This is a genomic window from Sphingobium sp. GW456-12-10-14-TSB1 (assembly GCF_059424385.1).
In genome coordinates, this window is sequence record NZ_JBWKZI010000002.1 from 337550 (window position 1) to 395220 (window position 57671).

General features: G+C 63.6%; 49 protein-coding genes and 1 pseudogene (2 of these 50 running past the window's edge). 30 read left to right on the forward strand and 20 right to left on the reverse strand.

The window, feature by feature from the left end:
* The 4 genes in view from AC07X9_RS18825 to AC07X9_RS18840 are tightly spaced (at most 53 nt apart) and all read left to right on the forward strand, a layout consistent with a single transcriptional unit that may run on beyond the window.
* Positions 1–818 carry the 3' portion of a conjugal transfer protein TraF gene (locus AC07X9_RS18825; protein ID WP_136957264.1) on the forward strand. It extends 88 nt beyond the left edge of the window, so 818 of the gene's 906 nt are visible here — the last part of the coding sequence; its start codon lies beyond the left edge, outside the window; it ends in the stop codon at positions 816–818.
* Positions 818–1393 carry a hypothetical protein gene (locus AC07X9_RS18830; RefSeq protein WP_086486174.1) on the forward strand — a complete coding sequence of 192 codons (576 nt, stop codon included), beginning with the start codon at positions 818–820 and terminating at the stop codon, positions 1391–1393. Before AC07X9_RS18825 ends, AC07X9_RS18830 begins: the two co-directional genes overlap by 1 nt.
* A gap of 53 nt (positions 1394–1446) precedes the next feature.
* Complete coding sequence (locus tag AC07X9_RS18835) at positions 1447–2871, forward strand: conjugal transfer protein TraH (RefSeq protein ID WP_086486173.1); 1425 nt, start codon at positions 1447–1449, stop codon at positions 2869–2871.
* Positions 2872–2882: 11 nt separating this feature from the next.
* On the forward strand, positions 2883–6650 hold the full coding sequence (locus AC07X9_RS18840; RefSeq protein WP_086486172.1) for a conjugal transfer protein TraG N-terminal domain-containing protein: 3768 nt from the start codon (positions 2883–2885) through the stop codon (positions 6648–6650).
* On the opposite strand, the gene AC07X9_RS18845 is transcribed toward AC07X9_RS18840, so the two are convergent.
* Complete coding sequence (locus AC07X9_RS18845) at positions 6647–7243, reverse strand: hypothetical protein (protein WP_254908133.1); 597 nt, start codon at positions 7241–7243, stop codon at positions 6647–6649. The genes AC07X9_RS18840 and AC07X9_RS18845 overlap by 4 nt on opposite strands.
* A 51-nt stretch (positions 7244–7294) precedes the next feature.
* Between AC07X9_RS18845 and AC07X9_RS18850 the strand changes: the two genes are divergently transcribed.
* From AC07X9_RS18850 to AC07X9_RS18865, 4 genes are read left to right on the forward strand one after another with little or no spacing between them, the layout of a single operon-like run.
* Positions 7295–7549: a type II toxin-antitoxin system VapB family antitoxin gene (locus AC07X9_RS18850; protein ID WP_086486171.1), complete on the forward strand. Its 255-nt coding sequence runs from the start codon at positions 7295–7297 to the stop codon at positions 7547–7549.
* Positions 7546–7953, forward strand: coding sequence for a type II toxin-antitoxin system VapC family toxin (locus AC07X9_RS18855; RefSeq protein WP_086486170.1), 408 nt, complete (start codon positions 7546–7548; stop codon positions 7951–7953). The genes AC07X9_RS18850 and AC07X9_RS18855 overlap by 4 nt, the downstream gene beginning before the upstream one ends.
* 10 nt (positions 7954–7963) lie before the next feature.
* The gene (locus AC07X9_RS18860; protein WP_086486423.1) at positions 7964–8878 is read left to right on the forward strand and encodes a nucleotidyltransferase; all 915 of its coding nucleotides are present in this window, start codon (positions 7964–7966) and stop codon (positions 8876–8878) included.
* A 44-nt stretch (positions 8879–8922) separates the two neighbouring features.
* Positions 8923–9198 carry an HU family DNA-binding protein gene (locus AC07X9_RS18865; protein WP_086486169.1) on the forward strand — a complete coding sequence of 92 codons (276 nt, stop codon included), beginning with the start codon at positions 8923–8925 and terminating at the stop codon, positions 9196–9198.
* Positions 9199–9490: 292 nt separating this feature from the next.
* On the opposite strand, the gene AC07X9_RS18870 is transcribed toward AC07X9_RS18865, so the two are convergent.
* From AC07X9_RS18870 to AC07X9_RS18885, 4 genes and pseudogenes are all read right to left on the reverse strand, one after another.
* The gene (locus tag AC07X9_RS18870) at positions 9491–9640 is read right to left on the reverse strand and encodes a hypothetical protein (protein WP_176342150.1); all 150 of its coding nucleotides are present in this window, start codon (positions 9638–9640) and stop codon (positions 9491–9493) included.
* Positions 9641–9680: 40 nt separating this feature from the next.
* Positions 9681–10924, reverse strand: a protein-coding gene (locus tag AC07X9_RS18875) for an IS3 family transposase (RefSeq protein WP_140159630.1) whose coding sequence is annotated in 2 segments (ribosomal slippage) — positions 9681–10577 and positions 10580–10924 — 1242 coding nt in all. Because the reading frame shifts where the segments join, the coding sequence is not laid out codon by codon here.
* A 49-nt stretch (positions 10925–10973) separates the two neighbouring features.
* Positions 10974–11603: pseudogene (locus AC07X9_RS18880) on the reverse strand (nucleotidyl transferase AbiEii/AbiGii toxin family protein).
* Between the two features lie 115 nt (positions 11604–11718).
* The gene (locus tag AC07X9_RS18885; RefSeq protein ID WP_495197994.1) at positions 11719–12207 is read right to left on the reverse strand and encodes a DUF6088 family protein; all 489 of its coding nucleotides are present in this window, start codon (positions 12205–12207) and stop codon (positions 11719–11721) included.
* 263 nt (positions 12208–12470) lie between these two features.
* On the opposite strand from AC07X9_RS18885, the gene AC07X9_RS18890 reads away from it, so the two are divergent.
* Positions 12471–12854 carry a hypothetical protein gene (locus tag AC07X9_RS18890; RefSeq protein ID WP_086486422.1) on the forward strand — a complete coding sequence of 128 codons (384 nt, stop codon included), beginning with the start codon at positions 12471–12473 and terminating at the stop codon, positions 12852–12854.
* Positions 12855–12883: 29 nt separating this feature from the next.
* On the opposite strand, the gene AC07X9_RS18895 is transcribed toward AC07X9_RS18890, so the two are convergent.
* Positions 12884–13177, reverse strand: a complete 294-nt coding sequence (locus AC07X9_RS18895) for a helix-turn-helix domain-containing protein (protein ID WP_086486421.1) — start codon at positions 13175–13177, stop codon at positions 12884–12886.
* Positions 13178–13544: 367 nt separating this feature from the next.
* Positions 13545–14117: an RNA polymerase sigma factor gene (locus AC07X9_RS18900; RefSeq protein ID WP_086486168.1), complete on the reverse strand. Its 573-nt coding sequence runs from the start codon at positions 14115–14117 to the stop codon at positions 13545–13547.
* A 989-nt stretch (positions 14118–15106) separates the two neighbouring features.
* On the opposite strand from AC07X9_RS18900, the gene AC07X9_RS18905 reads away from it, so the two are divergent.
* Complete coding sequence (locus AC07X9_RS18905; protein WP_254908182.1) at positions 15107–15499, forward strand: SDR family NAD(P)-dependent oxidoreductase; 393 nt, start codon at positions 15107–15109, stop codon at positions 15497–15499.
* A gap of 220 nt (positions 15500–15719) precedes the next feature.
* Here AC07X9_RS18905 and AC07X9_RS18910 read toward each other — a convergent pair.
* The 3 genes from AC07X9_RS18910 to AC07X9_RS18920 form a co-directional block, all read right to left on the reverse strand.
* A protein-coding gene (locus AC07X9_RS18910; protein ID WP_140159629.1) for an IS3 family transposase occupies positions 15720–16858 on the reverse strand; the annotation gives its coding sequence in 2 pieces (ribosomal slippage) (positions 15720–16594 and positions 16594–16858; 1140 coding nt in all).
* Positions 16859–17194: 336 nt separating this feature from the next.
* A complete protein-coding gene (locus tag AC07X9_RS18915; protein ID WP_140159628.1) occupies positions 17195–19753 on the reverse strand; it encodes a TonB-dependent receptor in 2559 nt (852 codons plus the stop codon).
* 223 nt (positions 19754–19976) lie between these two features.
* The gene (locus AC07X9_RS18920; RefSeq protein WP_176342136.1) at positions 19977–20336 is read right to left on the reverse strand and encodes a hypothetical protein; all 360 of its coding nucleotides are present in this window, start codon (positions 20334–20336) and stop codon (positions 19977–19979) included.
* On the opposite strand from AC07X9_RS18920, the gene AC07X9_RS18925 reads away from it, so the two are divergent.
* From AC07X9_RS18925 to AC07X9_RS18945, 5 genes are all read left to right on the forward strand, one after another.
* On the forward strand, positions 20308–21624 hold the full coding sequence (locus AC07X9_RS18925) for a CitMHS family transporter (RefSeq protein ID WP_303393673.1): 1317 nt from the start codon (positions 20308–20310) through the stop codon (positions 21622–21624). The two genes, AC07X9_RS18920 and AC07X9_RS18925, sit on opposite strands and share 29 nt — an antisense overlap.
* A gap of 77 nt (positions 21625–21701) precedes the next feature.
* A complete protein-coding gene (locus tag AC07X9_RS18930; RefSeq protein ID WP_086486419.1) occupies positions 21702–22844 on the forward strand; it encodes an efflux RND transporter periplasmic adaptor subunit in 1143 nt (380 codons plus the stop codon).
* 7 nt (positions 22845–22851) lie between these two features.
* On the forward strand, positions 22852–26034 hold the full coding sequence (locus tag AC07X9_RS18935) for a multidrug efflux RND transporter permease subunit (protein WP_086486166.1): 3183 nt from the start codon (positions 22852–22854) through the stop codon (positions 26032–26034).
* Positions 26031–27443: an efflux transporter outer membrane subunit gene (locus AC07X9_RS18940; RefSeq protein WP_086486165.1), complete on the forward strand. Its 1413-nt coding sequence runs from the start codon at positions 26031–26033 to the stop codon at positions 27441–27443. Before AC07X9_RS18935 ends, AC07X9_RS18940 begins: the two co-directional genes overlap by 4 nt.
* A 55-nt stretch (positions 27444–27498) precedes the next feature.
* Positions 27499–28149 (forward strand): YjbE family putative metal transport protein, encoded by a 651-nt coding sequence (locus AC07X9_RS18945; RefSeq protein ID WP_086486164.1) that lies wholly within the window; start codon positions 27499–27501, stop codon positions 28147–28149.
* A gap of 57 nt (positions 28150–28206) precedes the next feature.
* Here AC07X9_RS18945 and AC07X9_RS18950 read toward each other — a convergent pair whose 3' ends face one another.
* From AC07X9_RS18950 to AC07X9_RS18965, 4 genes are all read right to left on the reverse strand, one after another.
* The gene (locus AC07X9_RS18950; RefSeq protein ID WP_086486163.1) at positions 28207–29400 is read right to left on the reverse strand and encodes a PstS family phosphate ABC transporter substrate-binding protein; all 1194 of its coding nucleotides are present in this window, start codon (positions 29398–29400) and stop codon (positions 28207–28209) included.
* 113 nt (positions 29401–29513) lie between these two features.
* Positions 29514–30578, reverse strand: a complete 1065-nt coding sequence (locus AC07X9_RS18955) for an ABC transporter substrate-binding protein (RefSeq protein ID WP_086486162.1) — start codon at positions 30576–30578, stop codon at positions 29514–29516.
* Complete coding sequence (locus AC07X9_RS18960; protein ID WP_086486161.1) at positions 30578–31972, reverse strand: sensor histidine kinase; 1395 nt, start codon at positions 31970–31972, stop codon at positions 30578–30580. The genes AC07X9_RS18955 and AC07X9_RS18960 overlap by 1 nt, the downstream gene beginning before the upstream one ends.
* On the reverse strand, positions 31953–32822 hold the full coding sequence (locus AC07X9_RS18965; RefSeq protein ID WP_495197995.1) for a response regulator transcription factor: 870 nt from the start codon (positions 32820–32822) through the stop codon (positions 31953–31955). Before AC07X9_RS18965 ends, AC07X9_RS18960 begins: the two co-directional genes overlap by 20 nt.
* Before the next feature lie 158 nt (positions 32823–32980).
* Between AC07X9_RS18965 and AC07X9_RS18970 the strand changes: the two genes are divergently transcribed.
* Together AC07X9_RS18970 and AC07X9_RS18975 are read left to right on the forward strand one after the other, a co-directional pair.
* Positions 32981–35365 carry a PstS family phosphate ABC transporter substrate-binding protein gene (locus AC07X9_RS18970; RefSeq protein ID WP_086486418.1) on the forward strand — a complete coding sequence of 795 codons (2385 nt, stop codon included), beginning with the start codon at positions 32981–32983 and terminating at the stop codon, positions 35363–35365.
* A 37-nt stretch (positions 35366–35402) separates the two neighbouring features.
* Positions 35403–35648 carry a hypothetical protein gene (locus AC07X9_RS18975; protein WP_140159627.1) on the forward strand — a complete coding sequence of 82 codons (246 nt, stop codon included), beginning with the start codon at positions 35403–35405 and terminating at the stop codon, positions 35646–35648.
* Positions 35649–35726: 78 nt separating this feature from the next.
* Here the strand turns inward: AC07X9_RS18975 and AC07X9_RS18980 are convergent, their stop codons facing one another.
* The 4 genes from AC07X9_RS18980 to AC07X9_RS18995 form a co-directional block, all read right to left on the reverse strand.
* Entirely contained in the window at positions 35727–36062 is a 336-nt protein-coding gene (locus AC07X9_RS18980) for a hypothetical protein (protein WP_086486158.1), read from the reverse strand.
* Positions 36063–36090: 28 nt separating this feature from the next.
* Positions 36091–36387: a hypothetical protein gene (locus tag AC07X9_RS18985; RefSeq protein ID WP_140159626.1), complete on the reverse strand. Its 297-nt coding sequence runs from the start codon at positions 36385–36387 to the stop codon at positions 36091–36093.
* Positions 36388–36713: 326 nt separating this feature from the next.
* On the reverse strand, positions 36714–38177 hold the full coding sequence (locus AC07X9_RS18990) for a PstS family phosphate ABC transporter substrate-binding protein (protein ID WP_086486156.1): 1464 nt from the start codon (positions 38175–38177) through the stop codon (positions 36714–36716).
* Positions 38177–40312: a TonB-dependent siderophore receptor gene (locus AC07X9_RS18995; RefSeq protein WP_140159625.1), complete on the reverse strand. Its 2136-nt coding sequence runs from the start codon at positions 40310–40312 to the stop codon at positions 38177–38179. Before AC07X9_RS18995 ends, AC07X9_RS18990 begins: the two co-directional genes overlap by 1 nt.
* A gap of 648 nt (positions 40313–40960) precedes the next feature.
* Between AC07X9_RS18995 and AC07X9_RS19000 the strand changes: the two genes are divergently transcribed.
* The 3 genes from AC07X9_RS19000 to AC07X9_RS19010 are packed head-to-tail and all read left to right on the forward strand — an operon-like array spanning position 40961 to position 44947.
* A complete protein-coding gene (locus AC07X9_RS19000) occupies positions 40961–42994 on the forward strand; it encodes a TonB-dependent siderophore receptor (RefSeq protein WP_254908131.1) in 2034 nt (677 codons plus the stop codon).
* Between the two features lie 10 nt (positions 42995–43004).
* The gene (locus AC07X9_RS19005; protein WP_086486417.1) at positions 43005–43700 is read left to right on the forward strand and encodes a hypothetical protein; all 696 of its coding nucleotides are present in this window, start codon (positions 43005–43007) and stop codon (positions 43698–43700) included.
* The gene (locus AC07X9_RS19010) at positions 43697–44947 is read left to right on the forward strand and encodes a PepSY-associated TM helix domain-containing protein (RefSeq protein ID WP_086486153.1); all 1251 of its coding nucleotides are present in this window, start codon (positions 43697–43699) and stop codon (positions 44945–44947) included. Before AC07X9_RS19005 ends, AC07X9_RS19010 begins: the two co-directional genes overlap by 4 nt.
* A 447-nt stretch (positions 44948–45394) precedes the next feature.
* On the opposite strand, the gene AC07X9_RS19015 is transcribed toward AC07X9_RS19010, so the two are convergent.
* Positions 45395–46591: an IS256 family transposase gene (locus tag AC07X9_RS19015; protein ID WP_086486152.1), complete on the reverse strand. Its 1197-nt coding sequence runs from the start codon at positions 46589–46591 to the stop codon at positions 45395–45397.
* Positions 46592–46923: 332 nt separating this feature from the next.
* Between AC07X9_RS19015 and AC07X9_RS19020 the strand changes: the two genes are divergently transcribed.
* From AC07X9_RS19020 to AC07X9_RS19030, 3 genes are all read left to right on the forward strand, one after another.
* Positions 46924–47451, forward strand: coding sequence for an RNA polymerase sigma factor (locus tag AC07X9_RS19020; RefSeq protein ID WP_254908130.1), 528 nt, complete (start codon positions 46924–46926; stop codon positions 47449–47451).
* A gap of 61 nt (positions 47452–47512) precedes the next feature.
* Positions 47513–48481 (forward strand): FecR family protein, encoded by a 969-nt coding sequence (locus AC07X9_RS19025; RefSeq protein ID WP_086486151.1) that lies wholly within the window; start codon positions 47513–47515, stop codon positions 48479–48481.
* Between the two features lie 49 nt (positions 48482–48530).
* Positions 48531–50795, forward strand: a complete 2265-nt coding sequence (locus AC07X9_RS19030; protein ID WP_380926277.1) for a TonB-dependent receptor — start codon at positions 48531–48533, stop codon at positions 50793–50795.
* Here the strand turns inward: AC07X9_RS19030 and AC07X9_RS19035 are convergent.
* Complete coding sequence (locus AC07X9_RS19035) at positions 50767–51846, reverse strand: endonuclease/exonuclease/phosphatase family protein (protein ID WP_086486149.1); 1080 nt, start codon at positions 51844–51846, stop codon at positions 50767–50769. The two genes, AC07X9_RS19030 and AC07X9_RS19035, sit on opposite strands and share 29 nt — an antisense overlap.
* A 151-nt stretch (positions 51847–51997) precedes the next feature.
* Between AC07X9_RS19035 and AC07X9_RS19040 the strand changes: the two genes are divergently transcribed.
* The 7 genes from AC07X9_RS19040 to AC07X9_RS19070 all read left to right on the forward strand — a co-directional run.
* Positions 51998–52756, forward strand: coding sequence for a hypothetical protein (locus tag AC07X9_RS19040; RefSeq protein ID WP_176342148.1), 759 nt, complete (start codon positions 51998–52000; stop codon positions 52754–52756).
* Between the two features lies 1 nt (position 52757).
* Positions 52758–53528, forward strand: coding sequence for a DUF2334 domain-containing protein (locus tag AC07X9_RS19045; protein WP_086486147.1), 771 nt, complete (start codon positions 52758–52760; stop codon positions 53526–53528).
* Positions 53516–54718, forward strand: a complete 1203-nt coding sequence (locus tag AC07X9_RS19050) for a glycosyltransferase (protein WP_086486146.1) — start codon at positions 53516–53518, stop codon at positions 54716–54718. Before AC07X9_RS19045 ends, AC07X9_RS19050 begins: the two co-directional genes overlap by 13 nt.
* A complete protein-coding gene (locus tag AC07X9_RS19055) occupies positions 54715–55677 on the forward strand; it encodes a hypothetical protein (RefSeq protein ID WP_427773814.1) in 963 nt (320 codons plus the stop codon). Before AC07X9_RS19050 ends, AC07X9_RS19055 begins: the two co-directional genes overlap by 4 nt.
* The gene (locus AC07X9_RS19060) at positions 55674–56183 is read left to right on the forward strand and encodes a DUF2141 domain-containing protein (protein WP_086486144.1); all 510 of its coding nucleotides are present in this window, start codon (positions 55674–55676) and stop codon (positions 56181–56183) included. Before AC07X9_RS19055 ends, AC07X9_RS19060 begins: the two co-directional genes overlap by 4 nt.
* A 6-nt stretch (positions 56184–56189) precedes the next feature.
* Complete coding sequence (locus tag AC07X9_RS19065; RefSeq protein ID WP_086486143.1) at positions 56190–57365, forward strand: glycosyltransferase; 1176 nt, start codon at positions 56190–56192, stop codon at positions 57363–57365.
* A gap of 280 nt (positions 57366–57645) precedes the next feature.
* A protein-coding gene (locus tag AC07X9_RS19070; protein ID WP_495198002.1) for an LptF/LptG family permease crosses the window boundary here: on the forward strand, positions 57646–57671 show its 5' portion. Its footprint extends 1081 nt past the window's final position; the window shows 26 of its 1107 coding nt (coding positions 1–26); the start codon lies at positions 57646–57648; its stop codon lies beyond the right edge, outside the window.

Below are 57671 nucleotides of genomic sequence, written 5' to 3' on the forward strand. Positions count from 1 at the left end.
CTCCGACCGCCATTCCATCCAGGCAAGGCTATTGGTGGTATGAAGCGCCAAAGCCAAAAGCCGAAGACAAGGCCGAGCCGGACGCGTTGGTGAAGCCCGTTATACCGCCCATGGCGGAACTGGCGACCTGGACCCCGCCGAAGATCCGCAAGCTCATCGAGGAGCAGCGAGACTATGCAGCGACGGTGCTGACGGTCGATGCTGTCGCGGATTTCTGGAGGCTTCAGGATTTCGCGCGGCGCAAGGCACGGGCCTTCGCCGGCGTCACCCAGATCGCAATGCTGCAATATCCCGAACTCAACTCGAAGTCCGCGAACCCGATGGTCGGCGACGCCCGCTCGGAGCTGACCGCCGAGAAGGATGGCATCCGGCGTGCCTATCTGCGCGCCCATGCCGGCGAGTTCGCTCTTGTGATGTTCTCGCGTTCGACCTGCGGCTATTGTCGTGTGCAGTGGCCCATCATCCAGCGCTTTCAGGAAGAGATGGGCTGGCAGGTCACGCTCATGGATATCGACAGGCGACCGGAGCTCGCGGAGCGGTTCGGCGTCCAGATCACACCGACGACGATGGTCATTCGTCGAGGAAGTCAGCAGCGCATGATCATAGCCTCGGGCGTCGAGGCTTATCCCAACCTTGCGCAGATGGCCTATCAAGCGGTCCGCCTGTTGCGTGGCGACATCCGGCCCGAGCAGTTCATGACTGGTCCGGGTGAGGACGCAGGGTTCTTCGACGCGCTGGGCAACGGCCCGGTTTCGGCGACTGATCCGAGAGCACTCGGTGGCGATCTCGTCGAAATCTCCCACGAGCCGAGGCAGTGATGCGCGGGCTCATCCTCCTCGGCATTCCGGGGCTCGTCATCGGCATGGGTTCGGCATCCGCGCAGACCGTCAGCCGGGAAGACGCGATGCGAGCCGCGATCCACCCGGTCAGCGATGCGAAGACCATGCAGGCGTGGCTCTCGCGCGTACCCGTCACGCGTGACTTTCCCGACGACTTCACCACGACGCTTCGCGGACATGGGGCCGCCTTCGTCATCGAGATGACGACAAGCCCCGGCTGCGTCCCCTGCGGAGACCTGTGGACCAAGCTGACAGCGCTCGGCGCGCGCTATGGCTGGCAGATCCACACGATCGGCAGCCAGGAGGCGATGATCCGTTCGGGACGCCTCGGACTGCCATGGGTCGGGCATCCGGTTGCCTGGGTGCGCCCTGTCGCCGACGATGCGCGCATTGTGCCGGTGGCGATCGGCACGGACCATGCGCCCAATCTGGCCCGAAACCTTTATCTGGCCGCGAAGATGTTGACGGGTGTGCGTCCCAATGTCGGCGTCCGGGCCATGTCCAAGTTCACCGGCATCGTGGGGCTGCCGGCGACCCGCCCGGGAAGGCGCTGAGCGATGGCGGGCTTGGTCCTTCCTCCTTCATCCCACATCGTTCGGAGTCCGCCATGTTCGCTTGCCGTCGCGCCGCCGTCCAGGCGCTGATTATCCTCGCCCTGGCAACAGTTATCTCTGCCGCGCCCGCCCATGCGCAGAGTTGGGCGGAGAGCTGGTTCGACAATGTCACCTACACCTCGCCGGGCAGCTTCGAGGATCAGACCCGCGGTTATGTGACCGCTGGTGGCATGTCCGGCCGGGTGGACGTCCACAATGACTATCTCATGTCGGTGAGCCTGCCGAAAGTGCGGGCCGGCTGCGGTGGCATCGACATGTTCCTGGGCGGCATGTCGTTCCTCGACCCCGACTATCTGGTTCAGAAGCTGGAGAGCATCCTCCAGGCGGCGCCGGCGGTCGCGTTCCAGTATCTGCTCGAGACGTTGGACGAAAAGATGGGGAACATCATCTCGAAGATGGAGGCGGCGACCAACTTCCTCAATTCGATCCAGGTCAACGACTGCCGCCTCGCCAACCGCATGGTCCAGATTGCCAAGGGCGACGATAACATGAGCGGCATCATCGAAGAGATGACAGGCTATCGTTCGGTCAAGCAAGGCTTCGCCAAGAGCTACCAGCAGAGCCGCGAGAGGATCGAGGCCAACAACAACAATCCGACCGAAGACCTGAAGGACGCGCTCGCCAACTGCCCGGCGGAGGTAACTGACATTTTCCGCACCGGCTCGCTGCTTTCCCATGCCGCATCGCGGGTCGGCGCGGGCGACTGGGCGAGCGTGATGCGTGCCAGGGTCGGAGACGTCTATATGCGGTGGGACGATGGTGACCGTGTGCCGCTGTTCACCGCCATTCCGCAGTGCCCGGCACAGGATACCGAAAGCGCGCAGGACTTCCTGACTGGTCAGGTCCAGCGCCGCTCTCTGAATATTCCGCCGACGGGTGCCGACTGTTCGCAGGACGGCAGTGGGCGCGGTGCGCTTGTGCTCGCCCGCGAGCGGATGCAGTCGATCGCCGTCAAGATCCGGACGCGCGCCGCCCTGTCGGCGGACGAGCGGCAGTTCGTGGCCAATGTCCGGACGCTTCCCGTCTATCGCATGCTCGAATGGGGAGTACGCCAGGGCGTCGTCGATTCCGTGATCGCCGACACCGATGAGCTGGTGGCGCTTACCCTCGCCTACCAGATGCTCAACGACCTGACCCGGACCATCGACTTCACCGTCTCGAATGCCGAGCGGGGTGCGACGGTCGCGGGCTCGGGCGATGCGAACACCAAGAATGTCTGCCAGACGCGGATTTTGTCCAAGGGCATCGAGCAACTGCGCGATCTCAGGGACGAGGTGCTGCGCCAGCGCGCGCAGATGCGCCAGAGCTACATGGCGGCGCTCAATCAGGCCAATCTCTCCGCCAACTATGCAGGACTCCTGCGCGACCGCGACCGCGATGCCCGCGACGCCGCCGGCGCCGCCGCCCGCAACCAATAGGATCGAACCCCATGCGTCGGCTTGCAAGGCTTCTTGCCGCCCTTCCAGCCCTGTTCCTCGCCTCGCCCGCACTGGCGGTCGATACGAGCTTCCACACCTATGACGGCTTCGCCGAGACGGTCGACGCCTTTCGCATGGTGTCGATGATCTTCGGCGACCCGCGCTACGAGACGCTGGTGATGATCGTCGCGACGGTCGGGATCGGGCTCGGCGCGATCCTCGCGAGCGTGCGCGGCACTGGCATGGGCCTGGTCGCCTTCGGTTTCCAGATCCTGATCGGTGTCGGGTTGTTCGTCGGGCTCATCGCCACGACCGGCACGGTCCATGTCTACGATCGGGTGCGCAACGCCTATCAGCCGGTCGGCGGCGTTCCCAACCTCCTCGTTCTCGTCGCCGGCGCCACCAACATGATCGAGCGGGCCATGGTCGAGACGATCGACGACAACACGCTCGATCCAGATGCCAAGATCGAGTTCGGCGCCGGCGGACACAGCTTCGACCTGTTCCTGAACGCCGTCTCGCCACGCGGCCCGATGACCGACGTTTTTCTGGATGCGTCGATCAAGGATTATGTTCGTCAGTGCTATCCCGTGGCGCGGGTCTCGGCGGCTTATGGCATCGACGATGACCAGCTTTTCAGGACCTCGACCGACCTGCCGGCGTCGTTTGCTGCGATGGCGGGTCCGGCCACCTTCTCGACGGTCTATACCGAAGCCGACAAGGGCGGCACGACGGTGAGCTGCACCGATGCCTGGACGCATATCTCGGATCGTCTGTCCGATCCGGTTCTGTTCGACGGCTACACAAAGCAGATCTGCGCCCGGACCGGCTATGATACGGAGAATGCACAGCAGATGACGCGATGCCGGGAGCAGCTCGGCGAAATGGGCCAGATGATGCTGGGCCGTCCGTTGAGCGCGCAGGCTTTCCTGACCCACATCCTGCTCGGCAACACGGTGGGGGATGTGCTGTTCGAGGATTCGCCAGCGAGTGCGGCAAGGGTTATGGCCAATCGGGCCGTCATCTCAAACGGCCTCGCCACCATGTCGGTCGCGAACGAATGGATGCCGACGATCCGCGCGACCGTGTTCGGGATCATGCTGTTCATGATCCCGATCGCGCTCCTGTTCATCCTGACCCCGATCAATCTGCGGGTCGCCAGCTTTGCGCTCGGCATGTTCGTGTTCGTCGCGCTTTGGGGCGTGATCGACGCGGGCATTTATCAGCTCACGCTCGGACGCGCGACGGCGACGCTGGCGGAGCTTCGCTCGAACGCGCTTGCGGCCAATGCCTGGCTGTTGGCCCCCTCAGCCGCAATGAAGGCACTGGCGATCTTCGGCAGCTTCCGTACCGCGGCCGCCGGTCTGGCCGGCGCCTTCGTCTTTACGGTCTTCCGCTTCAGCGGCAATGTGTTCACGTCCTTCACTTCGGGTTCGCTCGGAATAGCGAGCCAGGGGACGGCGGCGGCGGCTCCGATGGGCACCGCCGAGGGGCAGGCCTCCGCGCTCGAAGCCCAGGCTTCGGCCATGGGCACCCGTACCCGCGCCGCAGCGACTTCCAGCTTCGGGGACTTCGGGGAACGCTCAACCTTCAACGCGAACCGGACCTATGGCGAGGCGGGTCATATCCTTGGCGAGCGTCCCGGGACGCCCGGCGGTACTGCCTTCGCGCTTGGTGGTATCGAGGGCTCGCGGCAGTTGGGGAGCCTCGCGCCTGCGCTCGGTGGCCGCGATCTTGGCGATCCGGCAGTCGCGCGGGCCGTTCAGGCCAATGCGGCCACAACGGCCCTCCATCAGTTTGCCGAGAAGGATGCGTTGAGGAGCCTTGGGACGAGCTACTTCGGCCAGGAAGAGGCTGGTGAGAGAGCGTTTGCGGCGTTCAGCCAGAACCTTGTCCAATGGCGCGCCTTTGGCGACCAGCGGGCTTACGGCATGATGATGCAGGGAGCCGCGCGCCACTTCGAGCGCGCTGGATATTCACCTGCTGATGCCCAGCTCAAGGCATCGGGCGTGATCGGAGAGGCTCAGGCCGATCCGACCTTCGCCAAACTGATCGCCAACACGTTCGACCAGGAACAGATGCTGAGGAACGATCTGACCTCGGCGCAAGTGCAGGTCGGCGCAATGGAAGGACGCCGCGACTATGCTGGTGACAATGTTGCCGGCGTGGAACGCGGGAACGTGGCGACCGAGCAGGGTTGGCGAACCGGCAGCAACCAGGGGCAGCGTGAAGCTGCGTCGATGCTCGGGCTTTCCGTCGATGAAACCTCCCGTCGCATTGGTTTCATCAATGCTCTGTCCGGCGAAGCGCGCAGCACTGCCATCACGCAACTTGGCCATGCTACCGGGCGAAACGAAGCCCAGGTGGAAGCCGCGCTCGAGCGGTATAGTGCCGCTACAAGGCTCGGGACCGCAGATGGCGCCAGCGCAGAAGCAGCGCACGAAGGGACAACGGTCTATGGCCGCACGCGCGAGGCGGCTGGGTACGACTTTGCCGAGCATTCGGGAAGACTCGATGCTCAGCGGGAGGTTGGGCCCGATGGCACGCGCTCGGCGGCGCGGATCGGTGAGCAACGGCGTCAGTCGGAGAATTTCGGCTATGCTGAAGGCGCCGCCGCTGCCGGCGTTTCGACACGCGAGGCGGCACAGCTCGACAGCTTCATCCAGGCACTCAGCCGGACGGCGGGCAACCAGGTCGATATGGCCGAAGGGGGCGCAGCGGGCATAGCGGATCGCGCGAGAAACGAGCGCCTGACGTCGATTGTCGATCGGGAGCGCCTGACCCGCATGCAGGGACTTCTCGCGGACAACGGCATCAAGCTGTCGAAGCGGCAGATCGCGATGGACCAGAATGGCGACCTCAGCCTCAACCTCACGCCCGAGACCGCGGCGGCCATGTGGAAGGCGGGCCTTATCAACGAGAGCCAGCTCGGCGCCGTCGCCAACGGTGGACACGCGCGCTTCAGCTTCGCGCATAATGATCTGCTCGTCTCCAGCGGAACGGACTTCAGCCGGTCGGCGCGCAGCGACACGAGCACGCGGTTCGAAGCCGGCAAGCAGGCGGGACCAGACACGATCGAGCATTTTATGGGCGGCGGCGCCGAAGGTCAGGCCCAGCTCGCCAACTGGCTGCGCGGCGGGTTCGAGATGGACCGCAAGGGCGAATGGCGCCTGAAGCCGCAGGTCGCCGACACGCTCCAGCGTGATGTGCAGGCGATCATGGCCCAAACCGGATGGCAGAGAACACTCACACGCGCGGCCCAGGATCAGACGACGATGGGAACAAGCGTAAATCTAGAACTCGGTAGTTCGGTCGGGGTGACCGAAAATGAGGATATTGGTGGACGCGCGCCCGGGACCGGCAGAAGAACGCAGGGCCGGCGAGCTCAAGGGTCACAGAAAGCGCAATCAACGTCGGGACGCGTGGGTGCAGGTGTTGGATTTAATAGTAGAGACACTGGCTCCACGAGTGAAACTGCCGGATCAACTCTCGATATCGTCAACTATGACGTGCGTGAATCGATCGCCGCCGCTGAGCGTGCAGCAGCGCGCTCCAACGATCCCACAACAACTTTTTCCCGCGAGCTTTCAAACCGCATTCTCGGCGGTGAAGGCTTGCGCAATCGCTACCTCCAAGACGCAGACGATGGTCGCGCGACTTTCGACATCACCGGGCCACTGACGTCAGTGGAACAAAACTCCGTCCTCTCAAGAGGAAGCTTTTCTACTGACATCAAAGGCAGCCTTGGCGACGGCGATAGCAGCTTCAAAAAGCGCTAGCGGTGCTTTCCGGTATGGGGGTCGATGTAGCCTGGGTTGAGTGGGTTCAAAGGGTTGCCGATCCAGAGTACCCCTGACCGAGGGTCGAACATGTCTGTCGTGGCCGCAAGGTCTTCCATCGCCCGATCATGCTCTTCCCAGACACGTGTTGTCACAGCCAAAGCTTCTTCATCTGACAGCCGCGTTCCATCGCCGGGTCCTGCGAATCCGTCCAGACGCTCCCGGACATAGCCAACACCCAGAACCATGAGCGCCGTCATCGGGAAAAACAGGATATTCAGATAGCCCGCGAGTGCTCCGCGATAAAAAATCTCCAGGGCATTAAGCCGTGAAGATGCCGCCATCCCCAACCACCAGACAGGGATCGCGGTCCACCAGAGCTTGGCATACCAAGGCGACCAGAGCCACGCCGACAGCTTCGGCGCCGCTGGTCCGGTCACATTGCCCTGATCATCGATGGGCGGTTCCACCGTAAATCCTTTCGGTTTCCTCTTACCATCAAAGCCGCCTGGATTGAACGCCGAAAGGTCGGCGTGGTCAGCTTCGACGGACCGGTAGATAGCGTCAGATTGTCTGAGATTATTCTGGAACATGCCGCCCCAATATGGCAGAATGGAGGAAGACTGGATGGATAGGTAGAACCTATGGGTGCGACGCTCAACATCAAGGACCCCGAAGCTCATCGCTTGGCGCAGGCAATCGCACAGGAAACTGGCGAACCGATGACGCGCGTCGTGGTCGAGGCACTTCGCGACCGGTTGTCCAGGATCGAGCGCCAGCGCGAACGCGCCAGTGTCGCCGAGCTTCTGAGCATCGCCGGCCGCGCTGCCCGCCTGGTCGTCAAGCCCTATGCCGAGCACGGTGACGAACTCTATGATGAGAACGGGCTGCCAAAGTGATCGCCGATACCTCCGCGCTGGTGGCCATTCTTTATGGCGAGGAAGAGGCTTCCGTCTTTGCCGATCTCATCCAGCGCGCCGACATGTGCCGGATGAGTGTCGCGACCTACCTCGAGCTGACCCTCGTCATTGAGAAGCAGTTGGGTCCTGAGGGTACACGGCACGCCGAGAATTTTGTGAGACGCGCCGGCATCCAGATTGAGCCGGTCACGGTTGAGCAGGGCCTGATTGCCCGGCAGGCATTTTTCGATTTTGGCAAGGGACGCCACCCGGCCGCCCTCAATTATGGCGATTGCTTCCCCTACGCGCTGGCGAAGGCTCTCGATGAGCCGCTCCTCTTCAAAGGCAATGACTTCAGCCAGACCGATGTTGAGAGCGCCCTGCCCGACGCCCGACCCCAGTGACGATGAGACCATGAAAACAGAGCTCGACCATCTTCCGGCAAACAAGCGGCGCGAACTCGATCGCGTCGTGCGCATCCTGTTCGAGGAATTCGAGGACGCGCATGGGGAGCCGACTGGCCCGCGCAAGCTCGGGCGCATCCTGAAGATCATCCTCTACGGTTCTTACGCCACCGGCGGCTGGGTGGACGAGCCCCATACCAAAAGAGGGTATCAGTCGGACTTCGATCTGCTCATCATCGTCAATCAGAAAGAACTGACAGATTGGGTCGACTATTGGGAGAAGGCCGCCGAACGACTGGACCGGGAGTGGTCGATTACGCACAAGCTTCACACGCCCGTCAACTTCATCGTCCACACTTTGCAGGAGGTGAACGACGGGCTCGCCCACGGCCGCTCTTTCTTCATGGACCTCGCGCGTGATGGAATTGCGCTTTATCAGGTCGATAATTGCGAACTGCATTCACCTAAGCCCAAAACGCCGCAAGAGGCTTATGATGCCGCGAAGCAGTATTATGATAAGTGGTTCAACCTCGCCATAACTTCAAAAATGGGCTTTCAATTTTTCTACGACAACAAGCGTTTCGAAGATGCAGCATACAATCTTCAACAGGCGTGCGAGCGACTCTACTACTGCGTATTGCTGGTATACACGTTCTACACGCCATATAGCCACAACCTAAAGTTCCTGCGTTCGTTGGCCGAGAGGCTGTCGCCGCGACTGGTTGAAGCTTGGCCAAGGGAGACCCGCAAGCTCGAAGCGCGCTTTCTCAAGCTGAAGGATGCTTATGTGAAAGCCAAACATTCAGAACATTTCCGGATGACGGACGAGGAGTTCGCGTATCTCTCCGAACGGATCGAGATCCTCGGCAAGATCGTCAGCGAGCTCTGCGAGGAGAAGCTGGCCGAGCTACAGGCACGAATATAGACCATCACCGCCAGACATACAGTCAACGACACAGGAGAAATGGAATGAACAACACTGATCTTGCCGAAAAGCTTGCTGCCGAAACGGGCTCCTCGAAAGTCGAGGCCCGCAAGGCCGTTGATACCGTATTTGCGGCCATCGCTGAAGCTGCAGCGCAGGGCGAGGAAATTTCCCTGAACGGTTTCGGCAAATTCAAGGTCAAGGACACGCCGGCTCGCGACGGACGCAATCCGTCCACGGGCGAGGCGATCAAGATCGCTGCGTCGAAGAAGCTCTCGTTCACGCCGGCTAAAGCGGTCAAGGATCGATTGAACGGCTGACAGTTTCGGCCCGGCGACGCTGACTGGCGCGCCGGGCTTGCCCCGGCTTTCGCGCTGACCAAATTCAATCGGGGCGCAGCACAATGCGATTTTCCGAGCCTTTATGTGAAAGCGAAGCACTCCGAGCATTTCAAAATGACGGAGAAGGAATTCGTATACCTCTCCGAGCGGGTCGAAGTCCTCGGTACGATCGTCAACGAACTCTGCCAGAAGAGGTTGTCGGAGCTGCAGACGCAGCTTTAAGGCCCCGATGGTATTCTTGGCACCGTGGGTCAGACAGGATGCTGGCCTATCAGTCCCGAAGCTGGTCGCAAAGCCGCTCGACAGCAGCGGCGGCATTTTTGAAGCTCGGGATATCGGCAGCGCCAGCAAAGGCCATGCCGCCGACGAAGCGCTCATATTCCGCTGCGTACAGCGCGTCTCCGGCGAGCTTGGTGCGCATTGCGGTAAGCCGCTCGCGAGGGTCTAAGTGTTGTTGCCCCCTAAAGACCTGACGGGGCCTCGCGGGTTGAGCGGTCGATAAACTCGCGAGGTGATCTGTAGCCGAGCGAGCGATGTGGATGCACGCGGTTATAGTGATCGATCCAGATCGGCAGCTGATCAATGACGGTGCGCGCGTCGGGTTTGGCGCTGACGCGGACGTAATCGCGTTTGAGGGTGCGGACAAAGGCTTCGGCCATGCCGTTGCTTTGCGGGCTCTCGACGGGCGTGGTGCGCGGGATCAGTCCGATGTCGCGCGCGAAGCGACGGGTTTCGTGGGCGGTGTAGCAGCTGCCATTGTCGGTCAGCCATTCGATGGCGCGCGGCAGGCGGTTCACCTGGCCGAAACGATGCTCGACAGTGGCGACCATCAGGTCGCGGACATCCTCGGCGGTGATGCCGCCGGTGGTGGCGACGTAGCCCATGGCCTCGCGATCGCAGCAGTCGAGCGCGAAGGCGACGCGCACCTTCTCGCCATTGTCGCAGCCGATCTCCAGGCCATCGGAGCACCAGCGCGTGTTGCGCGTGGCGACGGCGATGCGGCCATCGTGGCGCCTTTCCTCACCGCGTCCGCTATGCCGCTGGAGCAACAGGCCGTGCAGCTTCATGACACGGTAGACGCGCTTGGGATTGGGCGCTGCGCGCCCGGTCTGCTCCGCCTGCCGGCGCAGCAGCGCATGGACGCGGCGATAGCCATAGGTCGGCAGATTGGCGATCAGCGCGCGGATGTCGGCGACCAGCTCGGCATCCGGCAACGGCGGCCGTCCACGCCGTCGCGGCGGCGGCCGACGCCGCAGTGCCGATAGGTGCGGGCGCGAGATGCCGATCGCCTCGGCGACGGCACTCACTGGCCATTCTCCGGCAATGAGGTCGAGCGCAACAGCAGTTTTTTTGGGCCTGCGGCCCGGGAGACTGCCTCGCGCAGCAGCTCGTTCTCCATCGTCTTCTTGCCGAGCAAGCGCTGTAACTCGCGCACCTGTGCCTCCAGGGCGCGATAGTCCGATGCTGGCACGACCTCACCGCCGGCGGTTGCAGCCGTGAGCGCCCCCTGCGCCATCAGTCGGCGCCAGGTGAACAGCTGGTTGCCAGCGATGCCGTGGCGGCGCGCGACGAGCGATACGCTCATCCCCGGCAGATAGGTCTCCTCGACGATCCGGATCTTCTCCTCCGGTGTCCAGCGCCTCCGGCGCTGGACACCGGAGATGACCTCGACACGGTCATAACGCCTGGGAATATCGTCAGTCATATGCCTCACACTTCCATAAGTGCGAGGCCCTGTCAGGCGATTTAGGGGGCTACTTCACTAAGTCAGCAACGGCGCCTCTCCCGCGATAGCTATCGTCATCGAGGATCGATCGCAGCAGTGTGGGAAAAGTGGCATTGTCCGAGACCGCGCCTTCAAGGGCTGCAAGATCATGGAGATGCCTCACGATCGTTGGGTCATCCTTGTCGCTGGATCGATCGCGGACCAGCATTCTCCAAGCGAAGGCACTGAGCTTGTCGGCCGCCGTCTCGACCGGATCGATGCAGGCAATCGAGGCTACTTCAGGAGCGACTTGAGCATATTGCGCGACGAACGACGCCAAAGGCCGATGTTGCACCGGCAGCCGCGGCGGTTTAGCAGACAGCTCTGCAAGGATGTGCGGGCGCAATGCACCATGAGGCTCGAGAGCGCTCGGGTAATCCATTTCGATCTTGAGAAACCCGTTGGCGCCGCGGGATTCGACAGAGCTCACCGCGAAACCCGCCGAGGTTCAGGCGGCGGCGAGCGCATCGCGCAATTCGCCGAGCATCTTGCGGCGTTGATTGGCCGAGCGTCCGATAAACGCTTCGGACAACGCGAATTTGAAATCGATATCTTCGGAAAAGCGCTTGATCAGACCGTAGCCCTTGAGCAGCGATGTGCCGCCCGAAAAGACCGGCACGATGTCCGCGCTGCCCAATTCAACCAATTAGCGGATTGCTTGGACGACATACCAATCCTTCTCGACGAACGCTTCGTCGACGGCGAGCGCGCCGGCGACGCGTCCGAGCTTCGCCTCATCCGGCGCGTTGGAGAATGACATAGTTGCCGTCGTATCCGATGCGGCGCCGCACCCTGTCTTCGACCACGATCGTTCGGCCGGTCGGCACCTGCGTAGACCGACCGCGATTATAGGCTTCCTCGAAATTGGATATCGCGACCTTCTTACCGAGCCGCCCGAGGGCCTCTGTCGCCAAGCGCTTGATACCGATGACAGGAGTTGCCTTGCCGGTGAACGGTGACATTTCAGCCTTGGCATAGAGACCATAGCCGATCTGGACGAGCTTCCCGTCCTTCGCTTTCTGCCGAAGCGCACGCCCCACCGCATCGTAGCTGCCGAGCGAAGCAAAATCGCTGCGGAGGAACACGTTTCGCTTAGAGCGCCGTACCTTGCGCTCGATCGCATCGGCAATCGTATTGGTGACGGTCGTGCCCTTCCCGCCGGCCTTGCGATATCGTCCGCGACCAACGCGAACCAGATTCTTCTCACTGACCAGTTGCTTCAAGGCGCGGCCCACGGAATCATAGTCGGCACCCAGCACCAGATCGGCACGCGAAAGGGTTTCGCCAGCGGCGAAACGCTACATGATCCGATCTACAAGGTTCGCCATGCTACACCAAAATACGACGTTTACGGCATTTATATATGACCGCTGAGCAAGAGACTCAAGGCCGGTACATAGATAGCGCATATCAGGTCGGAGCGGCATCTAACCGACCGTGTCACGGACAGGACGGTTGCGCACAATATCGTGGGATGGAGGACTTTATGCCTGAGGAGAAAGCGCCTGACGAAGCAATGCGCAGAGTCGCTTTGGCCCTCGTCGAGCACTGCGTCCGCAATACCCGGCTGGAGGAAATTCATGCCGGCACCGTACCGGACAGTCTCATCGGCGATTATAGCGACGTGAAGGTGGTCACGCCCTATGGCGAGATCCCCTGGACAAAAGTGTCTCGCATTTCTGATGCGGAAATGAAGGCGTTGATGATCGACGTTGTGAACAAGGTCTACACCTTCCTCACGCACCTTGAGGACGTAGTCGTTCTGCGCGATTCCGCGCGCTGGGATTGGCCCGAACACGACCCGGCCCTGCTCGCCTTCGCCAACCGCCGTTTCGCGGAGCGAGAGCGCACGGGAAGAAAAGAGGATTGACCAGGAGCCAGGATGTTACCCATTGGAAATTAGCAGGTAATCATCTGGCGTCGCCATTTAGCCGGCGTCAACCCCGTTGCTTTTGCGAAAGCCTTTGTAAAGTGTGCCTGGTCGGAGAAGCCGCACTCGAGGGCAATCTGCGCGAGTGGAAGCGATGTGCCCATGAGCAGATCCCTCGCTTGCGAGACGCGCTGCTGAACGAACCAGGCGTAGGGCGCAATTCCGACCGTGTTGGTGAAGGCTCTCACGAAATAGCTCAATGACAGTCGACACAGGCTGGCGATGTCTGCGATCGAAATGGCGGCGGCGATATTTTGCCTCATGGCATGCATCGCCCGGCTAACCTGCCAGGGTGCAAGGACAGGTCGGTGCGATGCTCCCCGTCCCCGGCCGCACGTCCCAGACAATGTCGGCGGCTTGTCGATCTTCGGCGGTCGCGCGCCGAGTTCGACGCCCGCGTTCAAGCGCTAACAGTCGCCATGGCGACCCCCTTGGATTCAAGGCAGCAAGTTTGCGCCAGGAATCGCGGCACGCTGCCCTGTCGACCTCCACCAATGGACTACGGCAACCAAGGCACCGCGTACCGAGGGAGGAAGCCCTCATATTCCTGAGAGAAGGACACACCAGCGAGATGAAAGGCGCCCTTCTTTTTCGTGATGCGCGCGCAGGTAATCAGCCGCGTGCCAGGCGCTAGAGCGGAGCGCGCTTGGAGCGCCGCAAAACGCGCCTGAGATAGGCTTCCGCTTTAGACAGTTCCTTCTGCACCGACCGCTTGTGCAGGCCGAACTCGAGAGCAATCTGGGCCTGAGATTTCTCATCTCGCCACCTGGCCAGGAAAATATCGCGCCGCTTTGATGATAGGGAATGCAGCGCCGACAGAGCACGCCCAATCTCATCGGACGCCAAGACGACTCTCTCAGGGTCGGGCTGTTCATCGGCGAGATGGGCGATAGCGGTGTCGTCGAGAGTCTTCGTCCGGTTTTCGCTACGACGTTGGTTCAGGGAGAGGTTGATAGCCATCCGGTAGAGATATGCCCGAGGATTGCGAAGATTGGCGATGGTGGGCTCTGACCGCAATTTGAGATAGACATCGTGAAGCGCCTCTTCGGCGGCGTCTCGCGATCGCAGATGATTGGATAATCGTTGCAGCAACAGGGGATACTCTTGCTCCAGAGTTGCAAGAAGTCGACCGACAGGCGCTGGATCGAAACCATCGGTTTCACCCTGCCCTCCACGCTGAGCTGGGACCCCTTCGTCAGTCATTAGGGTTGAGAAGTTTCAGTTGGGAACCCACCACCCGTCTGGCCGTCATCGTCAGCGATCGAACTTTATCTCGCTGATCGCCGCCGGATAGAGGTGATATACTGGGTGTGGATCGTGGCTGACGGCTGCTGCAGTGCCACGCTCAAAAGCGCTGCGATGCCCCGCACCGACAGCACTCTCGATCGTTTGCCCTAGGTAATTTGGCCTTTGGAATTGGCTTCCATCTTCCATTCCATACCGCGCGAGGAAAAGGCCCAAGAGGCGGTTGGGCCTCGTGCGAATGACCGGGTTGTGCTGAGTTGAGCCCCCATGTTCCATATTTCCCCACTCCCCAGCAAAGCCTGAACGCGCCATCTTACTTCTATATAGATATATGCTGTCTCCTCGAAATCCAACGCGATCCCTTCGTGGCAGGGTCTGGAGGTTGGTGAATGCCCTGGAACGAGATCGGCCGGCACATCCGAGCTTCGTAACAGCGTTGGTCCGTGAGAAAACCCACAGAACGAAGTGATGCGGGCAGGTTGGAATCTGCTGGTTCATGAGGCGGCGATCTGGAGGCTCTTGACCGCTGACAAAGTAGGAGCTGCTCCAAGTTCTGGTTGCTTCCAAAGCTGTTTGAGCCAGGCACACCGTATGTGAACTTAGGAAACTGGCCCCAGTTCGAGAAGAGCCAGACCGGTCGGGCCGCGCGTTCGACAATCCGCCGTTTGTGCGGTGAACGGCGCCGCTGAGAATGGCAGAGCGACTGACAAACTGGTGTTGCGGCGCCGAAGGGTAAAATAAGGCAGCTCCGCCCACGTTTCCGGCCGACGTTGGCGCTTAGTATGATTCATCGACGCGAGGGTCGAACCGCCTCATCCTGATATTGGCCAGTCCAATCATATGTTGGCTAAGGTGGGTTCGGCGCGTCGCCGCCTGCCTCTATAGACTCTGACCGAGGAATTTCATCAGACCCGCGGTGTCCTTGTAGAACACGTCCAGGAATATGCATTTACCATCGGCCATGTCGTAGCGCTCTACGCCGCGCACAGGCCTTCATCATCAACGTAAGCTCCGGCCTTGCCTTCTCGCCGATGGCGGATGTCCCCGTTTACTGCGCCACGAAGGCAGCGATCCATTCCTTCACGCTCAGTCTGCGTCATCAACTGAAACCCAGCGGGATCAGGGTAATCGAGGTCGCCCCGCCAATCGTCGATACCGGACTGGGCGACGGTACGCGCAGCGAGGGCGCGGCAAATAGCCTGATGGTTACTCCGGACGAGTTTGCCCTAGAAGCACTTTCCCAGCTCGAAGCTGACAGGGATGAGGTTCTGATGGGAATCTCGATACAGACACGCCAGCAAGGCGAGGCCATGTTCGAGCGAATGAACAGTCGCTCCTAGTCGGCACCCGAGCACGGCGCCCTGCCCCATCGGTTTCCCGTTCATTCCGTGCCAGGCTTCGTGGCCGGATGCTTAGGGTCAAGAAGGCGATGCAAGGTACAAAGAGGCGACTGAACGACCGCTCTTGCAATTGGCGCCGCGGGTGAGTTGGCCGGCCTATGAGGAGGTCCCGCCTTCTTGGTCAGTTTGGCGGCTAAGTTAAGCTAATCCCGGTTGTCGTTCACGCCGCCTGTTTGATCATCAGATCATGGGGGGCATGCCCCCCATGATCTGATTGCCCGATCCGCCGATAGGCCTCGACCGGGGTTTCCCCGGCCAGGCCCGAGTGCGGACGCTGAGTGTTGTAATAGGTGATCCAGCGGCCAAGGCCAGCTTTCAACTCCGAGCCGGTCTCGAAGGCGTGGAGATAAACGCATTCGTACTTCAGGGATCGCCAAAGGCGTTCGATGAAGACATTGTCCATCCACCGCCCCCGCCCGTCCATGCTGATGCGAACCTCGGCCTCGCGCAGCACAGTGGTGAAGGCGTGCGACGTGAACTGGCTGCCTTGGTCCGTGTTGAAGATCTCGGGCTTGCCGTAACGAGCCAGCGCCTCCTCCAGCGCCGCGACGCAGAACCCTGCATCCATCGTATTCGATAGCCGCCACGCCAGCACCTTCCGGGTTGCCCAGTCCATGATCGCAACCAGGTACAGGAAGCCGCGCCGCATCGGGATGTAGGTCACATCGGCGCACCAGACCTGATTGGGCCGGTCGATCACCAACTTGTGCGGATCACTCGTGCGCGGCCGCTGGTAGATCGGCGTCAGGCCCATCTTCGCCATCAGCCGCCGGGCCCGGCGGCGACCAACCTCATGGCCTGCGCGCCGCAGGTGACGTGCCATCTGCCGGCTACCGTACCAAGGGCAGTCCAGGAACGTCGCATCGATCACCGTCATCAGCGCCAGCGTCTCATCCGTTTCCGGCACAGGCGCATAATAATACGATGAACGGCCAATCGAGAGCAGGCGACATTGCGCCGAGATCGACAGGCGGTGGTGAGCAGGTTCGACCATCGCCCGCCTCCGCTTCACGCTCATCGACCGAAGGCTTTCGCTAAAAAATCCCGCTCCACCACCAGTTGCCCGATCTTGGCGTGCAGCTTCTCTACCTCGCTCTCGCTGGCAGCCTTGACCGCATCGCCAGCTCCGGAGAACGTGCCTGCCATCCCGTCAATGGCCTGCCGCTTCCAGGAGGCGATCATCGTGTGGTGCACGCCATGCTTGGCTGCCAACTCCGCCAGCGTCAGGTCACCCCGGATCGCTTCCAGCGCCACCTTGGCTTTGAAATCGGCGCTATAGCGCTTTCTCGTCGTCTTCATTCCCGTACCAATGCATCAGGTCGGGATTAGCTTAGCATCCTGTCCAGAAAAGCGGGACCACCTCACTATTTGTCCGTCCCCTCGTCCACCGAGGCATCAAGGTTGACGGATTCGTGCGCAAGCCAGCGCAAATTCAAGTGGAGACGGAGAAACTGATTTCGCTCAAAAACGGCGTGACGAACATAATTCAAGCGCTTCTATGCGAAGCCTTTCGTTCGAAAACTATTTTGTGCCGCCTCCACAGCTCCAAGCTGGGCCCCGATGGCCGCTCATAAAGGTCTCACGATACAAAACTGTCGCTGCTGGAGATGACTCACCCAAGTCGATTGATTGGGTTCAGTATCTCAGTCGCAAGCTCAGCTGATAGGTCGTGCCGGCGTAGGAAGTCTGGCCAACCGCTTCGCTGACCGGACGGTAGAGAACCTCGTGCTCGTTGGTAAGATTGGCGGCCGAAAGGCGCATTTGAACGTGGTTGGTGAGCTGATGCGAGATGAACGCATTGAGATAGTTGGTCGCCCCAAGCACGCGGTTCGAGGTCAGACCGGTCGGCCGGAAATAGCCTGAGCGATATTCATAGGTCGCGCCCAGGCCCCAGCCATCCTTGTCGTAGCGGACGGCCGCCGTGGCGACATGCTTGGACAAGCCGGGGATGCTCGCCGGATCGACGAACAGGTAGAGCGGATTGGCAGGGTCGGTTGCCGAGGGATCCTGGAAGCGGAAGTTCGTGTCGGAAAAGGCGTAGCTGCCCTGCACGCTGAGGCCATCGAACGGCGCCGGCAGGGTCGAGAACGATCGGTTCACGGCGACCGCGAAGCCGCGCAGGTAAGACTTTTTGAGGCTGTCCGCCCGCAATGCGGGGTTCAAGACGGGGCCGCCCGGGATGATGAGATCGCCCGGCCACGGCGAGCTGCTGAAGAACTTGTAGTAGAGATCGAGCGACAGCGCGGTGTCCTTGTCGGGCCGATAGTGGACCGAGGCATCGAGGTTCCAGGCGCGCAACGGCCGCTGCCGCTCCATCACACCTGCCGGCCCTGCGATCACGCGCCGCATGTTGAAGCCGTCGACCGCGCTCCGCAGCAGCGTCCGGTAGGCCGCCGCGCTGATCTGGAGATTGTCGCGCGGGCTGGCGGTCAACTCGGCGCTCGGCAGCAAATCGACGATGGACCCCGAGTGATCGGTAATGGGCGTCGGGTTGCCGGTGAAGCGGTAGACGCTGGTCCAACGGCGCGTCTCGACGAGACGCAGGCCGACATTGCCATGGACGGGAATGGCGGCCAGGTCCGTCTTGAAGGTGCCCATGACGTAGCCGGCCCAGATCTTCTCGTGGATCTCGATGCCGCCACCCGTCCTGTTGGTGAGCGGCTTGTCGAAATCGGTTGAGCCAGTGAACGTTGCATAGAGGCAGGCTGGATCGAAGACCGCCCAGCTGTTGATGTTGGTGCCGCTGTCGGCGAGGAAATCGGTGGTGATCGGCCCCCTGCGGCAATTCGCATTGCCGGCCACCACGTTCACGACCGGAATATCGTTGTTGCTGAGATAGGTCAGGAGTTGCCCGGTTCGCGTGTGCGTGGAGTAGCGCACGCCGGCCTTGATCTCGTCGAACAGGCCATCGAGCTTATAGGCGACGTCCCCACGCCAGGCCTTGATGACGTCCCGGCGGGTATCGCGGCCGCGTCGCGCCGCCGCGTCCTCGGTATAGGCGTCATAGTTGTTGAGATTGATCGGCGTCGCGAAGTCGATGACGGGGACGCCGCCATGGGTCAGGTCGATCGTATAGGGGACACGGCCGCCCGGCCCGAACAGATCGTTGCTGGCCATGCTCGCCGAGATGTCGGTCTGCAGCCGCGTCGTGCGGGAGTAGGAGGCGTCCGTGCTGATCGTGAGGCGATCGGTGGGCTCGTAGCGGATCGTGAGGCCGAAGCCGGTATATTTTTCGTCGCGGGTGCGGGCGAAGGCGAGCGATTCCAGAGCGCTTTCGCCGCTGTAGCGAAGCGGCGCCCCGCTCGGGGCGATCTCCAGCGGCGTGATGTTCCTGAAGCCTTCGGTCAGCGAGAATTCGCTGCGATAGCGGGACTGCACGCGGCTCGAGCGCTCGGCGTCGAAGCTGATGTCGAGCCGGTCGCTGGGTTGCCATTGGATGGTGCCGAAATAGGCGCGCTGCTTCTCATCCGACCGCTGCTGACGGAAGGTGTGGGAGCCCGTGGCGAAATAGGTGGGATTGCTCGACGTCGGACTGAAGGTGCAGTTGCCGACCAGACCGATGCTGTTGCACGGGCGGACCGCCGTCGTGGCTTTGTAGAAATCCTTCGGCAAGAAGGAATCGCTCAGCATGAAGCCGGCGGAGATGCCGATGCGGCCGATGCTGGTATCGAACTGATCGATATAGGAAGCCGAGACGCGCTTGCCCGGGTCCTGCCCGGAGCGGTCCGCATAGGGCGCATAGATACCGCGCAGCTCGGCCTGGATGCGCCGGCGCTTGAGATCGAGCGGCTTGATGGCATCCGTCGTGGTCAGCCCGAACAGCGCGCCCTCGACCTGGTCGGCCGATTGGACGCCACGGGAGACATTCTCCTTCATCAGCTCGGTCGGGAACTGGCGAAAGGAGATGTCCCGATAGTTGTTCGAGCCGGTGATCTCGCGCCCGTTGAAGGTCGAGAAGCCAAAAAATGGGGCCATATCCTCGATCACGATATCCGCGGCCGGATTGTCGAAGCGATCCGCAGCGTTGACCTTCCCTTTCTTGAAGGTCCGAAGCTTTTCGGGCTTTTTGGCAGCCTTGGCCTCGTCCGCATTGGTGCCGGAACGCGGGGAGCTTTGCTGCTGTTCGGGGGCGCTGGGCGAAGCCGTCTCCGTCTGAGCCGCAGCGGGCGCTGTGGAGAAGATGAGGTAGGGCACCGCGCAGCATGTCAGCAGATGTTGGCGCGTCTTCACGCGCGTCAGGTTGAAGCCTTTATTTTCACGGCCTTCGAGTCTTTCAGGACATGTGCCTTCACGTGGCGCTGCACCCATGTAGCTCTCCTCTCCCCTCGTGCAGCTGCCGATTCTTGAGCGGCATGCTGCGGCCTCGCTTCAAGATGCGAAGTCGAGTGAGAGCCTTTTTGCAGACCAATGCTGTCAATCAGCCGTCATTGCACCGCAGCAAGAGAAATTTGTTGCTGAATTTCGACAGGCCTTGCCCGTTTGCGGCTACATAGTGCCCGCACCCTAGGAAAACCGCGGTCTCTACCGTGGCGATTTTCGGGATCCCCGCCGAGCGGTCATCGCCTGTTCTTTTTGGCCGGGCGAGAGAAAATTGCCTTTGCTGCGCCGCAATGATGGCTTGCTGACAGGAAACCCCATCACAACCGCTCGAACGAATGAAGGCACGCCGCCTGCGAGCGGCGACGATCACGGGAGCGGAATACCGGATGGCGACGAGCGACACGTTATTGACCGTGCTGGGTTTTGGAATGGTCATCACCTTCATGGTGCTGATCATGTTGCGGCGCCTCTCACCGTTGGTGGCGCTGACCCTGGTGCCGGTGCTCTTCGCCCTGGTCGGCGGTTTCGGTGGTGCGGAACTCGGCAAGATGATGCTCGCGGGCATCACCAAGCTCGCGCCCACGGGCATCATGCTGATGTTCGCGATCCTCTATTTCGGCCTGATGATCGATGCGGGCCTGTTCGACCCGGTGGTCCGCCGGATCATCCGGGTGGTCGATGGCGATCCGATGAAGATCCTGGTCGGGACGGCGGTCCTGGCCGCGGTCGTTTCCCTCGATGGAGACGGCTCGACCACCTATATGATCGTGACGGCCTCGATGCTGCCGCTGTTCAAGCGGATCAACATGGATCCGCTCAAGCTCACCTGCGTGACCATCCTCGCCGGCGGCATCATGAACCTGACTCCATGGGGCGGCCCCCTCGCCCGCGCGACCAGCGCCTTGCACGTCGAGCCCACCGAGGTCTTCGTGCCGATGATCCCGGTCATGGCCGTTGGCGTCGTTGGCGTGATCTTCCTCGCCTATGTGCTGGGCATGCAGGAGCGGCGGCGCCTGGCCGGCGGCGTGACGGTGCCCGGCGCCATCGGATCGGAGGGCTCCGGCGCGTCGGTCGGCTACGAACGCGTTGCCTCGGTGGGTGACAAGGCGCTCAAGCGGCCGGGGCTGCTCTGGTTCAACGCGCTGCTCACCCTCGCCTTGCTGGCCGGCCTCATTCTCGAAGTGCTGCCGCTCGCCATTCTCTTCATGCTGGGTTTTGCAGTGGCGATCCTCGTCAACTACCCGCGGGTCGCCGAGCAGCGGGAGCGCATCGCCAGCCATTCCACCAATGTGCTGGCCGTGTCGTCGCTCATCTTCGCGGCCGGCATCTTCACGGGAATCCTTGGCGGGACCGGTATGGTCGACGCCATGTCCAGCGCGATGCTCGCGCTCGTGCCGCCGCAGGCCGGGCCCTATCTGGCGCCGATCGTGGCCGTGGCCAGCCTGCCCCTCACCTTCTTCATCTCGAACGACGCCTTCTACTACGGCATGCTGCCGATCGCGACGCATGCCGCGGAGGCGTATGGGATCACGCCGGTCGAGATGGCACGGGCGTCGCTGATCGGGCAGCCGGTTCATCTTCTCAGCCCGTTGGTTCCCTCGACCTATCTGCTGGTGGGGCTCGCCGGCGTCGAATTCGGCGACCACCAGCGCTTCACCCTCAAATGGGCGACGGCGATCTGTATGCTGATGCTGGTCGCGTCGCTGCTCCTTGGCCTCTTTCCGCTGATCGGTGCGCCTGCATGAGCGCCGCTCGACTGATGAGGCCGGCGCCGGCAGGCGCCCTGCCCGTCGCGACCCACGCGCTCCAGCACGCCCCCCTGATGCTGGGCACGATCGGCTTGTGCCTTGTCCTCGCCGCCTGCGGCGGCGCCAAGGACGCGAAGAAGAAAGACAAGGGACCGCCGGAAGTCGGCTTCGTGGTGATGCAGCCGAGTTCGGTCCCGGTGACGACCGAGCTTGCCGGCCGCGTAACCGCCTATCAGATGTCGGAAGTGCGCCCGCAGGTCGCGGGCCTGGTCCGGCGGCGCTTCTTCAAGGAAGGCGCGATCGTCACGCAGGGCCAGACGCTGTACGAGATTGATCCGAGGCTCTATGCCGCCTCGGTCGATGAGGCGGTCGCCAACGCGCACAGCGCGCGGGCAAATGCGTCGGCGGCGCGGGAACTGGCGGATCGCTATCGGCCGCTCGCTGAGGCCGAGGCCGTCGCCAAGCAGGACTATGTGAACGCTGCCGCCCAGGCGCGGCAGGCCCAGGCCGCGGTCGAGCAAAGCGATGCCCGGCTCCGCACGGCGCAGATCAACCTCCAGTTCACGCGCGTGCCCGCGCCCATCTCGGGGCGCATCGGCCGATCGCTCGTGACCGAGGGCGCCCTCGTCACCGCGGGTCAGGCAAGCCCGCTCGCCGTCATCCAGCGGCTCGACCCCATTTTCGTCGACATCCAGCAATCCAGCGCCGATCTGCTGCGGCTCCAGCATGATCTGAGCGAGTCCGGCGTGGCAGCCGGCGATGCCACGGTGCGCCTGACGCTCGAGGATGGCAGCGTCTATCCCTTGCCGGGCAAGATCGCCTTTTCGGAGGTGATCGTCGACCCGGTCACCGGCACGGTCACGCTGCGCGCGGAGTTCGCCAACCCCAAGGGCACGCTCCTGCCCGGCATGTTCGTCCGCGCCCAGTTTGTCGAGCAGGTGAATGGGCGTGCGTTTCTCGTCCCGCAGCAGGCCTTGCAGCGTGACCCCAAGGGCGCCGCCAGCGTCTATGTGGTCGAGGGCAAGAAGGCGGTGCAGCGCAAGGTCGTGGCAGCGACCACGCAGGGGGCCTTCTGGGTTGTCACGTCCGGCCTCCAGCCCGGCGAGAAGGTGATCACGCAGGGCCTGGGCAATGTCCGCCCCGACAAGGCCGTCCGCCCGGTGCCGGCGACCGCGCCGCAGGAGCCCGAGCCGGCCAAGAAGAAAAAGGGCGAATGATCAGCCCATGTCGAACATCTTCATCAATCGGCCGATCTTCGCATGGGTGATTGCCATCCTCACCATGCTCGCCGGAGTGCTGGCGATCTTCGGCCTGCCCATCGCGCAATATCCCGACATCGCGCCGCCCCAGGTCAATGTCCGTGCAAGCTATCCGGGCGCGAACGCGCAGACCTTGCAGGACAGTGTGACGCAGGTGATCGAGCAGACGCTGACCGGCGTCGACGGGTTGCTCTATTTCTCCTCGACGTCGAGTTCGCGCGGCCAGGTCACGATCACCGCGACCTTCGCCAAGGGGGTCGATCCCGACATCGCCCAGGTTCAGGTTCAGAACCAGGTGCAGCAGGCGATCCCCCGCCTGCCCCAACAGGTCCAGCAGCAGGGATTGCGTGTCACCAAGTCCAATCCCGACCTGCTCATGACGGTGGCTGTGTATGACGAGACCGACACGCGCACCAATCAGGACGTTTCCGATCTCCTGACATCGCGGGTGCAGGACACGGTGGCGCGGATCAACGGCGTCGGCGAGATCGACGTATTCGGCGCGCCCTATGCCATGCGGATATGGCTTCGACCCGACAGGCTGGCGAGCTATCAGCTCATGCCGAGCGACGTCATCACGGCGATCCGCAAGCAGAACGCCGAGGTGGCGGCGGGCGAAGTCGGAGGCCAGCCCCAGCCCCGCACGCAAATGCTCAATGCCACGGTGACGGCTCAGTCCCGGCTGCAGACGCCGGCGCAGTTCGCCGCCATCCTGCTCAAGACGCAGGCCAACGGCGCGACGGTCCGGCTCGCCGATGTCGCGCGGGTGGAACTGGGCGGCGAAAACTATCAGACCGTGAGCCGCCTCAACGGCCATCCGGGTTCGGGGATGGCCATTTCGCTGGCGCCGGGGGCGGATGCCCTGGCGACGGCCACCGAGGTTCGGGCGGAAGTCGAGCGCATCGCGGCGACCTTTCCCGCCGGGTTCAAGATCGCCTACATGAACGACGCCACCAACTTCATCAAATTGTCGGTCGATGAAGTGGTCATCACGCTGCTCGAGGCGATCGTCCTCGTGATCATCGTCATGTTCGTGTTCCTGCAGAGCTGGCGCGCGACGCTGGTGCCGGCCATCGCCGTGCCCGTCGTGCTGCTGGGAACCTTCGGCATCATCTATCTCGCCGGCTTTTCGATCAACACCATGACGCTCTTCGCGCTGGTCCTGGCGATCGGGCTGCTCGTCGACGACGCGATTGTCGTGGTCGAGAATGTCGAACGGCTGATGGCGGAAAATCCGGAGCTGACGCCGCGGCAGGCGACGATCCGCTCGATGGGCGAGATCCAGATGGCGCTGGTCGCGATCGCCGTGGTCCTGTCGGCAGTGTTCCTGCCGATGGCGTTCTTCGGGGGATCGACCGGGGTGATCTATCGGCAGTTCGCCCTGACGATCGTGTCGGCGATGGTGCTGTCGGTCCTGGTCGCGCTCATCCTCAGCCCGGCGCTCACCGCGACCCTGCTCAGGCAGAAACGGCGCGGCCCGCCCCGGCGCCCGAAGGGTCTCTGGCCCGGCCTGAATGCCGCCACGGCGCGGGCGCGGGACGGCTTCAACAGCGTCGTCGAGCGGGGCACGGCGCGTTATGTCGGTGGCATTGGCAGCGTCATCAAGCGCGCCTGGCTGTATCTGGCGATCTTCGCCGGCGTAGTCGCGATGCTGGTGCTGCTGTTCACGAGCCTGCCCACCGGCTTTCTGCCGAACGAGGACCAGGGCATCGCCCGCGTGCAGTTCCAGTTGCCGGCCGGCGCCACCCAGGGCCGCACGCTTGAGGTCCAGTCGGCGATCGAGCGCTATTTCGCGAAATATGAGCCCAAGAATGTCCGGGTCATGCTGCTCAATGCCGGCGGCGGCGGTGCCTCGGGCCAGAATACCGGTCAGGGCTTCCTGAACCTTGCTGACTGGTCGCAGCGTTCGGGGGCAAAGAACACCGCCGACGCGATTACCAAGCGCGCCACGGCCGCGATGGGCAAGCTGCGCGACGCGCAGATCTTCGTGCTGGTGCCGCCCTCGATCCGCGGCCTCGGCCGGTCGACGGGGTTCACGATGGAGCTTCAGAATGCGAGCGGCATGACGCCCGAGGCGTTCGCCGCCGCGCGTGATAAGCTCTTCGGTCTCGCCAGCGCGGACCCGATGCTCAATGCCGTGCGGCTCACCGAATTGCCCGAGATGGCGACGCTCAAGCTCGATGTCGATCAGCAGAAGCTCGCCGCATCCGGCCTCGACCAGGACGATGTGAACGCGACGCTGTCGACGGCCTGGGGCGGCCGCTATGTGAACGACTTTGTCGACCGCGGGCGCGTGAAGCGCGTCTATGTCCAGGGCGACGCCGAATTTCGGGCCGAGCCGAGCGACATCAATCAGTGGTTCGTGCGGGCGAGCGACGGGCAGATGGTGCCCTTCTCCTCCTTCGCGCGCATGAGCTGGTCGGTGGTGCCCACCAGCCTCTCCCGCTTCCAGGGACTTCCCTCTTACGAATTCTCCGGCCAGCCCGCGACTGGTTACAGCTCGGGCCAGGCGATGAAGCGGATGGAGGAACTGGCGGCCCAGATCCCCGGCACCACGGTCGCCTGGGCGGGCCTGTCGTTCCAGGAGCGTCTATCGTCGGGCCAAGGGCCGATCCTCTATGGCCTGTCGCTGATCGTCGTCTTCCTCTGCCTCGCCGCACTCTATGAGAGCTGGTCGATCCCGATCGCGGTGCTGCTGGTGATCCCGCTGGGCCTGATCGGCGCGGTGCTGGCGGTCACGCTGCGCGGGCTCGACAACGACATCTATCTGCAGATCGGCCTGCTCACCACGATGGGGCTGGCGGCAAAGAATGCGATCCTCATGATCGAGTTCGCCGAGCAGGCGGAGAAGCGCGGCCTCGGGATCCTCGAAGCGGCAATCGAGGCGGCACGCGTGCGCCTGCGGCCGATCCTGATGACGAGCTTCGCGTTCATCTTCGGCGTGCTGCCGCTGGCGCTGTCAACCGGCGCCGGAGCCAACAGCCGCATCGCCATCGGCACCGCGGTGGTGGGTGGCATGCTGACCGCGACCCTCCTCGCAATCTTCTACATCCCGCTGTTCTTCGTTCTCGTGCGGAAAGCGGCGCACTGGCTTGCGGGGAAATGGGCGGCGTTCCAGGCCGGGGACGAAGAGGAGGCCACCGCATGAAGGTCTCCGCTGGCCTCCCCCTCGTGCTCCTTTCGGCCTGCTCGCTCGCCCCGCGCGACACGGCGGTCGGGCTGCCCGTGCCTGCGACCTGGCCGACCGGCGATGCCTATGGCGCGCAAACCCAGGCGGCTTTGCCTGCGGTCAGCTACCGGGAGATCTTCTCGGACCATCGTCTCCAGTCCCTTATCGCGCAGGCGCTGGAGACGAACCGGGACCTGCGGATCGCCGCGGCCAATGTGGCGGCGGCCAGAGCGCAGTATCAGATCCAGCGGGCGAACCAGTTCCCGCAGCTCGATGCTTCCGGGTCGGCAGGCTATTCGCGCAGCGGCAGTGGCTCGCAGGCCGCCGGTGCCAATGGCGCAGGCACATCGCGGGCGCGCGGCAGCTTTTCAGCGCAGCTCGGCATCAACAGCTTTGAACTGGACCTGTTCGGGCGCCTCGCTTCGCTCAGCCGCGCCGAGCAGAACCGCTATCTGGCCTCTGAATCGGCACGGCAGGCGGTCAGGCTGGCGCTCGCCGGCGACATCGCGGACGCTTGGCTGGCCCATGCGGCCGACAAGAGCCTGCTGGCGATTGCCCAGGACACCGAGGCCAATGCCGAACGCAGCGTGGCGCTCACGCGCACGCGCCTGGCCGGAGGCATCGCGCCGCGCTCCGATCTGCGTCAGGCCGAGCAGATCCTTGCGGCCGCCCGCGCCGATGTCGCGCGCCAGCGCACCGCGCTGGCGCAGGACGTGAACGCGCTGCAACTCCTCGTCGGGCAGCCGGTCGATCCTGGCTTGCTCGCCGATCGCATCGAGGAGGTCACGGGCGCGGTCGCCAATCTCCCGGCGGGGCTCGATTCCCGCGTACTGTTGCGCCGGCCGGACGTCGCCGAGGCGGAATATCTGTTGCGTGCCGCAAACGCCGAGATCGGCGCGGCGCGCGCCGCGCTCTTCCCGCGCATTTCGCTCACCGGCCTGATGGGCTTTGCCAGCAGCGCCCTGTCGGGTTTATTCGCGGACGGCGCCTTTCGCTACTCGGGCGCTGCGGATGCGACCTATCCGATTTTCCGCGCGGGCGCCGCGCAGGCGAATGTCCGCCGATCCCAAGCCGAGCGGGACGCCGCCCTTGCTGGCTACGAGCGCGCAATCCAGGTGGCGTTCCGGGATGTCTCCGATGGCCTCGCGCGCCGGGGCACGATCGAGGATGAGACGCAGGCGCTGCGCCAGCAGGTCGATGCGGCGAGCGACAGTTTCGCGCTCGCCGATCTGCGCTATCGTCGCGGCACCGACAATTTCCTCTCCAGCCTGATCGCCCAGCGTTCGCTCTACCAGGCGCAGCGCGACCTGGTTTCGATCGAGCGGGAGGCCGCGAGCAATCGGGTCGCGCTCTATCGGTCGCTGGGAGGCGACGCGACATGGGAGTGAGCCTGGCGGCGGCGATCAGCCCACCCGCCCTCGCTTCAATCTGCCGGGAAACACTGTGCTGACGCTCTGGAACGATATCCTCACCGACTTCGGGCAGCTCGGCTCGCCATCCGCCCTGACCGCATTCGGGCAGGTTGTGCTGATCGACGTCATGCTGGCGGCCGACAACGCCATCGTGGTGGGTGCTCTCGCCGCGGGTTTCCCGCCTGCGCAGCGCCATCGCATCATTCTGCTCGGTATCGGCGCGGCGCTCCTGATGCGCGTGTGCTTCGCTCTGGTGGTGACGCAATTGCTGCGGCTGACGGGCCTGGTGCTCGCGGGCGGCCTTCTGCTGCTATGGGTCGCCTGGAAATTCTGGCGGGAGCTGCGCTCGAATGCCGATGGGACGGCCGATGACGAGCTTGGCGCCGCACCGCCCAAGTCGCTGCTCGGCGCGGCATGGGCCGTCACCGTCGCCGACATCAGCATGAGCATGGACAATGTGCTCGCGGTCGCGGGCGCCGCGCGCCAGCATCCCGGACTGCTGGTCATCGGGCTCGTCCTGTCGGTGCTGTTGATGGGGCTGGCCGCGAACCTGCTTGCCCGGCTGATCGAGCGGTATCGCTGGATCGCCTATCTCGGCCTGCTGGTGATCCTGATGGTCGCGCTTCGGATGATCTATGACGGCATCATGGACCCGGTGACGGGGGCCTATCGCTTAGTGTGAGGCGGCTCGGGCCGGGCGGGGGCCGTTCGCTGTCGAACTGGCCGCCGCCATCGGCGCTCAGTCGACCGCGTCCAGCTTGGCGAGCTGGGCCTTGGCGGCCTCGGGGGTGAGCGGGAGATATTTGCCGTCGGCCTGGACCGCTGCCTGTCCTTCCCGGCTCAGCACGTAGCGCAGGAACTCCTTGACCTTGGGGTCGATCGGCTGCCCCTTCTGCCGCTTGATGTAATAATAGACGTCCCGGAAGAGCGGATAGGTGCGGCTCTGCACCGTCTTCAGCGTCAGCGGAACGGGCGCGCCGCCATTGCTCGAGAGCGCCAGCACCTTGGTGTCGGGCTGCATGAACGGGATGCCCGTATAGGCGATGCCATAGGGATCAGCTGAAACGGCGTTCATGATCAGCTCGCCGGCCGCTGTCAGGGATCCGTCCTTCTTCAGGCCCGCGACATTGGAGAAGGCGCGAAGGTCCTCGTTCCATTTCGAGGAACCCTTCAGCACCTTTTTATCGATCTCGTCCTGGAAGTGATATTTGGCGTTGTAGCCGTAGACGTGGATCGGCTTATTCGCCCATTCACCCTTGAGACCGAGCTGCCCCCAGGTGCGGATATTCTTGTCCGGGCCGCGCGCCCAATCGGTCCGCCAGGTCAGGCCATCCCAGCCCCCGTCACGGCGCGCGCCGAAAATGCCGTCGAGCTGCTCCATGGAGAGAGACGACAGCGGGTTGTTCTTGTTGACGAAGATGCCGAGTGCGTAGGTCCAGCCGCGCACGTCGAAGCTGCCCGTCGCCATGACGATCTCAATGAGTTCGGTGTTGCTGCTGCCGTCATCGCCGCCGCCCGCCCCTTCGCGCTCGAAGCCCTTGAGTTCGTCCCAGAGTGCCTGGCGCCCAATCGGCGCGAGGTCCGCGACATTGGCGACAAGGCCCGGGAATGCTACAGCGGAGGAGTAGAGATTATCGGAAAAGGTGACGTCGGGATGAAACTTCCTGAACTCCGCTTCCCAGACGTCGACCAGGCCGGAATCCTTGATGTAGTTGTTGCCCCATTGGCGGATCGTGCCGGAGATCTTCACCTGCGGCCGGTAGGGATCGAGGCCGGAGAGGTCGAACTGCGGCTCGTAGAATTTCTTGACCTTGCGTGCCTTGGTGCCGATCGCCCGCGCCTTCGACAGCGCGTCCGCGTCCTGGGTGGGCGCGTCCTGTGCGGCGGCCGAGGTCGCCGAGAGCAACAATGATCCGATGATGAGCAAGCGCATGTCTGGTCCTCTCCCATTCGTTGGTCTTCAGCCCGTTGCCGCTGAAGCTGGGAGGAGGATGGCATGCCAAGCTATCATTAAGCTGACACTGCACCGCAGCACGGGCGCGGGAATTACTCGGGCGGCTTGGCGGTCAGGTTGTCCCAATTGTCGAGGAGCCGCTTGCGCTTGTGCGCGTCGAGATAGACCAGCAGCCCTGGGCCCAGCGTGATCGGCCGCACAATGCCCCCTTGTGCGATGTCCGAACCGCCGGAAAGACTGTCCTCCCGAATGGCGCTTAGTCCTGCCTGCTCGGCAAGCGCGCGCTGTCCTTCCGGGGCGAGCAGGAACTCCAGAAACTCATGAGCCGCGCGCGGATGTTCGGCGTTGCGCGGGATGACGGCGGTACGCAGCAACGCCAGCGTGAAGTCGCGCGGATAGACAATCTCGATCGGCGCGCCGCTGGCCTTGAGCCGGCGGGCATAGCTGCTCACAACATTGTAGGCGACCGCGATCTCCCCGCGCGCCACTTGTCTGAGCAGCACGCTGCTCTGGGCCGCGAGCTTGACTTGGGCCAGCCCGAACGACTTGAACAGCGCCCCGGAGTCGCTTGCCTGCCGGGAATCCTGCGACATCAGCAAATAGCCGGTGCCGCTCCGGCGAATGTCATAGGTGCCCACCTTTCCGCGCCAGAAATCTAGATCCTCGCCGATCGCATCAAGCAGTTCGGACCGCGACCGGGGAATTGGCCGGCCGGCCATGAGCCTTTGGTTGAAGACCATGACCGCCGGCTCGAAGGTGATACCGAACGCCTCGTCGCGCCAGCGCGCCCAGGGCGGCAAGGCGGACGCGTTGCCCGAATTGTGCGGCACCGTCTCGCCATCGTTCACAAGCTTGACCTGGAGGTCCATGGCCGTGCTGATGACCAGGTCCGGCCCGGACCGATGTGCCTCCAGGTCGGACAGCACGCGCTGATAGAGGGCCGACCCGTCCATCTCCACATAGCTGAGACGTGTCCGGGGATGGCCGCGGCGATATTCGGCCAGAACCGGACGCATCAGCGCTTCGTCGGTGGTGCCGAAGATCGTCAGCGCGCGCTGGTCCCCTATGGATTGGGTCGGTGTCATCCGCCACCGGGCAACGCCCGCCAACGCGGCGATCCCGATCACGACGAGGATGACGAGAAGGCTTTTGCGCATCACACCTGCTCCATCGGGAAGGCGAGCCGGACGACAAGGCCGCCGCCGGGCCGATCGAGGAGCTGGATGGTTCCGCCCTGGCTCGCGATCGCTTGCGATGCGATGGCAAGGCCAAGCCCGGCGCCCGCCCCCTTGCCGGAGCCCCGAACGAAGCGTTCGAAGACGGCCGGCTTGCGCGCGTCGGGGATGCCGGGACCGCGATCGGCAAAATCGATCTGATAGGTCCGTGCGATGGCTGTCAGAGCGATCTCGATGGCGCCGTCGCCGTGCGCCTGCGCATTGTCGAGGATGTTGCGAAGCGCCTCCGCCGTCATCAGCGGGTCTCCGACGATGGGGGCGGCCTCGACGCCAAGGTCGAGCGTGCAGACGACCTCATCGGTATAGGCAGTCGCCTCGTGCACAATTTCGCGTAGCACGTCCGCCAGATCGAAAGCCTCCCTATGCCGCACGTCGGAGCGATGGCTGACGGTCGCATCGCTCAGCATCTGGTTGACAAGGCGGGTGAGCTTGGCGGCGTTGCGCTCGACGGCGTCGAGGCTTCGCCCCAGTTCCTCGGCATTGGTCCGATCGGCTACCTGCGCCTGCGCCCGCAACGCAGCCAGCGGGGTGCGAAGCTGGTGCGCGGCTTCGCCGACGAAGCTTCGCAGGGTGTCAATGTTGACCCGCAGCCGCGCCATGAAGCCGTCGATCGCTGAGACCAGGGGCGCCACCTCGCGCGGGACTGGCGCCTTGATCTCGTCCAGATCGGTTGGCCCCCGCGCGGCAAGCTCATCGCTGATCGTGCGCAACGGGCGCAGCCCCTGCCCCACACCGAACCAGGCGATCAGCAGCGCGATGACCGTCATGGCGGCGATCGGGAGGAGCGAGCGGATCACCAGCTCCCGCACCAGCGCCTGGTGCGCCCGTCGGGTCTGTCCGACCTGAACCCAGACCGAGCGAAGCTCGAGCGGATCGTTGATCGTGGCGATCTGGCGCCCCACGACGACGAACCGCACGGGTTCACCGAGATAGTCGGCCGTGAAGAAGGTCGCGTCGGGCCGATAGATGCTGGGGCGCGGCTTGATCGGCGAAGATGGCAGGTCGCCATAGCCGGTCACGGTCCGTCCGGACGTCTCGAACACGCGATAGAAGACGCGATCGTCCGGCGCCGCGCTCAGCAGCTCGAAGGCGGAATAGGGAATGTCGACGTCGAAGCCGTCGGCGGTCGCCACCAGGGTTTCGGCGATCGAACGCGCGGCGCCGGCGAGCAGTCGGTCATAGGACCGGTCGGCCGCCGTGCGCCCATAGGCGAACGCCGCGATGTAAAGGGCGATCATGCCAACGAGAAACAGGGCCGCCACGGGCCCGGCGATGCGGAGGCGGAGCGAGAAGGGCTTATGCGTGCGGCTGGTCATGAGGCTCGGCCACATAGCCCATGCCCCGCACTGTCCTGATGGACAGGGCATCGCCGATCTTGCGCCTCAGGCGGCCGATATAGAGCTCGATCGCATTGTCGCCGGCGTCATCGTCAAAGTCGAAAAGCTGGAGGGCGATCTGTTCCTTGGTCAGCACGCGGCCCAGATTGCCCATCAGGATTTCCAGGAGCCGGTATTCGCGGTTGGGCAGGTGGACCTGGATATCGTTGAGGCTGGCGCGCTTGGCACCGCGGTCGAAGACCAGAGCGCCGACCGTGGTCGTTCCGGAACTCAGCTCCTGGGTCCGCCGCAGCAGCACACGGCAGCGCGCGTCGAACTCGCGGAAATCGAACGGCTTGGGCAGGTAGTCGTCCGCGCCGACATCGAGCGCCGTCACCCGGTCCTCGATGTCGGACCGCGCGGTCAGCATCATGATGGAGCAGTGTATCCCGCGTTCCCGAAGGAAGCGCAGCAAAGTAAACCCGTCCATGCCCGGGAGGCCGACATCCAGAATGATCAAGTCATAGGGTTGATATCGGAGAATATCATCGGCGGCCTCACCGTCGGTCAACCAATCCACCGCGTGGCCGTCGCCACGCAGACGCCGCAGTATCGCATCCCCCAGATCATCATCGTCTTCGACAAGCAGAATACGCAAACCACCTCTCCATTTATCTTTGCAGCGTGCGCTGAAGACTCCCCCTTTGCAACCATTTAGGTGATCTACCGCAACGCGAAACTCTGCGGACGATGGCGGCAGTCGAAGCACAATATGACCATTTTGGGCAGATAATGACGATGCTGCGCCGCAATGACGGCTGGTTGACAGCTTTGGTCCTCTAAAGCGCATTTCAGGCCCCCTGATACAAGGGGCGACGTTCGGCCTCGGCCGCCGGAATGGAGAGAGGAATGAGCTTGAGGGATTGTCCGGAAATCGAAATGTCGTCGCGTCGTCAGGCGGCGGTGAAGGATCGGCCGAGCGGCGCGGGACGCCGGACGCGCGTGCTGATGGCGTCGGGCTGCGCTTTCGTGGTCCTTGCCGGGCTCGGCATTCCCGTGGCGGCGCAGGAAGGCAAGCGCCCGACCGGCGAGACCTATCAGCAGATTCTCGATCGCCTGGGCGACGGCATGCTCGAGAACATCGTCATTCGCGGCGAGCACAATGCCCGGACCGACTCCCGCGCCAAGAAGCGCTTTTACACCGATCTGTCGACGATGAGCGACTATCCCGCCTACCAGCCCAGGCAGCAGGTCTCCGGCACCATCAAGGTGTCTGGGCTCTACCTGCACGACGGCCTGATCAAGGACGAGTGGATCAAGGAGTTCCAGCGCTTCCAGCCCGGCGCCAAGGTCGTCATCAGCCAGGGCGGGACCGTTGCCTCGGGCAAGGTCCACATCCAGACCGGCCCGCGCATCAACGACCGCCTGCGCGAGGCTTCGGAATATGAGCGCGCGACCGGCCAGCGCATCTTCGAGATCGACTGGGCGACCGGCTCCTACGATGTGCCTGGCTGGAGCCCCGGTTTCGTGATCTTCGTCCACAAGGACAATCCGATCGCCCATATGACGGTCGAGCAACTCGACGGCATCTTCGCCGGCGCGCGGACGGGTGGCTGGAAGGGCACGACCTGGGATCCGAGCGCGGCGCGCGGACCGGAAAAGAACCTGCGGACCTGGGGGCAGCTGGGCCTCACAGGCGAATGGGCCAACCAGCCCATCCACATCTACGGGCGTCCGCTCAAGTACAACATCCAGCTCGGCTTCGAACGCAAGGTGTTCAACGGCGGCGACATCTGGAACGAGAACACCATGGAATACTCCCATGAGATGAACGCCGACGGCACGCGCTACACGTCCTCGGTCGAGATGGTGAAGGACATGGCGGCCGACAAATATGGCATCGTCTTCAGCGACATGGGCTCGGCCATTCCCGGCGTGCGTGCGGTCCCGATCGGCGCGACCGATGCCGGACCGTTCGTGCCCATCTCGCGCGAGAGTCTTCGGGATCGCTCCTATCCGCTGTTCATCGAGCAATGGGCCGAAGCGCGGGTTGCGCCGGGCAAGCCGCTCGATCCGCTGGTGAAGGAATTCCTGACCTTCATGCTCAGCCGCGAAGGCCAGGACGCCATCCAGCGCGACGGCAAGTGGTTCCCTATCCCCGCCGCACGAGCGCGCGAGATGATCGCCAAGCTCGACGAACTGGGCGCCCCGGTCGATCCGCGCGAACTCGGCCTTCAGACGGAGATGATCGCGCCCAAGAAATGGGACGGCGAATCCCCCGACGAAACCGGCAAGGTCAATCCCAAGCAGGCCTATTACAAAAAGCGCTTCGATCTCTCGGACCTGCCGGCCTACACGCCGGCCGCGCAAGTGTCGGGCAGCATCCGGATGCCGGCCAGTGGCCAGCTCATGGGCAGCACCGTCGGCCAGGCACTGATCGACGCCTTCAAGCGGCATCAGCCCGGCATCACCTTCGACCTGAAGGACGGCGATCTCAACGCCGGTGACGTCGATCTCTCCATGGGCCGGAAATGGACGACCTATTTCGCCGGGGAATTCTATGATTTCCAGATGAAGCACGAGCGATCGCCGCGCGAGATTCGAGTTGCGACGGGCTCGTTTGACGTGTCCGGCTGGAGCCCCGCGATGGCGATCCTCGTCAACCGGAGCAACCCGATCAAGGGTCTGACCATCAAGCAGCTCGACGGCATCTTTGGCGGACCGCGCCGGGGCGGCTGGGTCAGCACCACCTGGCGGCGCCAGGCCGGCCGCAGCGCCGAGCAGAACATCCGTAGCTGGAGCGAACTCGGGATCGGGAACATCTGCGCCAGCAAGCCGATCGACGTGGTGGTCCCCCCGCTTAAATATCACATCATGTCGGTGTTCGAGCGCAAGGTGCTGGTCGGCGGCAACATCTGGAACGATGATGCGCACGAGGTGCCTCTGGCCCTCAATCCTGACAAGAGCCGGACCGTTCCGAATGCCGATCGTGCCCGGATGGTCGGCAACGACCCCTGTGCAATTACCTTTGCCGGCGCGGGTTTCAGTAATGACAAGACGCGGCTCGTGCCGATCGCGGCGGCTGACGGGCAACCCTTTGTGCTACCGACCCTGGAGACGGTGCGAAACGGCAGCTATCCGCTTGGGCTCGAGGTCTATGCCTATGCCGATCAGCTCCCCGATCAGCCGCTCGATCCCAAGCTGAAGGAGTTTTTGCGCTTCGTGCTGAGCCGCGAGGGGCAGGACATCATCCAGCGCGATGGCAAATGGCTACCCCTGACCGGCGCGATGGCGCGTGCCGAGCTGAAGAAGCTCGATGCCATCATTCCTCAGGTCAAGGCGCCGCCTGTCGCGCCGAAGAAAGCGGCGGCAGCGTCGGAGGGAGCGAACTGATCCCGTTCGGCAAGGTGGCGGCGATCAAGCAGCCTGATTGTCGACAGTGGGGCTGGGTCAGCACGTCCTGGCGACCTCGCTGCTGCGGCAGTTCGAAGCGCATTTCCTCGAGCGGGGATCGGCCGAAGGCTATTTCGGCTTCCTCTTCGCCATCGAATGCCTGCCGATCGTCAAGCTTCCGCCGCAGCGAGAGGCATCCTTGCCGGTTCTCGCGTGGCTGCTGGATTCGGTCGGTGATCGGACCGCTTGGCGCGATCAGATCGAGGCCAATGCCTTTTCGTGATCGACGGTCTGTTGGGGTTGCCGCCTGCCGTCTAGCCCACGAGCCTCGCTCCCTCGTTGGTGGGACGCCAGCCCGATCTTATTCGAACTCGCGGTCGCGCTCCTCAAGATCCAGCTGCCACATCTCGGCCGACCGACGGATCTCGTCATACTTGGTGGCGCGAATGTCGGACACCTGGACACTGTCGATGGCGATGCGGAGCGTCAGATCCCGGTTGTCGTTGCCGCCGAGCGGGGGAAATTCGGTTAGGATCAGCGTGGGAGCGTCGTCGAAGAGCGCGTCTAGCGGACTCGGCGGGACGTCCCGGAATGGTTTGACGGGATGCGCCTCCTCGTGCCGCTCGACCCGCGAGGTGCGATTGAAGAGGACGACATTGCGGCCCTTGCCGCCGGTCTGGGTCGATCGGTACAGCATTCCGTCAATCGCCGGATCGAGCCGATGGTCACAGATGGTGATGATCTGCTGAACTCTTCCGGTTCAGTGTGCCGCGGCGTTCAGGAGAGAACGTGGAGGTTGCGTCGAGAACCGAACGGAGCATGATCGCGGCGGAGTCTTGCGCGGCCGCCAGCCAGGAACGAACCGACACGTCGCTTTGGGAACGCATGGGCGGCTGATCGAGGACCGTAAGCAGCGCGATTTCGTCACTCGTAATCGTCGCCTCTCCGTCGGCCCCGAGCTCTAGCGGACGTCCAAGCCCGGCTTCTGTGGCGATGAAAAGCCCGTCGAACACCGGCGCCATGATGCCGCATCCATGACGCTCAAGTTGGGCATACAAGGTCGGCTGCACCCGCGGCCCGGCGTCGCGCGCACGGCGCCAACACCGCGCCGCGTCGAGCAAGAGCGAAGTGGCATGGGAACTCCGGGCAGGCAACGGGACGAACGCGCACATCATCATGTCTCTCCAGAACACCCCCTTCTTATCCCCCTTCAGCGCCTGCTTTTCCTATCTGTTCTTCGCGTCTCCATCGTTACGGACAGCTGGCTGCAAAAGCGAGAGGTTACAAGAAGCTGTACGGTGCGGCGGATGACCGAGCGGTGCTGCGTCATCGCGCGAGTCGGTCGTTGTCAGAGCCGCTCCACAATCTTCCGTTCCGCAGCGAGGTCGGCCGCATCCAGCGGGACATAGCCATCTTCTTCGTTGCCATGGGCGGCGATGATCCGCTGGCCTTCATCCGAGAGCAGATAGGTCAGCAACGCCTTCACCTCTGGCGCGACATGATGCCCCGGCGCCTGATCCACATAGATGTTGAAGAAGTAGGAGATCGGCCAGGCGCCCCGCCGAGCGACATCGCTGGGCAGCACGAACGGTCCGGCCTCGGTCTTGCCGAGTGGCACCACGCGAACACCCGCCGGCGCTTCGCCGCCGTCCATCCATGTCGCATAGCCGATGCCCAGCGGATCATTGGCGACCGCCTTCAGGATTGCCGGGCCGCTCGGCATCGAGCGGTAGCGTGCGCTGAATGGCAGCCCCTCGAGCTTCGATTGCCGCATGGCAACGGCAAAGCCGCCGCTCTCCTGGGCGCCATAGACATGGACGGGCGCGCCCTTCCATTGACCCGTCGAAACACCCAGCGCCGGCCACTCGATGATGTCCCCGCCCGGCGCACCCGCCGCGAAAATCCTGCGGATCTGCGCAAGCGAGAGGCGGGGGAGCGGATTGGCGGCGTTGACGTAGATGGCTGGCGGCGTCTTGCCGTCGGCACGCGGGCCGTGGCTCGCATAGGCGATGCGGATGCGCGTAGGGGCATAGCCCTTCACCTGCCGAAAGGCCTCGATATCCTCCTGCCATGGCTCGCGGCCCATGGGGGCAAGCGACGATGTGCCCGCGGTGAGCGCCGGCAGCGCCAGCGAGGAGCCGCGCAGGTCGGCGGCAAAACCGGGAACGGGATAACGGCGGGCGAAGCCGGCGAGCACGTCAGGCAGGAGCGTCACCAGCGTGTCGCTCCCGATGATCGCCAGGCGTCCGTCCGCCAATCGATCGCTGGCAGGCCCGTCCGGCGTCTGCGCGGGCGCGACCTTCGCCAGCGTGGCGCGGGCTGCGGCGAGATCATCGGGAAAAAGCTTACGATAGCCGCCCAGCCGGATCGCAAGCTGGGCCTGGGTCTCATCTGACAGGAGCTGCCGGATCTGCGCCAGTGCGCGCGCATCGGCGGCGCCGTCTCCATCCCGGCGAGCGTAGGCGGTGAGCCCGTCCATGACCGGGATTGCCAGGACCGCGCCGCCCGCGAAGCGGCGCGAGGCCGCCCGTTCGTTGACCGTCATCGCGCGTGGCAGCACCGCTATGGAGATCGTGCCCTGCGCCAGCAGCGGCACCGCACCGGACGTCCCGACGACCCGCGCCTGGACATAAGCGCCCAGCACCGCTGCGATCTCCTCCACCTCCGGCCCCCCACCAACCAACAGCCGGCCCTGCGCGTCGGTGAAGCGGGCGACCAGCGGGAGCGGTGTCGGGATTTTTCCCTCCTCCTGCGCGATGGCGGGAACGCTCACAATACCGGCGAGCAACGCGAACAGGGCGAGACGGCGCATCAAAATTCTCCACTGAGAGTGATCAGCGCGCTGCGGCCCGTTCCGGGTGTGATCTGCGCGCGCGAGACCGAGGATTCGATGTAATATTCGTCGAACAGGTTCTTGATATTAGCGGACACGCGCAGGCTCTTGCCGACCTTACGCCAAAGGCTCAGGTCGAAGCGGCGATAGCCGCCGATCTTGAAGGCGTTGTCGAGGTCGCCTGGTCGATTGCCGGCGGCGAACACGCCCCCACCCAGGCCGAAATTGTGCAGCACGCCGGTCTTGGGCTCATAGGTCAGCCACAGGCTGCCAGCCCATTTGGGTACCCCGATCAGTCTGTTTCCAGGCGCGAAATCGGTCGAGGTCAGAACCTTGGCTTCCGTATAAGCGCCGCTCGCGATGATCCGAAGGTCGGGTGTGATCGAGCCCGAGATGTCGAGCTCGACGCCGCGCGAGCGCTGTTCGCCAGCGTCGATGTTGAAGCCGACGTTGTTGGGATCCTGCTGCGCGACATGGGCGCGGGTCAGCTGGTAGATGGCAAGCGTGCCCGAGAGCCGCTTGTTGAAGGCCTCGCCCTTGATGCCGGCTTCATATTGTTCGCCGGTTTCGGGAGAGAGCGGCTGCCCGCTGATCGTCGGCGCGGTGCTCGACTGGAACGAGCGCGTATAGTCGACGAACAGCGCAACCGACTTGATCGGCTTCCAGACCGCGCCGAAGCGCGGCGACCAGGCCTTGTCGTCCGAGGTATAGCCGGTGACGCCGAAGTCCGACGACCGCGCATGATCGAACCGCACACCGCCCAGCAGATTGACGTGTTCGCCGATGTCGATCTGGTCCTGGAAATAGGCTGAGTTGGATTTGGCGCGGACAGTGCGATCGTCTGCTGCGACGAAGTTGGTGGGCTGGGCACCGTAGACCGGATGGTCGATGTCGATCGCCGCCAGCGATCCGCGATCGAATGTGCGGAAACGGTAGGCGTTCAGGCGCTCACCCCCCAAGACGATCGTGTGGTTCAGCCCGAAGGTGTTGAACTTGGCGACCATGTCGAGTTGGAAATCCCAATTATGGTTCTGCTCGCCCTGGCGAACCGACGTGCGGGTCAAGGTCCGGGCGCCGGTCATGGGGTTCACGCGTACGGTGTTCCCGAGATTGATACCAAGCAGGTCAATCTCGCCCCGGTCATAATGGCCGATCTGGCGGATGGTGAGCCAGTCGGCGATCTGATGCTCGATGCGATAATTGAATTCGACCCGCTGGGAGTCCGTCGTTGCCCAAGGCTCGCCCAAGAAGCGCGCGCGCGGAAGATCGACCACCAGTCCTTTCCCGTCTGCGCTTGGCGTTGCTACGATGCCGCGGTCGGTCTGGTTGGCCTGATGGGCATAGGTGAGGCTCGCGATGACGTGCGTGCGCTCATCGGGCTGCCAGAGCAGTGAGCCCGAAGCGAATTGCCGGCGATAGGGGTCGAACACATCGCGGAAGGTGTCGCTGGTCTGCGCGGCGCCGATCACGCGGAAAGCCAGGGTGTGAGCCGGGTCGATCGCGCCGGTCACGTCGGCCTGGGCGCGGACGAACCGATCGCTGCCACCTTGCAGAGAGAGGTTCATGCCGGTGGTGAATTTCGGCTGCTTGGTGACGATGTTGATGAGTCCGCCCGGATCGCCGCGCCCGTAGAGCACGGAAGCCGGACCCTTCAGCACCTCGATGCGCTCCACATTGGCGAGATCGCGAAAGCTGTCGTTGGTCTGGATCGCCGGGCTCAGCATGATGCTGTCGATGGCGTAATAGGAGGAGCGGAAGCCGCGGATCGTGAAGCTCTCCGACCGATTGCCCGCGTCCGTCCCCGCAAGGACGCCGCTGACGTTTCGCAGAGCGCTGGTGAGATCGATGATCTGCTGGTCGTCGATCACCTGGCGCGTGACGAACTGGATCGATTGGGGAACTGACATGATATCGGTGCCGGTGCGCGTCGCGGTCGTCAGGTCGTCGACCTTATAGCCCTCGCCCCGCGATCCCAGCACGACAATCTCGGACGCGCTCACCGCATCCTGCGGGCCGGCGGGACTGGCGGCTTGTGCGGCGGCCGATTGCGCGCCTCCCAGCGCCAATGACGTTGCGAGACCAATCAACGAGACTTGCAGACGGCAAACGCTCACTCTCACCCCCTTGCGTGCAAGGGAGCAGATCCTCGCGGCGCTCAAGACCGCGACGATGGAGCACGCGGACAACGCCGCGTCGCTGGTGAACCTGCGCCCTCCCCGATGTTTCGATGAGGCGCCTTTTTAGAGATATGATAATGATTCGCAATACCGAAAATATTGCATTCTTACCCTGCGCCGACAACCGACGGGTGTCCCTGACCATACGACCCGAGGTGAATTCGCCCTCGCCGCCCGATCGCCTGAACTGGCCGCTGAGCCGATCATAATGGCATTGGAACATTGAACTTTCCCAATCTTCGAACTGTCAACCCATAGTCGAAGATCAGCTTTGTCTCATATTTTCAGATAGTTACGATCCACTCGCGCGATCGTCGCGATGGGGCTTGGTTTCAGGACTGCTTCGCAGTTGCAAAAAACTCTTGCGAATAGTTCGCATTACCGCAATGTGCTTCATAGAAATTCGTTTCGAGGAGAACTTCAATCCATCGGTCGCTCAAGCCGAGATGGCTTATCGCTCTCGGCCTACCCATCCTGTCGTCTTCGCCTGCCGTCGCGCAGCCCGTTACTAACGCCGGCCAGTCGAGGCCGTCAGCCGACACCAATCCGAACGACGACATCGTCGTAACGGCTCGCGCCGCGCCGGTGGCGAGGGGTGTCGACGATCGCTATCAGCCGACGCCGGACGCCTCGACGCTACGGACCACGGCCCCGGTGCTCGAGATCCCCCAAATCGTGAACATCGTCTCGGCGCAGGTCATCCGCGACCAGCAGCCCCGCTATCTCGACGACGCGCTCACCAATGTCAGCGGCATCACCCAGCAGAACACGCTCGCGGGCACCCAGGACACGATCATGAAGCGCGGCTTCGGCGGCAACCGTGACGGGTCGATCATGCACAACGGCATGCCGCTGGTGCAGGGCCGCGGATTCAACGCCGCTGCCCAGAGCGTCGAAGTCCTGAAGGGCCCCGGCTCGCTCCTTTATGGGATCATGGATCCCGGCGGCGTGATCAACATCGTCAGCAAGAAGCCGCAGCTGACAGCCCACGCGGTGATGAGCGTCCTGGGGTCGACCTATTCCAATGCGCGCAACGGCTATGACGTGACCCTCGATACGACCGGGCCGATCGGCCATGGCGCCCTCGCCTATCGGCTGATCGTCGATCATGTCGATGAGGACTATTGGCGCAATTTCGGCACCCACCGCGAGACCCTCATCGCCCCGTCTATCGCCTATTACGGGGCGACCACGCAGGCGGTCGTCTGGTACGAATATCGCAAATATCTGACGCCGTTCGATCGCGGCACGGCGCTCGATCCGGCGACGCTCAAGCCGCTCGCCATCCCGCGCACCGAACGGCTGGACGAGCCGTTCAACAACATGGACGGCGAGAGCCATCTCGGCCAATTCTCGCTCGACCACCAGATGGGCGGCGGTTGGGCGGTGCACGTCAATCTGAGCTACAACAGCGAGACCTACGACGCCGGCCAGCTGCGCGTGAACGGGGTCAACACCAAGACCGGGACGCTCGTGCGCAGCAACGACGCGACGCACGGCGCGCTCAGCACCGATACCTATGGCACGGTCTATGCCGATGGTAGCGTCGACCTGTTCGGCATGCGCCACGACCTGCAATTCGGCGTCGATGGCGAATATCGCAAGATCTACCGCAAGGATCTGCTCCGCCAGACCCCCAAATACACCTTCTCCTATCTCAACCCGGTCTATGGGCTCGAGGCGCCCTCGAGCACGGTGTCGCCGAGCGACAGCGACCAGACCGACAAGCTCCACAACTATTCGTTCTTCGCGCAGGACACGATCCACCTCAGCGACCGCTGGATCGCGGTCGTGGGTGGCCGGGTGCTGCATTGGACGCAGCTCGCCGGCCGGGGGCGGCCGTTCAAGACGAACACCGACACCGACGGGACGGTGTTCCTGCCGCGTGCCGGCCTGGTGTTCAAATGGACCAATGTCCTCTCGCTCTATGCAAGCTACACCCAGTCGCTGAAGCCCGCCTCGACGATCGCGCCGCTGACGGCGGGCCTCGTGCTGGATTCGGGCTTCGCGCCCGAGGAAGGCAAGTCCTATGAGGTCGGCGCCAAGCTGGATATTCCCGGCCGGGTCACGGGTACGCTCGCGCTGTTCAATATCGACAAGCGCAATGTCCTCGTCTCGCAGTTCAACGACGTCACCAAGCTCACCGACTATCGCACCGCCGGCGCGGCGCGGGCGCGCGGCGTCGAGCTGGACCTGGCCGGACAGGTGCTGCCGCGGCTGAGCGCGATCGGCAGTTTCGCCTATCTCGACGGCAAGACCACCAAGGACCCGGTGTTCGCTGGCAACCTGCTCTGGAATGCCGCCAAATATACCGGCTCGCTCTCGGCGGTGTACGACTTCGGCGCGATCGTCGGCGGCGACAAGCTGCGGATCGGCGGCGGTCCGCACTATGTAGGGCGCCGTGCCGGCGATTCCGCCAACAGCTTCTTCCTGCCGAGCTATGTCACCGCGGACGCTTTCGTGACCTATGACACCCGGCTCGCGGGTCACAAGCTCGGGCTCCAGTTCAACGTGAAAAACCTGTTCGACAAGACTTATTACCCCTCGAGCGTGAACACCTATTTCGTCTCGGTCGGCGATACGCGGCGCTTCTCCCTCAAGGCTTCCATCGAATTCTAGGATGCATCCGATGTCCCTCTTTAGGTCGTTCCTCGCGCTCCTCGCGCTGGCGCTCTCGATCAGCTCTCCCGCGCTTGCCGCGTCCGGCCATGAGGTCGTGATGCTGGTGCAGCGTGACGGCCCGAACATGAGCGTCGACGAACAGGTCCGCGCGCATCTGGCGAGCCGCGGCTTTACGGTGCGCTTCGAGAACCAGGATGCCGACCCGGCCGTCGCCAAGGGCGCCGACCTGGTGGTAATCTCGTCGACGGTTTCGTCGAAGGACGTGAAACCGGGCTGGCGGCAGCTGCCGGTGCCGCTCCTCACCTGGGAGAACGACATCCTCGACGATCTCGCGATGACGGGAAAACGCCACGACGCCGATTTCGGCGAGGCGGAGAAGGAGCGCTATCTCTGGATCGTCAACGCGCCGCAGCCCATGGCCGGCGGGCTGCCGGCCGGCGTCGCCAATGTCTATGTGAAGCAGGCGCCGATGAGCTGGGGGAAGCCCGGTCTCGGCGCCACGATCATCGCCACGCTCTATGGCCAGCCCGACAAGGTCGCTATCTTCGGCTACGAGGAGGGCGCGACCATGGACTATGAGGCGCTCGCCCCTGCCCGCCGCGTCATGCTCTTCCTCAACAATGATAGCTTCGCCAACCTGTCGGCTTCGGGCCTCAAGCTGTTCGACGCGGCGATCGATTGGACGGTGAGCACGCAGCGATGAACAGCCCGGCTGCGATCAATCCGACCACAAAGCCCAAGTCCCGCAAGACCGCGCACGGCTCACGCCTGCGCTGGGCCGTGTTCCAGGCACATTGGCTGTTCGGCATCACCATCGGCATTGTACTCGGCGTGATGGGCGTCACCGGCGCCACGATGGCGTTCGAGAACCAGGTCATGGAGGCGCTGAGCCCGGGCGTCGTGGACGTCGCGCCGCGGCAAATACCGGTCCTCACCCCCGACGCCCTGCTGGCCCGTTTCGTCAGCGAGATGCCCGGTACCAAGCCCACCACGATCACGCTTCGGACGCGGGCCGGCGCAGCGCCGCAGATCACCTTCACGCCGCCGCGTGCCGGGGACGGCCCCGCCCGGGCGGAGAAGCTCTATGTCGATCCCTATGATGGCCGGATCCTGGGCCATGCGACCGGAGAGCAGTTCTTCGCGACTGTGCGGCGCCTGCATAGGTTCCTGCTGCTGCCCGGCGACGCCAAGGGGCCGGGGCGCCAGATCACGGGCATCACAGCGCTGAGCCTGCTCGGGTTCCTCGCCTCGGGCATCTATCTGCGCTGGCCCAAGCGGCCGTTGAACTGGCGCCTGTGGTTCAAGCCCAATCTGAGGGCCCGCAAACGCGGGCTCTATTTCTCGCTCCACCAAGTGATCGGGACATGGGTGCTTCCGGTCTATCTGATCATTGCGCTCACCGGCCTAACTTATTCCTATCCCTGGTTCAAATCCGGCTTCGACTGGCTACTGACCGGACAGACCGACGACAATGTCGATAAGGAAACCGCGCCGAAGGAAGCGGCCGTAAAGGCTCCTAGCGGGGCGAAGAAAGCCAAGGCTGCCGAGCCGCTCCCGACGCTCGACCCGACGTGGCGGACCGTGCTGGCCGAGCCCGGCGGCGCGTCGACCGTGATCATCTCGATACCGAAGATCGCGAGGGAGCATGTGCGCGTGCGCTATCTCTCGCCCGATGCCGGCAACGACCGGGCCTATAATGAACTGAAGGTCAGGCCCGACGGCGCCATCATCAAGCGCGATCTCTATTCGAGCCACTCGCTCGGCGGCCGCATCTCCACCGCTCGGCTCGCGGTCCATCGCGGTAGCTTCTTCGGGCTTCCCTTCGCGATCCTGTTCATGCTCGCGGCGCTGGCGATGCCGCTGTTCCCGATCACCGGCTATCTCCTGTATCTGGGCCGGCGCCGGATGGCTCCTTCTGCCGCCCGTCGGTCTTCGACGCGCATCGAATGAGATTGGGCACGAAAGACACTGAGGTAAGATCGCGTTCAGGACTGCGCGCATCATTCCAAGTGCGTACGGGTCCGTTACGGAACGGATGCATGCGTTTCCATCCTAGGTGCGAGCTGACCGTAAAGTTGCGTCAGCGCGCCGAGTCTCACCAGCATCCCACGAGCTTGTTGATCGAAACTGGTGGAATGGTCGGTCCTTCATCGAGGATGTCGACGAAGATGCCGGCAGTCACCCGGACTAAGGCTAGTCCATTCCACTTTCGAGGATGTATCATTGAGATCGTTATCGTTCGATAGGTAGGCGTTTTGGCAAGCTAATCTCAGTCTGCAACACGATGGGACATACAGAGATGGCCCGCGCCCGGTGACTTGCCTCCAAGAGATTGCCGCGGTCGTGTCCCACGGGGTGGTGTAGGAACCGTCGATCTACGGCAGGATCGGGTTCAGGTCAGGCTGCCAGTGCTGGCAAGCTGACAATAGGATTATGGCTCACCGAGCCGAGCGTTTCCAGCGTCATGTATCGGCGCGATACGGCCCACTCATCATTTTGCTCCAGCATAAGCGCTCCGACGAGACGAACCACAGCGGCATTATTGGGGAAGATACCGATCACGTCGGACCTTCGCTTGATCTCCTTGTTGACCCTTTCCAGCGGGTTGGTGGACGCGATCTGCGCCCAATGATCTTTGGGGAAGGCCATGTAGGCGAGCACGTCCTCGCGTGATGCGTCCATCATGTCGGCCAGCTTTGGAAACTTCTCGCGCAGGGCATCGGCAACCTGCTCCCACTGCTGGTGCGCCGCCTCGGCCGTTTCCTGCGCGAAGATCGTCTTGATCATGGCAATGACGGCGGGCCGCTGCTTGGGCGCGGCATGGGCCAGCGCGTTGCGCATCCAGTGCACCCGGCAGCGTTGCTGGCTCGCGGCGAACACCTTGCTGGCGGCGGCGCGCAATCCCTTGTGATCGTCGGCTATGACCAGCTTCACCCCGCGAAGGCCCCGATCTGCCAGCGAACGCAGGAAGGCTTTCCAGAAGGGCTCCGCCTCCGAGGGACCGGTGGCGACGCCGAGCACTTCGCGGCGGCCATCGGTATTGACGCCCACGGCGATTATCGCCGCCGTCGAGACGATCCGCCCGCCTTCCCGGACTTTGAGGTAGGTGGCGTCGATCCACAGGTAGGGCCACTCGCCCTCAATCGGCCGCGCCAGAAAGGCATTCACCCGCTCGTCGATCTCGGCAACCAGACGACTGACCTGGCTCTTCGATACGCCGCTCGCGCCCATCGCCTTGACCAGATCATCGACCGAACGAGTCGAGATCCCGTGCACATAGGCCTCCTGAATTACCGCTGCCAAAGCCTTCTCGGCGGTCCGGCGCGGCTCCAGGAAACTCGGGAAGTAACTGCCCTTGCGCAGCTTCGGGATTGCCAGATCAATCCGGCCGGCGCGGGTGTCCCAACCACGCTCGCGATAGCCGTTACGGTGGTTGAGCCGGGCTGCACTACGAGCACCGGCAGGAACCCCGGTCTTCGCCTCGATCTCCATATCCATCATGCGCTCAGCGGCAAAAGCCAGCATCTCGCGCACCAAATCGCTGTCAGCCCCTTGCTCAATCAGCTCAACAAGGGCCATTCTGTCGTCGGTCATCGTCTTCTTCTCCAGGTTCGAGTTCGCATCCGAACCCTACCAGAAGATCGACGGTGGCCACCCTCTCAGGGAAACCTTCCTACACCACCCCGTGGGACACGACCATTGCCGCCGAGGTCCGGTTTTGGGGCCGGCCTGGCAAGAATTCGGATGAAGATGCGTGCAAAAGTCGCTCTCGGACTGACATGCGCGACAGAACTGGGTACGAGCGCCCGGTCGCACCTCGAAGAATCATCGACTCAAGGCGGCGGGACACCATCTGCCTGCGAGTCAATTCGCCCGCAGCACACATCCGGTTTGTCTTTGTCATGACTTCGCCTAGAAGATAAGTTGTGCAACCAGATAGTTCTCAAGGCCTCGAAGCCCTGTATCGCCTGCATCGCGCCGAGTTGCAGCGCTTTCTGATCGCACGTACCGGAGACCCGGCCGATGCGGAGGAAATTCTCCAGGAAATCTGGATAAAGCTACGACATGTAGCGACCGCTCCGATCGGCAACGGGCGCGCCTATCTCTACCGGATGGCCCAAAATCTGGTCGTCGACCGCCTTCGCGAGAAACAGCGGCGAATGCGCCGGGAACGTGTCTGGCTCGACGATCTCGGCGGTGGCCCCAAAAATGGCAGCGAGCCCGCTGACGCAAGCCCAAATGCCGAGGAAGCCCTGCTCAACGAGGAGGAAACAGCCCGCCTGTGGGCCGCCTTGAAGACACTGCCCGACGGCGCGCGGCGCGTGTTCGAACTCCACAAGCTGGATGGCCTCAGCCATGCGGAGGTCGCGCTGCGATTGGGCATTTCCAAAAGCGGGGTCGAGAAACATATGGCAGTGGCGATGAAATATCTTCGCCGTGCACTGCTGGACTGAGGTAGGCCGGCATGCGTGACGTCGAACAGCCAAATATGACATTTCGGAGAAGCCCTTCGCCATGACGGTGCGATCGGACATCGATGATCGCCTTCTGGAGGAGGCCTTGGCCTGGCATCGCGCCCTCGCGCACGATGACGCGGACTGGGACGCCTATACGCTATGGCTGGAAGCCGACCCGCGCCATCGTCAGGCCTTCGACGAGATCACACTGACCGATCGCACCTTCGACGACCGGATCGACGATCTCCGCACATTGCGGTCGAGCGAACCGGAGCCCGTCGTCGAGCCTGTCGCCCCTCATTCGGTTTCGCGCCGCGGCTGGCTTTACGGTTCGGTTGCCGCTGCGCTCGTGGCCGCCATCGCCATTCCCGCGTTCTGGTCGCAGCAGCAGCAGGACATCATTTACGCCACGACCCGCAGCGAGACGCGGCAGGTGGCGCTGGGCGACGGGATTGCCGTGGACCTCGCACCCGCAACCCGCCTGATCGTCAAGGACGGCGACCCTACACGCATGGAACTAGCCGAGGGCGACGCCTACTTCGTGGTCAAGCACGATCCGCGCCGCACGCTTTCGATCAAGGCCGGGGATTATTCCGTCAGCGACATCGGCACCACCTTCGGAATCAACCTGTCTTCGGACGCCATGACGGTGGCCGTCGCGGAGGGCCATGTTTCGGTTGCGCCAGATGAAGGCGAAGCGACGCGCGTGTCAGCCGGCCAGCAATTGACCGCACGGCGCAAGCAGCGCTCCGCGCAATTGACCGCGGTTCAGCCGGCCGAGGTCGGCAGCTGGAGGCAAGGCCGACTGGTCTACAACAACGCGCCTCTGAGCGTGGTCGCGGCCGATATCGCGCGCTATTCCGGCAAGACGATCACGGTGGATCCCGCGATCGGCAATCGACCGTTTTCGGGGGTATTGGCCATTGGTGACGGCTCTGGACTTCTGGCCAATCTTTCAAATCTCATGGCGATCACCTATGAAGAAAAGGGCGATCGCGTTCGCATCAGTCCTGCTCCCGTGCGCTGAGGCCGTCTTCCTCCCGTCTCCGGCCGCGGCAAGAGAGACCCAGCACCAGTTGGACATCCCGGCGGGGCCTGTCAGCCAATCGCTCGCACAGCTCTCGCAGGTGACCGGCATATCTGTGGGCCTGTCCGGCCAATTGCCGCAATTCCGCGCGCCTGCGCTGCGCGGATCCATGACGGTATCCGAAGCCTTGCGGCGGCTCCTTGCCGGCAGCGGCTGGCGAGCGGTGCGGGCGGGTGGCCTCGCCTATCGCATCGAGCGCGTTCCACGGCCCGCCCGCGTGCCACCCCCACCGCCGGCTCGAGGATCGGAGACCCGCCGCGTCGACCCGCGCCCCTACCCGGCTCAGGAGATTATCGTGACCGGCCAGAAGCGCCCCCAGCTTCTGCAAGACGTCGCCATGTCCATTTCCATAGCCGAGTTGGGGAGCAATGCGACAGGCCAGCTTTCGGCAGGCAGCCGCGATCTGGCTCTCTCCGTCGAGGGATTGGCCGTCACGAACCTGGGGCCCGGCCGCAATCGCCAGTTCATTCGCGGCGTCGCCGACAGCCCGTTCAACGGACCCAGCCAATCCACGGTCGCGGTCCAACTGGACGAAGCCCGCATCACCTTCGATGCACCCGACCCGGATCTCCGCCTCGCCGACATGGAGCGCGTCGAAATCCTCAAGGGGCCGCAAGGGCCGCTCTACGGGTCCGGGGCCCTAGGCGGCATCTACAAGATGGTGACGCGCAAGCCCGACCTGGTGGAAACCAGCGGTTCCACGCGTCTGATCGGCGAGGCGATAGAGCATGGCAGCGTCGGCGCGGGCGCGGAAGCCATGCTCAACCTTCCGCTCGTGGACGACAGGCTCGCGGTTCGCGGCGTCGGCTATCTCCTCCGCTCCGGCGGCTGGATCGACAATATGGGCCGGAATCGCAATGCGAACGAAACAAAGACGAGTGGCGGCCGTCTCGCTCTTCGCTGGCAGCCCGACGCGGATTGGACGATCGATATCGCCGGCGTCCTGCAGGATGTGAACTCCAAAGACAGCCAATATGTGACTGATTCCGACGACACCGTACGCCGCGATGCCCGGATCGCCGAGCCCACCGACAATGATTTCAAGTCCGTCGCGGCAACCGTCCAGGGCCGGATCGGCGCGCTCAAGCTGCTCGCGACCACGAGCTATGTCGACCACGGCGTCGACTATACGCTGGATGCGACCGATGCCTCAGCGCAGTTCGGCCTTGCCGGGCAGTCCACCTATCTGGACGACCGCAAATATTCGATCCTCAACCATGAGCTTCGCATCTCGCCCGCTGGTTCTTCAAACTGGATCGCGGGTCTTTCCTATATGAGGGCCCGCAGCCACAATGTGGGAACCATGAGCTCCGCCAGCGAGACGCTCACTGTCGAAACGCTCGACCGGAAGATCACGGAGTTTGCGGCCTTTGGCGAGGCCACCATTGCCCTGATCGACCGCGTGAAAGCAACGGCCGGCATCCGCATCTTCCGATCGATCGCCGAGGACGAAGCCCTCGAGCAGTCCGGCGGCACGTCCGAGCATGTCTCCAAGACCGGCGTATCGCCGAGCCTTGCGCTAGCATGGACCCCGGGGAGCCGCAGCATCGTCTACTTGCGCTATGCGCGCGCGCTTCGCCCCGGCGGGCTGACGCCGGCAGGCGAGACCTCGTCCCGCCGGTTCGATTCCGACGAGCTGGGCACTTTCGATCTCGGCATCCGTCATTCACTGCCCGGAGACAGGCTATCTTTTAACGCAAGCCTGTTTCACACCGTCTGGGATCATATCCAGTCGGACTATCTACTGCCCAACGGGCTCGTTTCGACGCGGAACGCCGGCCGCGGCCGTATCTATGGCCTCGAAGCCAGCGCGGACTGGAAACCGTTTCGCGGCTTACGCCTCTCCGCGGGCTCCAGCTATCTCGACGCCATGTTGACGAAGACGGAGGACGGCCTCGAACTCGACGACCGGCGCCTTCCCATCGCGCCCGATCTTACCGGACGCCTGGCGGCACAATATGATTTCTCACTCGGCGGCTGGGCTACCAGCCTGTCGGCGCAAGCCAATTATATCGGGCGCGCGCGGCTCACCTTCGACGAGGATCTCGACCGCGAAATGGGGAATTATACGACGACCTCGCTCGCAGCCTTCTTCACTCGCAACAGCCTGACCATCGGCGCGCGGCTCGACAATCTGTTCGACATCCAGGGAGATAGTTTCGCCTTCGGCAATCCCTTCTCGATCATGCAGGGCCAACAATATACGCCGCTTCGGCCGCGCACATTCACGTTTTCGATCTCACGAGCCTGGTAGCAAGATCCTCCTCATGCGCCAGGGCGGCCGGCTGGCCCAGCCGATAACGCACTGTATAGCCGACATGGTCCGACAGCATCCGTCCCGACCCATCGCGCCCAAAGGGAACATCGATCCCGGCCAGAGTCAGCTTTGCCGTCGTCCCATCGCTGTAGAATTGCCAATCCCGCGCACGCCGAAACGAGAACGCAGCATCGCCCGCGAGAACGCCGCCCTCCCGTAGATACTCACCGAACGCGTCCTTGATGCCTCCCCGCGGCGCCCATTGCTGGCGCGCGGCCGCGAGTATCTCCGGCCGTCGTGGATCCTTCGATCCGACATTGAAGTCGCCGGCAATGATCAGCGGATTTCGTGCATCATGGCCGATGCGAATGAAATCGGTCAGCGCGTCAAACTGGCGGCGATAGGCATAGATGGAACGATCGTCCCCGACATGCGACGCCCTCCGGCTATTGAGGTGCGTGGTCAGCACGTCGATCGGGGTCGGCGCGCCGGGTATGACGACCGTGGCCAGCAATGCCCCCTTGTTCGCCAGGCAATCGAAACCGGCACAGGCAAAGGCGGGGAAAGCGATCCGCCGCACATTCCGCACGGGATAATCGGAAAGGATCTGCAAGCCGCTGCCAACATATTTGCCGGCCGTCTCGCCTTTCCACCAATGTGCGCCCGAGGCGAAGTCTCGATCGGCTCGGGTCGTCGCGATCGCGCCCGATGTATCGGGATCGGGACCCCGCACGACATAGCGATAGCCCGCCGCAGCGCCGATCGACTGCGCCTCGTTGGTAAAGGTCTCCTGCAGGACTACGATATGAGGCGCTCGGCCGGACTTGCGCAAGTCATGCAGATGCGATGCGATGCCGCTCAGCGCTGCATCCCGGCCGATCGCGACCGGCCATGGGAGGCCTTTCACATTGTAGGTAAGGACCGACACGGTCCCATCGAACCTCGGCATGGCCGGCGGAACGAGCCGAACATCCGAGGGACGGGGATGACGCGCCCCGATCAGCACCAAAAGCGACGCGGCGACGCCGACCTTCCAATATCTGTGCATCAGTCAAAGCCGAACTAGTGGGAGTCCGGCTGCGACGGCACGCTTCCCCTTCGACCGCAGTCCTCTACCCCCGATCTTTTATTTTTGCCGCCCCGACTGCGGTTGGCCAGAGCATTGCCGTCTCCCAGCCATCCGATGGATGGAGGTGGGCTTGGACACGCCGCAGAAGCTGACAAATGCCGCGCTTGCTGTGTCGTTCATGGTGTCGTCCCCTGCGGTTGCCCGCGATGCCGACTTATGGGCGTTCGTCGACACCGCAGATCGGTCCGATCGCGCGGGGGCACCGCCCGCAAGCATGCAGCAGTCCCTTCAGGCTTCACTGACGCCCGGCGAGCGGAATTCGCTCCGGACTACCCGGCTGCGCGTCCACGAAACGAGCATCGGTCCCTTCGACCTCTCGCTTTCCGCCATGCGTCTCAAGGGCGGCAGCACCGAGCCGGCGCAATTTGCCAGAGGCAATCGCTTCGGCGCGCGCGCGGCAGCGCTGGGGCTGTCGCTGGATATCGGCAGTGACCTCGACCTCCGGTCGGAACTGCTTCTCGCACGCATGAAGCATCACCTCACGACCCCTGCCCTAGGCTATCATGCGCGATCGACCAACTTCGGATCGCTAGGTTTCGGTGTTGCGCGAAGGGACGGACCCGCGCTGATGTTCGCCTATCTGCTCGCCGGCGCGCCAGGCAGACGCGCACCTCTCGAGCGTATGGAGGAGGTCGCCGAAGGCGCCCCGCGAACCGGTCATGGCCTGCGCCTCACCTATTCGGCAACGCCTGATCCCACAGCGCGCGGAGAGACCCAATGGGGTTTGACCCTCTCCGCCTGGCACCGCCCTTCCGCCGAGTTTGGCCTGCCGGGATTCCGGTCCGCTGCGGACAACCGCGCCGAACTCTTCTTTCGGATGCCCCTGTAAGATGACGTCCGGCCATCCCCGCCTGCTGCTCAGCATTCATGATGTCGGACCGCGATCGGAGGGAGCGGTCGACCGGCTGCGCGATCAGCTCGGCCGCCATGCTCCCGAAGACACGATCGCCCTTCTGGTGGTGCCGAACCACTGGGGCGAGGCTCCCATCGCATCCGGCACCCCTTTCGCCGGGCGCCTGCGCGAATGGGCAGACCGCGGAGCGGAAATCTTCCTGCATGGCTGGTTCCATCGCGATACGAGCACGCACGCCGCCGCCGCCACGCGCTTCAAGGCTCGGCATATGACCGCGGGCGAAGGCGAGTTTCTCGGGTACGACCGCGACACCGCCCGCGGCTTCATGCGCGACGGCAAGGCTTTACTCGAAGACATAACCGGACATCCGGTCACAGGCTTCATCGCCCCGGCATGGCTCTATGGACCGGGCGCATTGGGTGCCCTTGCCGATTGCGGGTTCGCGCTCGCCGAGGACCATTGGAAGGTCTGGCGCCCTGCTACCGGCGAGGTGCTGTCGCGAAGCCCGGTGCTCACATGGGCAAGCCGCAGCCCCGGGCGTATCGCGTCGTCGCTTTTGGCCGCCCAGCTGCTGCCTCTGTTGCTGCGGCGCATGCAAGTCGCCCGCGTCGGCGTCCATCCGGGCGATACAGGGGTTCCGGCGCTGACGGCCAGTATCGATCGCGTTCTCACGACACTGAAATCGACCCATCGGCCAAGCCGCTATCATGATCTGCTTGGCCCGGAGGCCGCCCCATGCGCGTCCTGACTTTCCTGCACAGTTTCGAGCCAGGCGGCGTCGAGCGCATCGCGCTCCGCCTGGTGCGGCAATGGCGCGCCCTCGGCGTCGATGCGCCCCTGTTTCTCGGCCGGACCGGCGGCGAGATGCTCCATGACGTGGGCGCTGGCCTCGAATTCATCTCTCCGCCCGGCGCGGGTTGGCTCGCCGCGAAGATGGAAACGCTCTGGATGATCTGGACGCTTCCCAAAGCCGTGCGGAAGCTGCGCCCCGACGTCCTGTTCTGCGCCGGCAATACCTATGCGGTGGTCGCCGTCGCCCTGAAGCTTCTGCTCGGCCGCAACTGCCCTCCCGTGCTGGCCAAGATCAGCAATGACCTCGATCGCAACGACAAACCGTCGTGGCGCCGCTTCCCCTATCGCCTGTGGCTCAAGGTTCAGGGCCGCTATCTCGACCATCTCATCGGCATGGAAGCGCCGATGGCCGACGAGATCTGCGAAGGCCTCGGCGTGCCCGCGAACCGGATCACGATCATCCCGGACCCCGCTCTGTCCAGGCCATTGATCGAGAAATTGCGGACGAACCGAAGGACAATTCAGGATATCTACGCAGGCCGACGCTTCGTTTCGATCGGCCGGCTCGCACCGCAAAAGAACATCGCGCTGATGCTCAGGGCCTTTGGACGCGGGGCACGACGCAGCGATACGCTGACGATTATCGGCGATGGCCCCGAGCGGCCGAAGCTGGAAATCCTCGCCCGCCGCCTTGGTCTCGCGGATCAGGTGACGTTCCTGGGCTATGTGCCGGAACCGGCGCTGATCCTGCCCAAATTCGACATTCTGCTTCTGTCCTCGAACTTTGAAGGGGTGCCGGCAGTCATTCTCGAAGGGCTGGCCGCCGGCCTCTCGATCATCGCCACCGACTGCAGCCGAAGCATGGCCACGCTGCTCCGCCACGGCGCACTGGGCGAGTTGGTTCCGGTGGGCGACGACCGATTGCTTGCGGATGCCATCGCGCGCGCACAACCCGCTTCGCAGGACGCAAGCCTCAGCCTCGCTCAGGCCCAGCGCTTCACGCTCGAACATGCGGCCGAAACCTATCTCCGGGTCATGTCGCGCATCGAAGCAAACGCGAGCGCTCATGAAATCCCGCCTCTTCCGGCTGAGGTGCGAACAGTCCCACGCCGTCAGAGCAACCAACCCGGAGAGCGCATTTCATGACTCGTTACGTTGCCGTTGGAACCACTGCTCAAACATCCGTGGAGAATATCGACACCGTCACAAGGATTGGCCACTTCATCGATCCGGCTCCGCTTGTCGAGAGCGGCAAGAACTGGACACGATGGGCCGGCCCGCTCATCTCTTTCCTGATTCTCGTCGCCGTCGCCTGGCAGCTGCGGCAGTTCGACTATCGCAGCGTAGCGGACCTGCTGCCGTCCAGTCCCCTGTTCTGGACGGTGTTCGCGGCCTGCTACCTGATTAGCCCAGCCTGCGAATGGGTCATCTTTCGGCGCTTATGGGCGCTGCCGGCGAGCGGTTTTTCTGCTCTTGTCCGCAAGCTCGTCAGCAATGAAATCCTTCTCGGCTATCTGGGTGAAGTCTATTTCTACAGCTGGGCGCGCCGAAACGCCCAGGTCTCCGCAGCCCCGTTCGGTGCGATCAAGGATGTGACGATCCTGAGCGCGCTTACCGGAAACTTGTTCACCTTGCTGATGGTGCTGGTGTCGGCGCCCTTTCTGGGATCACTTCACCTCGGCATCGACAACACCGCTTTTATCGCCTCGGCGCTCTTCATTCTGATATCGTCGGGCGCAGCCCTCTTCCTGCGCAAGCGTCTCTTCACGCTTCCCCGGCGCGAGCTCTGGTTCGTGGCGGGCGCCCATACGGTTCGGATTATTCTTTCCGCATTCCTCGCGGCCGTGATGTGGCATCTGCTGCTGCCTTCGGTCGCTTTGAGCTGGTGGCTGATCCTGTCAACCGCGCGCCAGCTTCTGTCCCGTCTCCCCTTCATGCCCAACAAGGACGTCGTCTTCGTGGGCCTTGCCGTTTTCCTCGTGGGCTCAGATCAGCAGATCGTCGCGGCAATGACCTTGATGGCGACGCTGATCCTGGCCGCACACCTGGCCGTTGGCGCGCTTCTCGCCTTGTCGGCTCTCGCCCATGGGGAGCGGGCCGGATGATCTCCGCCGCCCTCATGCTCCTGCTTGGCGCGGCGCTGCCCTCCACGCCCGATCTCGGCAAGGCGGAAGGGCAATGCCGTCCGCGCGAAACAGGACCTTCGCTGCTGGTCGACGTGGCCGGCCTCAAGGATCGGCGCGGGCGGCTGAAGCTCGAACTCTACCCCGCGAACGACGATGATTTCCTCCAGGACGACAATCTCCTCATCAATGCGGGAAAGACCTTCCGGCGCGTAGAGGTCAATGTGCCGAGTTCGGGCCCGGTCGAACTGTGCATTCGCGCGCCGCAGGCGGGCCGCTATTCGCTAAGCCTGCTGCATGACCGCAACGCCGACCGCAAATTCTCTCTCTCGATCGACGGGATCGGGTTCGGCGGCAATCCGAGGCTCGGCATGTCGAAACCAAGAGCCGCCGCAGCGAGCGTGCTGGTCGGTGAAGGACCGACACGCGTCCGTATCGTGATGAATTACCGCAAGGGCCTGATCTCCTTCGGTCCCCTGGAAAGATAGCACCCTATGCGCATCGTCGATGTCTGCGCCTTTTATGCACCGCAAGGCGGCGGCGTAAAAACCTATGTCGAGCACAAGCTGAAGGCCGCCCGCGCGGAACGGGAGGAAGTGATCGTCATTGCGCCGGGCGAAAACGATGCCGTGATCGAGAGAACGGCCGGCGGCTGCATCATGACGCTCACGGCCCCGCGCTTCCCCCTCGATCGCCGTTACCGCTATTTCGACGACGAACACACCCTCCACCGGCTCCTCGATCGCCTCGCCCCCGATGTCGTGGAAGCATCGTCGCCCTGGGCAAGCCCGGCCATGGTCGCGCGCTGGCAAGGATCGGCCCACCGATCGCTGGTGATGCACGCCGACCCGCTTTCCGCCTATGCGTACCGGTGGTTTGGCGGACTGGCCTCGCGCGCCAGCATCGATCGGGGCTTCGACTGGTTCTGGCGCCACCTGCGGCGGCTCGACGATCAGTTCGACATGGTGGTGAGCGCCAGCGCCAGTCTCTCCGCGAGACTATACGCCGGCGGCCTTCGCAAGCTCGCGACCATCCCGATGGGTGTCACGCCCGGCCTCTTCTCGCCCGCGCTGCGGGACGAGGGCCTACGGGCGCGCCTGCTCGCCCGCTGCGATCTCCCGCAAACAGCAACGCTTCTCATCGGTCTTGGCCGCCTTGCCGCCGAGAAGCGCTGGCCGATGGTCATCGAAGCCGTCACCGCCGCGGGCTATGACCACCCTGTCGGCCTGGTGCTCTTCGGCAACGGCCGCCAGAAAGCCACGGTCGTTCGCGCAGCGGCCCACAATCCTCATGTGCATCTGGCCGCGCCGATCGCGGACCGGCGGGAAATCGCAACCCTCCTGGCCAGCGCGGACGCATTGATCCACGGCTGCGAGGCCGAGACCTTCTGCATGGTCGCGGCGGAGGCAAAAGCGAGCGGCCTGCCGCTCATCGTGCCTGACGAGGGTGGCGCCAGCGACCAGTTCGTCCCCGGCCAGGGGGAGATCTACGCCGCCCGATCCCCGCTGGGACTGGCGGACGCCATCCGCAGGTTCATGACTTCCGATCCGCACGGCCATAGACGGCTCGCCAGCCTGGCGGCCGGTGACGTTACGAGCATGGACGACCATTTCAGGCAATTGTTCGACATCTATGCGCGCGGTTCGCACCGCTTGGCCGATGCCGCCTGAGGATCTCACACTGCGACGGGCCATGCCATCGTCCAACGGCAGCGATCCGAAACCTGCCCATCAATCGCGGACCATCGCGCGCGCAGACCCTCCCGAACCGGCGACCGATGATCTCCGTGCCGATGTCCGCCACCCGTGCGGACTGATATGGCATGGCGCCTGCCCAGGTTGGCCACTGATCGCCCGGATCCTCTGGTGGGCAATGCGCCACAGCCGCGACTGACGCCGGGTGCTGCTCGACCGTTATCTCCTCCGCCGAATCCTGCGGCCCTTTGTGGCCGTGCTCGTCTGCACGGTCGCGATTCT

Coding starts and splice junctions, on each gene's coding strand:
- AC07X9_RS18845 (WP_254908133.1), bottom strand. CDS start 7,243: ATGTTCCAGAATAATCTCAGACAATCTGACGCTATCTACCGGTCCGTC.
- AC07X9_RS18990 (WP_086486156.1), bottom strand. CDS start 38,177: ATGCGCCGTCTCGCCCTGTTCGCGTTGCTCGCCGGTATTGTGAGCGTT.
- AC07X9_RS19065 (WP_086486143.1), top strand. CDS start 56,190: ATGCGCATCGTCGATGTCTGCGCCTTTTATGCACCGCAAGGCGGCGGC.
- AC07X9_RS18920 (WP_176342136.1), bottom strand. CDS start 20,336: ATGATCAGCACCATGAAGGTGATGACCATTCCAAAACCCAGCACGGTC.
- AC07X9_RS18985 (WP_140159626.1), bottom strand. CDS start 36,387: ATGGCGCCGGTGTTCGACGGGCTTTTCATCGCCACAGAAGCCGGGCTT.
- AC07X9_RS19005 (WP_086486417.1), top strand. CDS start 43,005: ATGTCCCTCTTTAGGTCGTTCCTCGCGCTCCTCGCGCTGGCGCTCTCG.
- AC07X9_RS18900 (WP_086486168.1), bottom strand. CDS start 14,117: ATGACTGACGAAGGGGTCCCAGCTCAGCGTGGAGGGCAGGGTGAAACC.
- AC07X9_RS18830 (WP_086486174.1), top strand. CDS start 818: ATGCGCGGGCTCATCCTCCTCGGCATTCCGGGGCTCGTCATCGGCATG.
- AC07X9_RS18970 (WP_086486418.1), top strand. CDS start 32,981: ATGGCGTCGGGCTGCGCTTTCGTGGTCCTTGCCGGGCTCGGCATTCCC.
- AC07X9_RS18895 (WP_086486421.1), bottom strand. CDS start 13,177: ATGAGGCAAAATATCGCCGCCGCCATTTCGATCGCAGACATCGCCAGC.
- AC07X9_RS19010 (WP_086486153.1), top strand. CDS start 43,697: ATGAACAGCCCGGCTGCGATCAATCCGACCACAAAGCCCAAGTCCCGC.
- AC07X9_RS19060 (WP_086486144.1), top strand. CDS start 55,674: ATGATCTCCGCCGCCCTCATGCTCCTGCTTGGCGCGGCGCTGCCCTCC.
- AC07X9_RS18890 (WP_086486422.1), top strand. CDS start 12,471: ATGCCTGAGGAGAAAGCGCCTGACGAAGCAATGCGCAGAGTCGCTTTG.
- AC07X9_RS18950 (WP_086486163.1), bottom strand. CDS start 29,400: ATGCGCTTGCTCATCATCGGATCATTGTTGCTCTCGGCGACCTCGGCC.
- AC07X9_RS19050 (WP_086486146.1), top strand. CDS start 53,516: ATGCGCGTCCTGACTTTCCTGCACAGTTTCGAGCCAGGCGGCGTCGAG.
- AC07X9_RS19015 (WP_086486152.1), bottom strand. CDS start 46,591: ATGACCGACGACAGAATGGCCCTTGTTGAGCTGATTGAGCAAGGGGCT.
- AC07X9_RS18860 (WP_086486423.1), top strand. CDS start 7,964: ATGAAAACAGAGCTCGACCATCTTCCGGCAAACAAGCGGCGCGAACTC.
- AC07X9_RS18925 (WP_303393673.1), top strand. CDS start 20,308: ATGGTCATCACCTTCATGGTGCTGATCATGTTGCGGCGCCTCTCACCG.
- AC07X9_RS18865 (WP_086486169.1), top strand. CDS start 8,923: ATGAACAACACTGATCTTGCCGAAAAGCTTGCTGCCGAAACGGGCTCC.
- AC07X9_RS19035 (WP_086486149.1), bottom strand. CDS start 51,846: ATGCACAGATATTGGAAGGTCGGCGTCGCCGCGTCGCTTTTGGTGCTG.
- AC07X9_RS18960 (WP_086486161.1), bottom strand. CDS start 31,972: ATGACCAGCCGCACGCATAAGCCCTTCTCGCTCCGCCTCCGCATCGCC.
- AC07X9_RS18835 (WP_086486173.1), top strand. CDS start 1,447: ATGTTCGCTTGCCGTCGCGCCGCCGTCCAGGCGCTGATTATCCTCGCC.
- AC07X9_RS18840 (WP_086486172.1), top strand. CDS start 2,883: ATGCGTCGGCTTGCAAGGCTTCTTGCCGCCCTTCCAGCCCTGTTCCTC.
- AC07X9_RS18940 (WP_086486165.1), top strand. CDS start 26,031: ATGAAGGTCTCCGCTGGCCTCCCCCTCGTGCTCCTTTCGGCCTGCTCG.
- AC07X9_RS19055 (WP_427773814.1), top strand. CDS start 54,715: ATGACTCGTTACGTTGCCGTTGGAACCACTGCTCAAACATCCGTGGAG.
- AC07X9_RS18955 (WP_086486162.1), bottom strand. CDS start 30,578: ATGCGCAAAAGCCTTCTCGTCATCCTCGTCGTGATCGGGATCGCCGCG.
- AC07X9_RS18870 (WP_176342150.1), bottom strand. CDS start 9,640: ATGCGCACCAAGCTCGCCGGAGACGCGCTGTACGCAGCGGAATATGAG.
- AC07X9_RS19025 (WP_086486151.1), top strand. CDS start 47,513: ATGACGGTGCGATCGGACATCGATGATCGCCTTCTGGAGGAGGCCTTG.
- AC07X9_RS18980 (WP_086486158.1), bottom strand. CDS start 36,062: ATGCTGTACCGATCGACCCAGACCGGCGGCAAGGGCCGCAATGTCGTC.
- AC07X9_RS18935 (WP_086486166.1), top strand. CDS start 22,852: ATGTCGAACATCTTCATCAATCGGCCGATCTTCGCATGGGTGATTGCC.
- AC07X9_RS19045 (WP_086486147.1), top strand. CDS start 52,758: ATGACGTCCGGCCATCCCCGCCTGCTGCTCAGCATTCATGATGTCGGA.
- AC07X9_RS18930 (WP_086486419.1), top strand. CDS start 21,702: ATGCTGGGCACGATCGGCTTGTGCCTTGTCCTCGCCGCCTGCGGCGGC.
- AC07X9_RS18965 (WP_495197995.1), bottom strand. CDS start 32,822: ATGCGCTTTAGAGGACCAAAGCTGTCAACCAGCCGTCATTGCGGCGCA.
- AC07X9_RS18850 (WP_086486171.1), top strand. CDS start 7,295: ATGGGTGCGACGCTCAACATCAAGGACCCCGAAGCTCATCGCTTGGCG.